Annotated in this window: 43 protein-coding genes (1 of these 43 only partly in view); 13 read left to right on the top strand and 30 right to left on the bottom strand. The window is 73.5% G+C overall.

Going from position 1 to position 57,671, the window contains the following annotated elements:
- Positions 1-1,736, bottom strand: the 5' portion of a protein-coding gene (locus tag ACZ470_RS01895; protein ID WP_468423484.1) for an MMPL family transporter. The gene continues 460 nt to the left of window position 1, outside the view; only the first 1,736 of its 2,196 coding nucleotides appear in the window; its start codon is at positions 1,734-1,736; the stop codon falls past the left edge of the window.
- Between the two features lie 246 nt (positions 1,737-1,982).
- Here ACZ470_RS01895 and ACZ470_RS01890 point away from each other — a divergent pair, with 246 nt between their 5' ends.
- A complete protein-coding gene (locus ACZ470_RS01890; RefSeq protein ID WP_468423482.1) occupies positions 1,983-2,441 on the top strand; it encodes an SRPBCC family protein in 459 nt (152 codons plus the stop codon).
- Between the two features lie 82 nt (positions 2,442-2,523).
- Complete coding sequence (locus ACZ470_RS01885; RefSeq protein WP_468423481.1) at positions 2,524-3,792, top strand: FAD-dependent oxidoreductase; 1,269 nt, start codon at positions 2,524-2,526, stop codon at positions 3,790-3,792.
- A gap of 91 nt (positions 3,793-3,883) precedes the next feature.
- Here the strand turns inward: ACZ470_RS01885 and ACZ470_RS01880 are convergent, their stop codons facing one another.
- The 7 genes from ACZ470_RS01880 to ACZ470_RS01850 form a co-directional block, all read right to left on the bottom strand.
- A complete protein-coding gene (locus ACZ470_RS01880; protein ID WP_468423479.1) occupies positions 3,884-5,122 on the bottom strand; it encodes a cytochrome P450 in 1,239 nt (412 codons plus the stop codon).
- Between the two features lie 321 nt (positions 5,123-5,443).
- The gene (locus tag ACZ470_RS01875) at positions 5,444-5,860 is read right to left on the bottom strand and encodes a DUF4260 family protein (RefSeq protein ID WP_468423477.1); all 417 of its coding nucleotides are present in this window, start codon (positions 5,858-5,860) and stop codon (positions 5,444-5,446) included.
- A gap of 127 nt (positions 5,861-5,987) precedes the next feature.
- Positions 5,988-7,031 (bottom strand): ketoacyl-ACP synthase III family protein, encoded by a 1,044-nt coding sequence (locus ACZ470_RS01870; RefSeq protein ID WP_468423475.1) that lies wholly within the window; start codon positions 7,029-7,031, stop codon positions 5,988-5,990.
- Positions 7,032-7,071: 40 nt separating this feature from the next.
- Complete coding sequence (locus ACZ470_RS01865) at positions 7,072-8,700, bottom strand: phosphopantetheine-binding protein (RefSeq protein ID WP_468423474.1); 1,629 nt, start codon at positions 8,698-8,700, stop codon at positions 7,072-7,074.
- On the bottom strand, positions 8,690-10,276 hold the full coding sequence (locus tag ACZ470_RS01860) for a class I adenylate-forming enzyme family protein (protein WP_468423472.1): 1,587 nt from the start codon (positions 10,274-10,276) through the stop codon (positions 8,690-8,692). Before ACZ470_RS01860 ends, ACZ470_RS01865 begins: the two co-directional genes overlap by 11 nt.
- Positions 10,273-11,334 carry a ketoacyl-ACP synthase III family protein gene (locus ACZ470_RS01855; RefSeq protein ID WP_468423470.1) on the bottom strand — a complete coding sequence of 354 codons (1,062 nt, stop codon included), beginning with the start codon at positions 11,332-11,334 and terminating at the stop codon, positions 10,273-10,275. The genes ACZ470_RS01860 and ACZ470_RS01855 overlap by 4 nt, the downstream gene beginning before the upstream one ends.
- Before the next feature lie 208 nt (positions 11,335-11,542).
- Positions 11,543-12,787, bottom strand: a complete 1,245-nt coding sequence (locus tag ACZ470_RS01850) for an MFS transporter (RefSeq protein WP_468423468.1) — start codon at positions 12,785-12,787, stop codon at positions 11,543-11,545.
- Between the two features lie 213 nt (positions 12,788-13,000).
- Here ACZ470_RS01850 and ACZ470_RS01845 point away from each other — a divergent pair, with 213 nt between their 5' ends.
- On the top strand, positions 13,001-14,581 hold the full coding sequence (locus ACZ470_RS01845; RefSeq protein WP_468423466.1) for an MFS transporter: 1,581 nt from the start codon (positions 13,001-13,003) through the stop codon (positions 14,579-14,581).
- A gap of 239 nt (positions 14,582-14,820) precedes the next feature.
- On the opposite strand, the gene ACZ470_RS01840 is transcribed toward ACZ470_RS01845, so the two are convergent.
- The gene (locus tag ACZ470_RS01840; protein ID WP_468423464.1) at positions 14,821-15,603 is read right to left on the bottom strand and encodes a thioesterase II family protein; all 783 of its coding nucleotides are present in this window, start codon (positions 15,601-15,603) and stop codon (positions 14,821-14,823) included.
- A gap of 163 nt (positions 15,604-15,766) precedes the next feature.
- The gene (locus ACZ470_RS01835; RefSeq protein ID WP_468423462.1) at positions 15,767-16,603 is read right to left on the bottom strand and encodes an AfsR/SARP family transcriptional regulator; all 837 of its coding nucleotides are present in this window, start codon (positions 16,601-16,603) and stop codon (positions 15,767-15,769) included.
- A 311-nt stretch (positions 16,604-16,914) separates the two neighbouring features.
- Here ACZ470_RS01835 and ACZ470_RS01830 point away from each other — a divergent pair, with 311 nt between their 5' ends.
- The 4 genes from ACZ470_RS01830 to ACZ470_RS01815 all read left to right on the top strand — a co-directional run bounded on the left by ACZ470_RS01830 (position 16,915) and on the right by ACZ470_RS01815 (position 22,685).
- Entirely contained in the window at positions 16,915-17,223 is a 309-nt protein-coding gene (locus ACZ470_RS01830; protein ID WP_468423461.1) for a TIGR04351 family putative TOMM peptide, read from the top strand.
- Positions 17,220-19,604, top strand: coding sequence for a TOMM precursor leader peptide-binding protein (locus tag ACZ470_RS01825; RefSeq protein WP_468423458.1), 2,385 nt, complete (start codon positions 17,220-17,222; stop codon positions 19,602-19,604). Before ACZ470_RS01830 ends, ACZ470_RS01825 begins: the two co-directional genes overlap by 4 nt.
- Positions 19,605-19,729: 125 nt before the next feature.
- Positions 19,730-21,352 (top strand): SagB/ThcOx family dehydrogenase, encoded by a 1,623-nt coding sequence (locus ACZ470_RS01820; RefSeq protein WP_468423456.1) that lies wholly within the window; start codon positions 19,730-19,732, stop codon positions 21,350-21,352.
- Between the two features lie 79 nt (positions 21,353-21,431).
- Positions 21,432-22,685, top strand: coding sequence for a sensor histidine kinase (locus ACZ470_RS01815; RefSeq protein WP_468423454.1), 1,254 nt, complete (start codon positions 21,432-21,434; stop codon positions 22,683-22,685).
- Positions 22,686-22,703: 18 nt separating this feature from the next.
- On the opposite strand, the gene ACZ470_RS01810 is transcribed toward ACZ470_RS01815, so the two are convergent.
- The 6 genes from ACZ470_RS01810 to ACZ470_RS01785 form a co-directional block, all read right to left on the bottom strand.
- Positions 22,704-23,309 carry a response regulator transcription factor gene (locus ACZ470_RS01810; RefSeq protein WP_468423452.1) on the bottom strand — a complete coding sequence of 202 codons (606 nt, stop codon included), beginning with the start codon at positions 23,307-23,309 and terminating at the stop codon, positions 22,704-22,706.
- Between the two features lie 104 nt (positions 23,310-23,413).
- Positions 23,414-24,463, bottom strand: a complete 1,050-nt coding sequence (locus ACZ470_RS01805; protein WP_468423450.1) for a ScbA/BarX family gamma-butyrolactone biosynthesis protein — start codon at positions 24,461-24,463, stop codon at positions 23,414-23,416.
- Between the two features lie 38 nt (positions 24,464-24,501).
- Positions 24,502-26,145 carry an FAD-dependent monooxygenase gene (locus ACZ470_RS01800; protein WP_468423448.1) on the bottom strand — a complete coding sequence of 548 codons (1,644 nt, stop codon included), beginning with the start codon at positions 26,143-26,145 and terminating at the stop codon, positions 24,502-24,504.
- Positions 26,142-26,822, bottom strand: coding sequence for an HAD family hydrolase (locus tag ACZ470_RS01795; protein WP_468423446.1), 681 nt, complete (start codon positions 26,820-26,822; stop codon positions 26,142-26,144). The genes ACZ470_RS01800 and ACZ470_RS01795 overlap by 4 nt, the downstream gene beginning before the upstream one ends.
- 643 nt (positions 26,823-27,465) lie before the next feature.
- Positions 27,466-29,901, bottom strand: a complete 2,436-nt coding sequence (locus ACZ470_RS01790) for an MMPL family transporter (RefSeq protein ID WP_468423444.1) — start codon at positions 29,899-29,901, stop codon at positions 27,466-27,468.
- A 124-nt stretch (positions 29,902-30,025) separates the two neighbouring features.
- Positions 30,026-31,090 (bottom strand): SMP-30/gluconolactonase/LRE family protein, encoded by a 1,065-nt coding sequence (locus tag ACZ470_RS01785; RefSeq protein WP_468423442.1) that lies wholly within the window; start codon positions 31,088-31,090, stop codon positions 30,026-30,028.
- A gap of 300 nt (positions 31,091-31,390) precedes the next feature.
- On the opposite strand from ACZ470_RS01785, the gene ACZ470_RS01780 reads away from it, so the two are divergent.
- From ACZ470_RS01780 to ACZ470_RS01760, 5 genes are all read left to right on the top strand, one after another.
- A complete protein-coding gene (locus ACZ470_RS01780; protein ID WP_468423440.1) occupies positions 31,391-33,316 on the top strand; it encodes a 2-oxoacid:acceptor oxidoreductase subunit alpha in 1,926 nt (641 codons plus the stop codon).
- Positions 33,306-34,337, top strand: coding sequence for a 2-oxoacid:ferredoxin oxidoreductase subunit beta (locus tag ACZ470_RS01775; protein ID WP_468423438.1), 1,032 nt, complete (start codon positions 33,306-33,308; stop codon positions 34,335-34,337). Before ACZ470_RS01780 ends, ACZ470_RS01775 begins: the two co-directional genes overlap by 11 nt.
- Positions 34,334-34,654, top strand: coding sequence for a ferredoxin (fdxA, locus tag ACZ470_RS01770; RefSeq protein ID WP_468423436.1), 321 nt, complete (start codon positions 34,334-34,336; stop codon positions 34,652-34,654). Before ACZ470_RS01775 ends, fdxA begins: the two co-directional genes overlap by 4 nt.
- Before the next feature lie 180 nt (positions 34,655-34,834).
- Entirely contained in the window at positions 34,835-35,866 is a 1,032-nt protein-coding gene (locus ACZ470_RS01765) for an AfsA-related hotdog domain-containing protein (protein ID WP_468423434.1), read from the top strand.
- A gap of 44 nt (positions 35,867-35,910) precedes the next feature.
- Positions 35,911-38,598 carry an AfsR/SARP family transcriptional regulator gene (locus ACZ470_RS01760; protein ID WP_468423432.1) on the top strand — a complete coding sequence of 896 codons (2,688 nt, stop codon included), beginning with the start codon at positions 35,911-35,913 and terminating at the stop codon, positions 38,596-38,598.
- 133 nt (positions 38,599-38,731) lie between these two features.
- On the opposite strand, the gene ACZ470_RS01755 is transcribed toward ACZ470_RS01760, so the two are convergent.
- The 14 genes from ACZ470_RS01755 to ACZ470_RS01690 form a co-directional block, all read right to left on the bottom strand.
- The gene (locus tag ACZ470_RS01755) at positions 38,732-39,721 is read right to left on the bottom strand and encodes an alpha/beta fold hydrolase (RefSeq protein ID WP_468424036.1); all 990 of its coding nucleotides are present in this window, start codon (positions 39,719-39,721) and stop codon (positions 38,732-38,734) included.
- 32 nt (positions 39,722-39,753) lie between these two features.
- Complete coding sequence (locus ACZ470_RS01750) at positions 39,754-39,945, bottom strand: hypothetical protein (protein WP_468423430.1); 192 nt, start codon at positions 39,943-39,945, stop codon at positions 39,754-39,756.
- A gap of 235 nt (positions 39,946-40,180) precedes the next feature.
- Positions 40,181-41,245: an alpha/beta fold hydrolase gene (locus ACZ470_RS01745; protein ID WP_468423429.1), complete on the bottom strand. Its 1,065-nt coding sequence runs from the start codon at positions 41,243-41,245 to the stop codon at positions 40,181-40,183.
- Between the two features lie 315 nt (positions 41,246-41,560).
- The gene (locus tag ACZ470_RS01740) at positions 41,561-42,451 is read right to left on the bottom strand and encodes a 4'-phosphopantetheinyl transferase family protein (protein WP_468423427.1); all 891 of its coding nucleotides are present in this window, start codon (positions 42,449-42,451) and stop codon (positions 41,561-41,563) included.
- A complete protein-coding gene (locus ACZ470_RS01735) occupies positions 42,384-43,244 on the bottom strand; it encodes a 2-oxo acid dehydrogenase subunit E2 (RefSeq protein WP_468423425.1) in 861 nt (286 codons plus the stop codon). Before ACZ470_RS01735 ends, ACZ470_RS01740 begins: the two co-directional genes overlap by 68 nt.
- On the bottom strand, positions 43,241-43,468 hold the full coding sequence (locus ACZ470_RS01730; RefSeq protein ID WP_468423423.1) for an acyl carrier protein: 228 nt from the start codon (positions 43,466-43,468) through the stop codon (positions 43,241-43,243). Before ACZ470_RS01730 ends, ACZ470_RS01735 begins: the two co-directional genes overlap by 4 nt.
- A gap of 29 nt (positions 43,469-43,497) precedes the next feature.
- Positions 43,498-44,568: a 3-oxoacyl-ACP synthase III family protein gene (locus ACZ470_RS01725; RefSeq protein ID WP_468423421.1), complete on the bottom strand. Its 1,071-nt coding sequence runs from the start codon at positions 44,566-44,568 to the stop codon at positions 43,498-43,500.
- A gap of 62 nt (positions 44,569-44,630) precedes the next feature.
- Entirely contained in the window at positions 44,631-47,663 is a 3,033-nt protein-coding gene (locus ACZ470_RS01720) for a type I polyketide synthase (protein WP_468423420.1), read from the bottom strand.
- A complete protein-coding gene (locus ACZ470_RS01715; protein ID WP_398923685.1) occupies positions 47,660-47,956 on the bottom strand; it encodes an acyl carrier protein in 297 nt (98 codons plus the stop codon). Before ACZ470_RS01715 ends, ACZ470_RS01720 begins: the two co-directional genes overlap by 4 nt.
- Positions 47,957-47,998: 42 nt before the next feature.
- Entirely contained in the window at positions 47,999-49,792 is a 1,794-nt protein-coding gene (locus ACZ470_RS01710) for an acyl-CoA dehydrogenase (RefSeq protein ID WP_468423418.1), read from the bottom strand.
- Positions 49,786-52,167 (bottom strand): acyl-CoA dehydrogenase family protein, encoded by a 2,382-nt coding sequence (locus tag ACZ470_RS01705; RefSeq protein ID WP_468423416.1) that lies wholly within the window; start codon positions 52,165-52,167, stop codon positions 49,786-49,788. The genes ACZ470_RS01710 and ACZ470_RS01705 overlap by 7 nt, the downstream gene beginning before the upstream one ends.
- A gap of 1 nt (position 52,168) precedes the next feature.
- Complete coding sequence (locus ACZ470_RS01700; protein WP_468423415.1) at positions 52,169-53,947, bottom strand: fatty acyl-AMP ligase; 1,779 nt, start codon at positions 53,945-53,947, stop codon at positions 52,169-52,171.
- Positions 53,948-54,055: 108 nt separating this feature from the next.
- Positions 54,056-54,412, bottom strand: coding sequence for a DUF6059 family protein (locus tag ACZ470_RS01695; RefSeq protein WP_468423413.1), 357 nt, complete (start codon positions 54,410-54,412; stop codon positions 54,056-54,058).
- Entirely contained in the window at positions 54,409-56,364 is a 1,956-nt protein-coding gene (locus ACZ470_RS01690; protein WP_468423411.1) for an HAD-IIIC family phosphatase, read from the bottom strand. The genes ACZ470_RS01695 and ACZ470_RS01690 overlap by 4 nt, the downstream gene beginning before the upstream one ends.
- Before the next feature lie 238 nt (positions 56,365-56,602).
- Between ACZ470_RS01690 and ACZ470_RS01685 the strand changes: the two genes are divergently transcribed.
- Positions 56,603-57,550: an alpha/beta fold hydrolase gene (locus tag ACZ470_RS01685; RefSeq protein WP_468423409.1), complete on the top strand. Its 948-nt coding sequence runs from the start codon at positions 56,603-56,605 to the stop codon at positions 57,548-57,550.
- The last annotated feature ends 121 nt before the right edge of the window (positions 57,551-57,671 follow it).

The raw sequence follows: 57,671 nt of genomic DNA, 5'->3' as shown, positions 1-57,671 counted from the left end.
TGGGCGGCGAAGCCGAGGTTGCCGTCCTGGAAGACCCACACCAGGAAGCCGAACGCGGCGCCGGTGGAGAGCAGGTTCATCACCAGGGCCTTCAGCGGCAGCACCACCGAGCCGGAGAAGGCGAAGAGCAGCAGCAGGGTGACCACGGCCAGGATGCCGCCGGCCAGGGGCAGGCTGTCGGCGATGCTCTCGCGCTGGGCCAGGAAGTCCGCCGTCGCCCCGGCGAACCGGGCGGGGTACGGCGCCGTCACGTCCTGTACGGCCTCGACGGCGTCCAGGGCGGGGTCGTCCAGGGGGTCGTCGGTGAGGACGGCGTCGATCTGCCAGTGGCGGTCGTCCAGTTGGACGGGTGCGCCGACCGCGTCCACGCCCTCGACGTCACCGAGGCGTTCCGCGTAGTCGGTGAGCCGGGCGGGGTCCGGGGCGTCACCCGTGTCGAGCACGATCTGGAGGGGCGAGGCGGACTGGGCGTCGTAGTCCTGGCTGACGACGGCGGCCACCTGGCCGGCGCTGGTCTCCTCCGGCAGGGAGGTCGCGTCCACGCCGGTGAAGCGGACGCCCGCCAGCGGGGAGGCGATCACGAGCAGGACCGTCGTGGCGAGCAGGGCGAAGACGGCCGGCCGGCGCATCACGGTCCGGGCGATCCGGTGCCAGCGGCCCTCGGCGGCCCGCGCGGAGTCGGCCGTGCGCTGCCAGCGGCGCGGTGCCAGGGAGTTGATGCGCCTGCCGAGCACGGCCAGGAACGCGGGCAGGCCCAGGAGGGCGAACAGGGCCGCCGAGACCACGGTGATGACGCCCGCCAGGCCCATGGAGCGCAGGTAGGGCTGGGGGAAGGCGGTGAGGGCGGCCAGTGCGGCGGCCACGGTGAGGGCGCTGAAGAGTACGGTGCGGCCGGCGGTGGCGACCGTACGGCACACGGCGTGCGCGCCCGGTCCGTGCTCGGCGAGTTCGTCCCGGTAGCGGGAGACGATCAGCAGGCCGAAGTCGATGGACAGGCCGAGGCCCAGGGCGAAGGCCAGGCTCATCGCCCCGGCGGAGACGTTCATGAAGTCGGTGGCGACGCGCAGGCCCGCCATGGTGAGCAGCAGCGAGACGATGCCGCCGAGCAGCGGGACGAACGCGGCCACCAGTCCTCGGAAGACCAGGAAGAGGAGGACGAGGATGACGGGCAGGCTGAGCAGTTCGGCCTGGGCGAGGTCCTCGTCGGAGACCTGGCCGACCTGGACGTGACCGGGGGTGGCGCCGCCGAGCGAGGTGCTGTCGCGCAGCTCGGGGTCGTCCTCGATGGCCTGCTGGAGTTCTTCCTCGGCCGTCCTGCTCTCCTGGTCGTTCATGGCGCGGACATTGCCGACGACCAGGGTGCTGCTCCCGTCGCGGGCGATCAGCGAGGCGCCGCCGTCGGAGGTGTAGTCGATCACCTGCTCGACCTCGGGGCGGGAGCGCAACAGTTCCGCGGCGGCGGTCACGGCCGCGGGCGGGGCGTCGCCCGCCTCGACCGGCTCGTCGGTCTCCACCAGCAGCAGATAGCCCTGCTGGGGGTCGATCCCCGTGGCGCGTCCGATGATCTCCCGGGCCGCGACGTTGCCGCCGCCCGGATCGTCGTAGTCGGACAGGCTGTTGGTGAGTTTCTCCGACACGGTGCCGCCGTACAGGGTGGCCAGGGCGGTGACCAGGAGGGCCAGCAGGAGGACGGCGATCCGCCGCCGGTGCAGGGCCGAACCCAGAGCGGAGAACATGGGATTCCTTCCTTCGAGCCCAAGGGAGCGCGCGGCACGGACGAACCGGTTCCGCCAGCGTCGGGCATGGCGCTGGAGTCTCGCTGAAGGAGAGCTTGCGGCTCCTCGCTCAAGCGCCGCTTGAGCCGGGAGCGGGGTGGGCTGCGCCGGGCCGGTGCGGCCGGTAGCGTCCGACTCCGGACGACGTCCGATTCCGAATCCGAATCCGAATCCGATTTCACTTCCGCTGTCCGACAGGGGTCTGTCATGCGCCGTATCTCGTCCGCCGTGCACATCGACGCGCCCGCCGACCGGGTGTGGGCGGTCCTCACCGACTTCGAGAGGTTCCACGAGTGGAACCCGTTCCTCGTCGAGGCCGCGGGCCGGGCGGTGCCCGGCGCCCGGCTCACCCTGCGGTTCCGGCTGCCCGACGGCGGACGGGAGATGGTCTTCCGCCCGACCGTGCTGGAGAGCGAGCCCGGGCGGCTGCTGCGCTGGCGCGGCCGGTTCGGTGTGCCGGGCATCTTCGACGGAGTGCACAGCTTCGAGCTGACCGCGCGCGACGGCGGCACCCACGTACTCCAGAGCGAGCACTTCAGCGGGCTCCTGGTGCCGTTCTCCGGTTCGGTCATCACCCCCTCGGAGCGCGGGTTCCGCACTCTTACGGACGCGCTGAAGGCCAGGGTCGAGTCGTCGTCCGGTGCTCCCGAGCCGCAGCGGCACTGACGCGTCGCGGTCGTCTCTGCAAGGCGAGCTTTAGGCGGCGGTCGCACGATCGACCGACCATGACGTTCGCTGGAGAGGCAGCATGACGATGACAGCTGAGCTGACCGCACAGGTGTGCGTGGTCGGAGGGGGACCGGCCGGCCTCACGCTCGCCGTGGAGCTCGCCAAGCGTTCCGTGTCGGTGGTGGTACTGGAGCAGAGCGGGCACTTCAACCGGTCCTTCCGCGGCGAGTCGGTGTCCCCGGACTCGGTCTGGCTGCTCGACCGGCTCGGGCTGCTGGACCGGCTCGACGGCACCTACGCCCAGATGCACCACATGGAGATCGTCGACGCCGGCGCCACCGTGATGCGCACCGACTTCTCCGACTACCGCTACCCGCACCCCTACCCGGTGGAGCTGCCGCAGCCCGCCCTGCTGTCCGCGCTCGCCGACGTCGGCCGGGAGCACGCCGGTTTCACGCTCCGTCAGTCGGCCACCGCCGTGGGCCTGCTCAGGGAAGGGGGCGAGAACGGTCCGGTCACCGGGGTGCGCGCCCGCACCCCGGACGGGGAGATCACCGTACGGGCGGCGCTGACGGTGGCGGCCGACGGGCGGTTCAGCAAGGTCCGGGAGATGTCAGGGCTGCCGTACGAGAAGGTGCCGCTGGACCGGGACGTGATCTGGCTGCGGCTGCCCTTCCCCGCCGAGTGGGACTTCCACACGTACCGCATCCGCATCCTCGGCGGCGAGCACGGCCTGTTCATCCCCACCCACCCCGACAGCGTCCGGGTGGGTCTCAACATCCCCAAGGGCGGCCTGAAGGACCTGCGCGCCCAGGGCCTCGGCGCGCTGCACGAGCGGCTGGACCGGCTCGCCCCGGAGCTGTCGGAGACCGTGCGCAAGGAGGTGCGGTCCTGGTCGGACACCTCGATGCTGGACATCTTCACCACCGTGGTGCCGCGCTGGCACACGGCCGGACTGGTCCTGATGGGCGACGCCGCGCACACCCTGACCCCGATCCTCGGCCAGGGCGTCAACCACGCCATCATCGACGCGGTCACCCTGGCGCCGCTGATCGACGAGGCGATGGCGGCCGGCGGCGGCACCCAGGCGCTGCTGCGTGCCGGGGAGCGGTTCCAGCAGTCCCGCGCGGAGGCCGTACGCCGCTCCCGCGCCCTGCAACTGCGCCAGGAACGGCTCTTCGCGCTGCACGGACGGGCCGGGGGCGTCCTCCGCCGCTCCCTGTACCGGGTGGTGAACCGCAACCGGCGGCTTCAGCAGCGGGTGCTGGCGAGGGCGTACTTCCAGGTGCAGCAGCCGGGGCCGATCGTGGCGGAGCGGGTGGTGCGGGAGCCCGTGCGGCCCGTCTGACCCTTCCTCACGCGGGCGCCCTTGAAAGGCCGTTGCCCGGATCCCTCGTCGAGGTGTCCGGGCAACGGCCTTTGTGGTGGCGGTGGTTCGTTCACCAGGTGACGGGGACCCGCTCCAGGGCGTGGACCATCATGCCGCTGGTCAGGGTGAGGCTGTCGACATCCTCGGCCAGGGCCAGCCGGGGGAAGCGGCGGATCAGCGAGGAGATGGCGATCTGGAGCTCGGCGCGGGCCAGCGCGGCGCCCAGGCAGAAGTGCGCGCCGTGGCCGAAGGCCAGATGGGCGGTGGCGGACGACCGCGCCAGGTCGAAGTCGCCGGGGGCCTCACCGAAGCGGTCGGGGTCCTGGTTCGCGGAGGCGACCGCCGCGATGACGCCGCTGCCCTTGGGGATCGTGGTGCCGCCGATCTCGACGTCCTCCAGGGTGACGCGGAACGGGCCGCCGTCGCCGATGGGGTTGATGCGCAGCAGTTCCTCGACCACGTGCTCGATCGTCTCCGGGCGCTCCCGCAGCGCGGCCAGGTGCTCGGGGTGCCGCAGCAGGGTGAGCACACACTTGCCGATCATGCTGACCGTGGTCTCGTGGCCGGCGACGAGGAGCGTGATGCCCATGGTGATCAGCTCGTGCTCGCTCAGCCGGTCGCCGTCCTCGTCGTGCACGGCGACCAGGGCGCTCATGAGGTCGTCGGCGGGCTCCTCGCGCTTGCGCCGGACCAGCTCGGCGAGGTACTGCACCATCGCCATCCGCTGCTCCATCACCTCCTGCTCGCTGTGGGCCGTGAGCGAGACGAAGGCGTCGGACCAGGCGCGGAAGCGGTCCCGGTCCTCGAAGGGCACGCCGAGCAGCTCGCAGATGACCATCACCGGCAGCGGGAACGCGAAGACGGGGTTGAGGTCGACCGGCGGGGACAGCTTCTCCATCCCGTCCAGCATCTCGTCGGTGAGCTGCTGGATGCGGGGGCGCAGGTTCTGCACCCGGCGGGCGGTGAACTCGCGGGAGACGAGCTTGCGCACCCGGGTGTGCTCGGGCGGGTCCATGGTGAACAGGCTGCCGGGCATGGGCGGGGCCGCGGTGAGGCGGGGGGCGCCCTCGGCCAGCATCGCCGCGCGGCTGAACCGGAGGTCGGCGAGGACGGTACGGGCGTCCTCGTAGCGGCTGACGACGAAGCCCTCGTCGCCGCTGGGCAGCTGGACTCTGGCCACGGGGCACTTGGCGCGCAGCTCCTCGTAGACGGGCGGCACCTCCACCGCGGAGGGACGGTGGAAGGGGTAGGGGATCGCGGCCTCCGGCCCGGCCTCGGGCTCGGCGGGGTGCGCTGAGGCGGTGTCCATCGTGTGTGGCCTCCATGCTTCGGGGTTCACCGGCGTGCGGACTGTTTGGCGAGGGTCGCAGTGGGGGCTTGTGGGGGGATAAAGGCCGACTGGATCCGGGGGGGCCGGCTGGATTCGGGAGGGCGGGTGGGCATGGCTCAGGCCCGCAGCGGCGGGGGGTGGGCTGCGGGCCTGAGTGTCTTTTGTGGGGGGGGTGTGCGGGCGTACGGGGGTGGTGGGTGGGTTTTTTCGCCCCCGCCGCCCCTTCCCGTCCCGTCCCGGGGCTCCGCCCCGGACCCCGCTCCTCAAACGCCGGAGGGGCTGGTTGGTGCTGAGGTGGCGTCAGCGGTGCCAGCCGTCGGGGGTGCGGAGGCCGAAGCCCAGGGATCGGGCGATCGCGATGTTGGTGAGCCAGGACATCGCGAAGGTGAAGGGGGCCGCGATGTCCTCCGGGCCGTCGCCCAGGAACGAGAAGACGATCATGATGGCGAAGGGGATCGCGGCGCGGTGCAGGAGGTTGTACAGCGGCACGGCACGGGGGGCGAGCCGGCCGGGGCCGGTGGACTGGCCGAGGCCGGCCAGGCGGGACAGGTCGGGCAGTACGGCGCCGAGGGCGGCCGCAGGAATCACCCAGCCGGTGTGCTTGACCACCTCGAAGACGTCCCAGGCGAGCAGGAACGCGCCCAGCACGCCCCAGACCCCGCGCAGCGGTGCGGGTGTGGAACTCCTCGTGGCTCCGGTGGGTTCGGTACTTGCCATGCGGCTCTCCCTCGGATGTGGGGGGTCACGATCAGTATCCGGTGGCGCGCTGGAGCGCCGCTGGAGTCGCGGACGGGCCGGGGGAACGCCCTCGTTCCCGGGTGGATTCTCCCCGGCCCGCCGCCGGTCACTCGCCCGAGCGCCAGGGCTCCCATTCCGGGGCGTCGAGGATCTCCAGCACCGCGCAGGTGCAGCTGAAACCCGAGCCGCCGCCGACGAGGAGCACCCGGTCCCCCGGGTTCAACTCCCGCCGCTCGACCAGGTCGTTGAACCCGGCGATCTGGTCGCCGGCGCCCAGGTGGCCCACCGTGCGGGCGAACTCCCACGTGGACCGCTCCAGCGGGATGCCGAGCAGTTGCGGCACCTGCCACTCCATCCGGCTGCGTCCGCTGGCCAGCGGCACCACCCGGGCGACGTCCTCGCGGCCGATCCCGGCGTCGGCGAGCACGGTGTCGACCACGGAGTTCATCACCGCGGCGACCCGCTCCGTGGCCTCCCGGACGCTGCCGTGGGTGCGCACGTAGTGCCCGACCCGGCCGAGCAGGTCCAGGGGTTCGCCCGAGGGGAGCGGTCGCAGCTCCGGTCCTCGTACCACCGCTTCCAGGGAGGTGTCGGACCCGCTGGCCGTGGACAGCAGCCGGGCGAAGCCGCCGCGCGCGGACAGCAGCAGGGCGGTGCCGCCGTCGCCGTACACGAAGCCGGGTTCGCTGCTCCACCGCCGTACCAGGGGCGCGCCGAACCGGTCGGCGGTGGTGATCATCGCCGCGGACGACCCGGGGCCCGTGGCCACCTGCCGGGCCGCGACCTCCAGGGCGCCGAGGCCGCCGTTGCACTCCTGTTCCAGCCCGTAGGCGAGGACGCCGCGGCGCAGGGCGTGGCCGGCCACGTAGGAGGCCGCGGGCCACATCTCGACGCCCTGGAACCAGATGCCGCTGTGGATCAGCAGCTCCACGTCCTCGGCGTCCAGCCCGGAGCGCTTGAGCGCGGTCGTCGCGGCCTGGACGGCCATGTCCGGGGGTGCCATGGACGGGTCGGCGACGCTGACGGACAGGATGTCGTCCGCCGCGTGCTGCTGCGCGTCGTACGCGCCGGAGTCCAGGGCGGACCGGGCGGTCTCGGGCGTGCCGAGCCACACCCCCGTTCCCGCCACGTACACGTCTTCCCACCGCATGGGGTCTCCTCTCTCCTCAGGTCTCCTCGGGGGCGCCGACTCAGGCCGATCCGACGGACTGCTCCCGCAGGGCGGACACCACGCCCCACAGCGCGGCCGGGGTGGCGAAGGTGTCGGCCACCAGCTGGTCGTCCGGGACGGAGATCCCGTACGCCTCCTCCACCCGGACCAGGACCTCGACCATGGCCATCGAGTCCAGTCCCGCGGCCTTGAGGCTGGTGTCGGGGCGGAGGGGTCCCTTGGCGGCGAGCCTCGGGAGGGCGCCGTGCAGCAGCGCCTCGTAGGCCTCGTCCCAGGGCGCGGCGGTCTCGTCGGCCGGGGCGGCGCTCGCCGCGAGGTCGGTCGCGTCGGTCATGGCGGTGGTGTCCTCCGTAGCGGGTTCGGTGAGGGGCGCCACGGTGTCGCGGCGCAGGGCCAGCCGGGTGGCGGAGACGATGTCGCCGCCGTCGACGAGGACTTCGGCGGGGGCGGGGTGGCCGAGGAAGCCGAGCAGGCTCGCCGAGAGTCCGTACGCGCCGACGTTGGGGAAGGCCAGCAGGTCGCCGGGGCGCACCCCGGGCAGTTCGGCGGCGCGGGCGAGGATGTCGGCCGGGGTGCACAGGGGGCCGGCGAGGGTGATCGTGGCGGGTCCCTCGTCGTCCCCGTTCTCCTCCCGTTCGCGGGCGGGGGTGTCGAGCGGTTGCGCCTTCAGCGGCAGCAGCCGGCCGAGGCCGGAGAGGCCGCCCAGGTGGTTGATGCCGGAGTCGAGGACCGCGTACGCGGTGCCGCGGCTGTTCTTGACATCGGTCACGGTGGTCACCAGCAGGCCGCTGTCGCCGACGAGGTGGCGTCCGGACTCGAAGGCCACCACCGGCTCGCCGTCCCGCCAGCCCGGCAGGTGCTCGTCGAGCACGCCGGCCAGGGCCGTGCGCAGCCCGCGGTAGACGGGCCGCTCGCCGGGGGTGGCGTACGGGGCGGCGAAGCCCCCGCCGAGGTCAAGGAGGTGCAGCGGGATGCCCAGCTCCTCCTTCAGCCGGGCGGCGGTGCGGACGCTCTGGGCCAGTTCGGCGCAGAGGCTCTCCTCGTCGCGGGCGTTGGTGAGCGGGAAGAAGTGCATGCCGACGATGCGGGTGCCCCGGGCCAGGAGCCGGGCCTTGTGCTCGGCGAGGTCGTCGAGGTCGAACCCGAACTGGGAGGGGCCGCCGGTCATCCGCAGTCCGGCCTGGCCGGGCGCTCCGGCGGCGTTGATCCGCAGGACGCAGTCGGCGGTGACGCCCTGGGCGTCGGCGGCGGCGCCGATCCGCTCGAGGTCGCCGAAGGACTCGGCGGAGAAGGTGCGCATCCCCGCCGCGATCGCCTCGTCCAGTTCCGCGCGGACCTTGCCGGGTCCGGAGTACATCAGTTCCGACGCCGGGTGGCCGGACTCCAGGGCCGCGGCGAGTTCGCCGCGCGAGGTGACCTCGGCGCGGGCGCCGCCCCGGCGCAGTTCGGCGACCAGACCGGGGTGGGGGTTGGCCTTGAGCGAGTAGTAGATGCGGCTGGGCTGGGGCAGGGCGGTGCGCAGGTCCTCCAGTGCGGTGCGCACCCGGGCCAGGTCGTAGACGTAGAGCGGGCTGCCGTACCGCTCCACGAGCCGGCGCAGGGCCGGGGCGTCGGTGGGGTGCTCGGCGTGGTCGCGGTCAGTGGCCATCGTTGCCCTCCGTGAGCCGGCGGCGCAGCTCCTTGCGGTCGGTCTTGCCGTTGGGGGTGAGCGGGAGGGCGTCCAGGACATGGCACTCGTCGGGCACCTTGGCGGCCTCCAGGCGGTCACCGAGGCGGGACAGCACCTGCTCGGCGGTCAGTCCGGCGCGTTCGCCGACGACGAAGAGGACCATGTCGCGGTCGCCCTCCGGGACGAGCAGCGCCGCCTCGCGTACGCCGTCGATGTCCAGGACGGCGGCCTCGATCTCGACGGAACTCATGCGGGAGCCGCGCCTCTTGAAGAGGTCGTCCTTGCGTCCCTGGAAGTAGACGTGGCCGTCCTCGTCGAGCCAGCCGTAGTCACCGGTGTGCAGGGTGACCGGGCCGCCGTCCGGGTCGGGCCGGAAGCGCAGCGCGGTCTGCTCCGGGGCGCGCCAGTAGCCGGCCATCACATGCGGGCCGCGGACGCAGAGTTCACCGGTCTCGCGCGGCGGCAGCGGGCGGCCGTCGTCGTCGAGGACGAGGACCTCGGTGCCGGGCAGCGCGGGCCCGACGGAGCCGGGGCGGGCCAGGTCTCCGTCGGGTTCCAGGATGGTGATCCGCTTGCACTCGGTGGTGCCGTACATGGGCGCCACCGACGAGCCGGGGAAGGCCTCCCGCAGCGAGGCGATGAGCGGGGCGTTGAGGGCGGCGCCCGTGTTGGTGAACAGCCGGACGCGGGTGGGCCTCGGGTCGCGGGAGGCCAGCCGGACCAGCAGTTCCCCGAGCGACGGCACGAGGGGGACGACGGTCGCCCCGTGGTCGCGGGCGAAGCCCAGCAGCCGGGCGTGGTCGGCGGGTCCGGACAGCAGCAGCTCGGCACCGGCGAGGGTGCTGAGCATGATCTGGTAGAGGCCGTAGTCGAAGGAGAGCGGGACGGCGGTGAGCACGACGTCGTCCGGGCGGTAGTTGAGCCGCTCCTGGATGGCGCGGGCGGCGAACGCGACGGGGCCGTGCGGGCAGGCCACCGCCTTGGGCAGTCCGGTGCTGCCGGAGGTGTAGATGAGCAGGGCGAGCCGGTCGGCGGGGACCTCGCGCTGGGTGCGGGCGGCCGGGTCGGCCGGTCCGGACAGGTCCAGGTCGCCGACGGTGAGGACCGGGGTCCCGGCCGGCCAGTCCAGGCCGTCGGCGCCGGTGCGTTCGGCGTCCTCCGCGACGATCAGCGAGGGCGCGGAGTCGGCGAGCACGGCCTGGAGGTGGAAGGCCTTCATCCCGGGGTTGATCGGCACGAGGACCGCCCCGTGCCGCCAGGCCCCGTACAGCAGGGCGGCGAACTCGCGGACGCTGCCGACGCGGGCCAGCACCCGGTCGCCGGGGCGGACTCCGTGGCCGTTCAGGATCCGGGCGAAGGAGTCGGCGGCGGCGTCGAGTTCGGCGTAGGTCCAGGCGCCGTAGCGGTCCCGTACGGCCGGGGCGGCGGGGCGGCGGGCGACGGCCGCGGTCAGCAGCGCCTCGGCGGCGTTGTCGACGCGGGGGGCGGTGTCGGTGCCGACGGCGTTGTCGATCAGCGCGGCCACGGGGACGGATGCGAGCGCGGTCGCGGTCATCGCCGCACCTCCGGGGTCTGCGGGTCGGCGGCCTGGGTCGACCAGGACGGGGTGTGGAGGATCTCCAGGACGGCGCAGCCTGCGGTGCCGGGGCCCGCGGAGAGCATCAGTACGCGGTCGCCCGGGTGCAGCGCGCCGTTCTCGGCGAGGTCGTTGAGGGCGGCGAACTGGTCGCCCGCCCCGAGGTGGCCGGTGCGCCGGCCGAAGTCCCAGGTGGTGCGCTCCTCCGGCACCCCCAGCAGCTGCTCCGCCTGCCACTGCATCTTGCTGCGGCCGCCGGTCGGGATGACGACCCGGGCAAGGTCCTCGCGCGCGGTGTCCGCCTCGGCGAGGGCGTCCTCGATGGCCCCGGTCACCATGGCGACGAGCCGCTCGGCGGCCTCCCGGATGTTGCCCTGGGCGCGCAGGTAGTGGGCGAACCGGGCGGCGTGGTCGTACGGCTCCTGGGTGGGCTGCGGGGTGAGCCCGGCGCCCCGGGCGAGGGCCTCCATACGGTTGTCGGCCCGCGTCGCCGTGGACAGCACCCGGGCGAATCCTCCCTGGTTGGAGAGGACCAGGGCGGTGCCGCCGTCGGCGTACACCAGGCCCTCCTCGGCGCGCCAGCGGTCGATCAGCGGCGCGGCGAAGCGGTCGGCGGTGGTGAGCACGGCCGCGGCCGGGCCGGGCTCGGTGGTCAGGTGGCGGGCGGCGAGGTCCAGCGAGCCGATCGCCGCGCTGCACTCCTGCTTCACCTCGAACGCCGGCACGGCCCGGTGCACGGCGTGGTCGGCGACGTAGGACGCCACGGGCCACATGGTCTGGCCCTGGAACCAGACGTAGTTGTGCAGCAGCAGCCGTACGGTCTCCGGGTCGGTGCCGGACCGCTTGAGCGCGGTGGTGGCCGCCTGGACGGCCATGTCGGGCGGCGCGACGTCCTCGCCGGCCACCCGCACGGACAGCAGGCCGTCCGCTTCGTACTGCTCGGGGTCGTATTCACCCGCCTCCACGGCGGCGCGGGCGGAGTACGGTTCGGGGAGCCAAGCCCCCGTCCCCGCCACGTAGACGCTTTCCCAGCGCATGGTTCTCCCATCGTCGGTTGGCTCAACCCGCGGACGGCCGTACGCCGGACACGCACGTACGGACGGTCCGGGGGTCCGCCCTGCGGGGATCGTCGGCCCTGGGGCTTTGGCCCGGCTAAAAGACCTGGCCCGGCGGGACCGGTGATCACGGGGACAGGGGTGCGCCCCGGCCGCTGGGGCAGCCGGGGCGCGGGAAGCTGAGGTTCCGTCAGCCGGTGGTGGTCGGGGACGGTGCCGTTTCCTTGCGCGGGGGTGCCGCGGCGGAGCGGGCGGGGGCGGGCGGGGCCAGTGAGCGGGCCACGGGCAGCACGCACAGGACGAGGACCAGGGGCACGCACAGCGCGACGCGGAACGACACGGCCGCCCCGATGGATCCGATCAGGGGCGGGCCGACCAGGAAGCCCACGTAGTTGAAGAGGTTGATGCGGGCCACGGCGGTGTCCGGGGATCCCGGCAGGTGCTGGGCGCCGGCCACGAAGATCTGGGGCAGGATCACGGACAGGCCGGCGCCGAGCACGGCGAAGCCGAACACGCCGGTCCAGGGTTCCGGCGCGGCGGCCACCAGGGCGCAGCCCGCCGCCGCGAGCAGTGCCCCGGTGCGCACCACGACGGCCGCTCCCCAGCGCTGCACCCAGCCGTCGCCGAGCCCGCGGCCCAGCAGGGTGGCCGCCATGTACAGGGCGTACGGGACGGTGGCCATCGCCTCGGAGCTGTGCAGGGTGTCCTCGAGGTACTTGGCGCTCCAGTTGGTGGCGGTGGAGTCGGCGACGACGGACACGGCCATCACCAGGCAGAGCGGGAGCAGGGGCTTCCAGGGGATGCCGGAGCCGCGGCCGCCGGGGCGCGCGGCGGGTTCTGCGGACTCTGCGGGTCCGGCCGGTTCGGGGTCGTATCCCCGGGTGAGGTACGGGCCCGCCGCCATCGCGGCCGGCAGCAGCAGTACCACCGAGCCCGCGAACAGGGTGAACAGGGACAGGTCCCAGGTGGCGCCGGCCCAGGCCAGCGCGGCGCCGATGATGCCGCCGAGGCTCGCGGCGGCGTGGAAGCCGAGCATGATGCTGCGGCCGTGGCGGCGCTGGAGTCCTACGCCGGTCATGTTGACGGTCGCCTCCATGGCGCCCACCAGCAGTCCGAAGACCGTGAGACAGACGGTGAGTTGCCAGAGCGTCCGGCCCGCGCCGACGCCGGCGAGGGTCAGGCAGAGCGCCGGCTGGAGGATCCGTACCAGGACCGGCGCGGGCAGCCGGCGCACCACCCGTGAGGCGGTGACGCTGCCGACCCCGGCGAGGATCGGCACGGCGGCGAGGAACATCGGGAGCGCGGTGTCGCTCAGGGCGTACCGATCCTGGATGGCCGGGATACGGGTGACCAGCAGAGCGAAGACCGCGCCGTGGACGAGAAAGATCAACAGCAGTGCGGAGCGGGCCTGCCGCAGCCGTGCCGGGACCTCCATGGCACCCCCTTCGGTGTGTCGCCGCCGCTCACCCGAGGACGGCGCTGGCGCGACCGTATGGAGCGGGGCTGTAGCGCGGCTTGAGCGGTGGGCGTTGAGGGGTTCGCGCCGCAAGTGCGCCTTCAGGGGGGTTCGGGACGGTGGGGGCGGCCCCTGTGCCGACGTACTCACCCCGGACGACGTACTCACCCCGGACGACGGAGGACCGCCGCGATGACGGAGGACCGACTCACCCCCAGCGCCGATACCGCGGATCCCCGCCGCTGGTGGATCCTCGGCGTGCTCTCGCTCGCGCTGTTCGCGATCGTGCTCAACAACGGCCTGCTCAATGTGGCGATCCCCGCGATGATGCGTTCCCTGGACGCCGACATCGGGCGGATGCAGTTCATCGTGGACGGCTACGCGCTGGCCCTCGCCGGGGCGCTGCTGACCGCCGGGACGCTCTCCGACCGGTACGGCCACAAGCGCGCCACCCTGCTCGGCACCGCCGTCTTCGGCGTGGGTTCGGTGGTCGGCATGAGCGCGGACGGCTCCGGCCAGCTGGTCGCGGCGAGGGTGCTGATGGGGCTGGGCGCGGCGTTCATCATGCCGGGGACGCTGGCCGTCCTCGTCGATGTCTTCCCGCCGGGCGAACGGGCCCGCGCGATCGGCGTCTGGAGCGGTTCCTCGGCGCTGGGCGTCGCGGCCGGGCCCGTGGTCGGCGGGACCCTGGTCGGCCACTTCTGGTGGGGGTCGATCTTCCTGGTGAACCTGGTGCCGGTGGCCGTGGTCCTGGTCGCCGGGGCGCTGCTGCTGCCGGAGTCCCGCGACCGTTCACCGCGCCGGCCCGATCCGGTCGGCGCGCTGCTCGGTACGGCCGCGATGGTGGGGCTGGTCTTCGGCGCGATCCAGGCGGCGAAGCACGGCTGGACCGCGCCGGGGCCGGTCACCGGGTTCGCCGTCGCCGCCGTCGCGGGTGCCGGCTTCGTGCTGTGGGAACGCGGGCACTCCCACCCGATGGTGGACTTCGCGCTGTTGCGCCGGGCTCCGTTCATCGGGGCGAGCGTGAGCATTCTGCTGCTGATGTTCGGCCTGGCCGGGACGTTGTTCGTACTCACGCAGCGGCTCCAGTTCGGCCTCGGCTACGGGGCGTTGGAGGCGGGGCTCGCGGTGATGCCGGTGGCGTTCGCGGTGCTGCTGGGGACGCTGGTGTGCCCGGCGGTGGTGCGACGGGTCGGGCCGGGCGGGAGCGTGGCGATCGGTCTGGCCGTCGGGGCGGCGGGGATTCTCGTGCTGGCCCGGGTGGGCGAGGGGTATCCGCCGGTGCTCGGCGGGCTGGTCCTGGCCGGGGTCGGCTTCGGGCTGGCCATGGGGCCGACGACGGACGTGGTGATGTCCCTGGTGCCGCCGGAGCGTTCGGGTGCGACGGGGTCGCTGGACATGACGATGCAGGAGTTCGGCAACGCGCTGGGGGTGGCCGTGGTGGGGAGCGTCCTCGCCGCCGGCTACACGCGGGAGGTGTCGGGGACGAGTCTGCCGGAGCCGGCCGCCCGCACGCTGGAGAGCGCGCTCTCACTCGCCGAACGCACCGGTGGCACGGCGGGGGAGGCCATCGCGGCGACGGCCAGGGCGGGCTTCGACCAGGCGGCGGGGGCGGGTCTGACACTGGCGGCGGGGGTGGTGGCGGTGGGGGCGGTTCTGGCCGGTCTGCTGATCCCGGGGCGCAAGGGGGTGGCGTCCCTGACGCCGACGGTGCCGGCGGTCGACTCCGGCCGCGACACCACGCCGGCGCCCGTGTCCGCACACCGGAGCTGACCCCGTATCTCGCCCCCGCCGCCCCTTCCCGTCCCGAACCTGGGGCTCCGCCCCAGACCCCGCTCCTCAAACGCCGGAGGGGCTGAATTGCACCCCGGTCGGCTGAAATCAGCCCGTCCGGCGTTTGAGGACGAGGCCCGAAGGGCCGATGGGGGTTCGGGGGCGGAGCCCCCGGGGACGCAAGCCGGACGGCCGCCTCCCCTCGCGCCGGGAAGGCGGCCGTTCGTGTGGACTGGGGGTCAGTCTCCCGAGGCTCCCACCAGGACCAGGTCCGGTGCCGCTGCGTAGCGGTCCAGGACCTCCGCGAGGCGGTCCAGGAAGGTCGTCTCCTCGTCCCTGATGAAGAAGTGGCCCCCCGGCACCACCACGGTCTCGCTCCCCCGGGTGGTGTAGGCGTCCCACTCCCGTATCTCCGGGACCGTGACGAGCCGGTCCTCGGCGCCGGCGAAGGTGTGCAGCGGGACCGGCAGCGGGGTGCGGTCCACCTCGGGGGCACCGCTGCACAGCATCAGGTCCCCGCGAACCACGGGCAGCAGCGCCGACAGCCAGTCCGGCCGGTCCAGCAGTACCCGGGGCAGACCGCCCAGCATGGCCAGCCCGCGCACCAGTTCGCCGTCGTCCGACACATAGCCGTGGATGACCGGCGGGGCCGGCAGATGCGGGGCGCGGTGCGCCCCCAGCAGCAGCGCGTGGGGCAGTCGTGCGCCGCGCGCCCGGCGGTGCTGCGCCAGCGCGAAGGCGATCAGGGCACCCATGCTGTGCCCGTACAGCACATGGGGGTGGTCGAGTTCGTCGCCGAGTTCCCGGTCCAGGTCCGCCACGAGAGCGGTGAGATCGGTGAAGCGCGGCTCCGCCATGCGGGCCTCGCGGCCGGGGAGCCGTACCGGCAGTACCTCCACCGCGTCCCCCAGCCGGCGCTGCCATCCGGCGTAGGCGGAGGCACCGCCCCCCGCGTAGGGGAAGCAGAACATGCGGAGGCGGCCGTTCCGGTCCGTGTCACCACGCCTCAGATATCGCGTCATAGTGCCCCGTTCTCCTCTCGGTACGCGGTGGCCGGGTGAGGGCCGCGGCCCGCGCTGCCCCCAGCGTCGGCAGCGGCGCTTAAGGCGGGCCAAACGGCCGGAACGCAGCAACCGGGACGGGTACGGGAGGCGAGCGGGAGACGGAGCGGGTGTGCCGGGACGGTCAGGCGGAGGCGGGAGCCAGGTACGCCGCGGTCAGGCCCGCGCCGCCGGACGGTGCCGCGTCGGGGAGTTCCAGGCCCGGGTCGGCCCGCAGGATCGCCTGGTGCAGCCGCTGGAGCCGCGGTGAGGGCTCCATCGCCAGCTCCCGGACCAGGGTGCGGCGCAACCGCTGGTAGGAGCTCAACGCGTGGGACGGCCGTCCGCAGCGGTACAGCGCCAGCATCAGCTGGGCGTGCACGGTCTCGTGCAGGGGGTGCTGTGCGGCCAGGGCGGTCAGTTCGCCCAGCAGCGCGGCGTGCCGGCCGAGCCGCAGATCGGCCTCGACCCTGGCCTCCAGCGCGCCGAGCCGGGTCTCCTCCAGCCGTAACGCCTCGACCTCCAGCACCCGCCCTATCTGTACGTCCGCCAGGGCCGCGCCACGCCACAACGCCATGGCCCGGTGCAGCAGCCGGGAGGCCTCCGGCGCGGAGCCCTCGCGCAGCGCCGTCTGGCCGGCCTCGCACAGCCGCTGGAACTCCGTGGCGTCCTCGGCCGGCGCGATGTCCAGCGCGTAGCCGCCGTAGCGGGTGCACAGCACGTCCTTGGGCCCGCGGATCGCGCCCGGCCCCAGTGCCTGTCCGAGCATCCGGCGCAACTGTCGGATGTACGTCTGGAGGGTGGCGGGCGCGGTCCGCGGCGGCGCGTCGCCCCACAGTTCGTCGAGCAACGAGGAAACGGTCACCGCCTGTCCCGGACGCAGGGCCAGCAGGGCCAGTACCTGGCGCGGCTTGGCCGCGCTGGGCACCACGGACATGCCATCGAGTCGGGCGACGAACGGCCCCAGGACCCGGATCTCCATCGGTTCTCCTCCCACCAACCGCGAGGTTTCTTCGGGGCGCTCCACGATGGCACGGCCGGCCTCGCGCTCCCAGTGAGCCGTTCACCGCCCCGGTGTGATTCGCCAACGGCGCACCCCATGACGAACTCATGGGAGAGCCGTGAACGGAACACTGTCCTCACCCCCTCCCGCGATCGAACAATTTGGTCTGCCGGGCCGGTCACCACGGCCTCGGACAGCCAGTCGGACATCCAGTCAGGTCTCACGCGGAGGGCAACGTGTACGAAGGAATCTTTCCCGTTCCTCAGATCACGCCGGGCACGGACGGAACCATGGGAGCCGGTCTCCAGGCCGGTCAGGAGGCCCGGTTCGTGGAACTGGTCGCCTGTGCCTGGCTGGATCCCGAGCTGGCCGGCCGCTACGGGGCCGACGCCCGGTCGGTCCTCGCCGAGTTCGGCGTGACGCTCGCCGCCGGCCAGGAGCCCCCGGCGCTGCCCGACAACCCGATGGAGGAGCTGTCCATCGAGGAGCTCTCGCGTCCGGCGCCGCTGGCGCACGCGGCGGGCTGCCTGTGCTGGGCGGACGAGCCTGCGCCGGAGCCGGGCCTGACGACGGCCGGGGACCGGGCGGTCGCGAGGTGACCGCTGTCTTCGGTGAGCGTCCCGCGCGCGCACCGGCCGGCTCGAGCGGGCGGCGCGTGGGCTTCCGCAGCCATCTCAGGGCCGAGGTCGTCGCCGACGACGCCGCGTATCTGCTGTCCGACCGGGGGGTCACGGCGCTCCAGGGCGGCCGGGTGGAAGCCCTGGTGCCGCTGCTCGACGGCACCCGGGACCTGCCGTCGGTGCTGCGGGAGGCCGCTCCGGACATCCCGGCCGAGCAGGCGGGCCGGCTGATCGCGCGGCTGGCGCAGGCCGGTCTCGTGGGGTACGCCCCGGCCGAGCCCGGCGCCCGCGCCGGAACGGCCCGCGGTGCCGCCCGCGCGTACTGGGAGCTGGCCGGTCTGGACGGCACGGAGGCCCTCGACGGGCTGGCGACGGCCGCGCTGCGGGTGCTGACGGTGGGCGACGCGAGCTCCGACGGTGTGCTGGCGGCCTGCCGGGCCGCCGGGCTGTCGGTGGTGGGCGGCGACCTGTGGGGCGACGGCGCGGACGGGGGCGTGCGGACGGGCGCCCGCCAGCTGTCCGTCGTCGTCTGCGACGACTATCTGAACCCCGGGCTGCGTGAGATCGACGCCGCCCACCAGGTCACGGGGCGGCCCTGGCTGCTGGTCCGGCCGGGCGGGTCGGCGGCCTGGATCGGCCCGGTGTTCCGGCCGGGTTCCGGCCCCTGCTGGTCCTGTCTGGCCCACCGGCTGCGCGGGCACCGGACCAACGAGGCACCGGTGCGGCGGGCCCTCGGCCTGACCGGGCCGGTGCCCCGTCCCCCCGCCCGGCTGTCCTGCTCGGCGACCGCGGCCGCCGAACTGACGGCGCTGGAGGCGGCGAAGTGGCTGGCGGGCTACCGCTACCCGGGCCAGTCCTCGGTACTGACCCTGGACACCCTCACCCTGACGACCCGCCACCACGAGCTGCGCCGGCGCCCCCAGTGCCCGGACTGCGGCGACCCCGGTCTGGTCGCCGAGCAGGTGCGGCGCCCGGTGACCGTGGTCTCCCGGCCCAAGACGCCGTACGGCGCCGGCGGCCACCGCGCCTGTTCCACCCAGGACGTCCACGACGACTACCGGCATCTGATCAGCCCCGTCACCGGGGTGATCGAGGACATCCGCCGGGACCCGAGGGCACCGGCCGGCCTGCACTGCTACCTGGCCGGCCGCAACCCCGCGGTGGGCGGTGGCGACCTGGAGCGGCTGCGGGCCGGGCTGCGTCAGGTCAGTGGCGGCAAGGGAGTCACCGCGCTCGACGCCCGGGTGAGCGCGATGTGCGAGGCGCTGGAGCGCTACAGCGGCACCCTTCAGGGGGACGAGCCGCGGGTCCGGGACAGTCTGCGCGGCCTGGGCGAGGCGGCGGTGTCCCCCGACGCCTGCCAGTTGTTCGATCCCCGGCAGTTCCGTGACCGTGAGCGGTGGAACGCCCTGCACAGCTCGTTCCACCAGGTCCCCGAGCCCTTCGACGACCTGGCCCCGGTCGACTGGACGCCGGTCTGGTCGCTCACCGGGCGGCGGCAGCGGCTGCTGCCCACCGGGATGCTGTACTTCCCGGGCCCGGCGGACGGGCCGGTACCCGCGGTGGCGGGGCGCCGCTCGCTGCGCGCCGACTCCAACGGCTGCGCCGCCGGCAGCAGCCTCGAGGACGCGATCCTGCACGGCTTCCTGGAGCTCGTCGAACGGGACGCGGTGGCGCTGTGGTGGTACAACCGCACCCGCCAGCCCGGCGTGCGCCTGACCGGTCCCGGCGGTTTCGGCGACGCCTGGACGGCGGAACTGCTGGACGTCTACCGGTCCCTGAACCGCGACGTGTGGGCCCTGGACCTCACCTCGGACCTCGGTGTGCCGGTGTTCGCGGCCCTGTCCCGGCGTACCGACAAACCGGCGGAGGACATCATGCTGGGGTTCGGCGCGCACTTCGACCCGGCCGTCGCGCTGCGCCGCGCCCTGACCGAGATGAACCAGCTGCTGCCGGTGGTGGCCGACGCCCGGCGCGACGGCACCGGATACGGCTCCACCGCCGCGGACCTGCTCGGCTGGTGGTGGGGCGCCACCGTACGCAACCAGCCCCATCTGCTGCCCGACGGCTCGCACCCGGAGCGCGGCCCGGCCGACTTCGCCCACCGGCACAGCCCGGACCTCAGGGACGACGTCGACACGGCCGTGGCGCTGCTGCGGGACCACGGCATGGAGTTGCTGGTGCTCGACCAGACCAGGCCGGACATCGGCCTTCCGGTGGTCCGGGTGGTGGTGCCGGGCCTGCGCCATTTCTGGGCCCGGTTCGCCGCGGGCCGGCTGTTCGACGTACCGGTGCGGCTGGGCCGGCTGCCCGAGCCGACACCGTACGAATCCCTCAATCCCGTACCTCTGTTCGTCTGATCCCCGGTCCCACGATCTCCGTTCCTGCGATTCCCGTTCCTGCGATTCCCGTTCCGTCGATTCCTGCCCCCGACCCCCCGCGGCGCCCCCACCGCCGTCTCTTCGTGCCCCCCTCAGGAGTTCCCATGTCAGCCGAGAGCCCGTCCGGCGAGGTCCCCGGTGCGCCGGACGTCAGGCGCTGTGTCTCCCTCTGGTCGCTCCGCGAGGACGTCCTGGTCGACACGAGCGGTGCTACCGGTTCCGTCCTGCTCTCCGGGCGATGGGGGGAGGTGCGGCTGCGCGGCGTGGGACCCACGGTGCGTGAGGCGCTGCGCCGGATGAGCCTCGGCCCGATCTCGCTGACGAACGTGGCGGCCGAGCTGGTGCCGGCCGGCCCGGACCGCGCGCCGCGCGGGCTCGGTGTCGGCCCGTCCGCGGGCTCCAAGGCCGAGATCCTGGTGGTGCTGCACCGGTTGCAGCACATGGTCGTGCGCTCGCTGACCCTGGAGGGGGCCGACCGTCTGCTGCTGTCCGCCGTCCCGATCGCCCCGACGGCCCGCCTCCGGCCGGTGCCGGTGGGCCGTCGGCAGCCGGTGCGGCTGTCCCGGTTCGCGTTCCTGCGCAGCGAGGGGCAGGGCTTCGTCCTGGAGTCCCCGACCTCGCTGCACCGGGTGGTGCTGCACGGTCCGGAGGCCTCCTGGGTGGTCGGCATGCTGGGCCGCCCGGTCACCACCGAGGAGGTCGCGGCGGCCGTGCCGCTGACCGTCCAGACGGTCTCGGAGATCATCGCCCTGCTGGTCGCGACCGGCATGGCGGTCCCCGCCGCCACGGGCGGCCCCGACGGCACCGGGGACGAGGAGGCCCCGGCGGTGACCGCCGAGGGCTGTCCGGCCGCCCCGGACTTCGCCGAGGACCGGGATCCGGCGCTGCGCACCTGGTCCGCCGTGGACCTGCTCTTCCACAGCCGCTCCACGCTGGGCCGGCACGACGCCGACTTCGGCGCCACCTATCCGCTCGCCGAGGTCATGCCTCCCTCTCCCCCGGTCAAGCCCCTCCCGGAGGGCCCGCGCACGGTCCTGCCGAAGCCCTCGCTGAGCGAGGTGGCGGCGGCCGACCCGCCGCTGACCACCGTGCTGGAGGAGCGGCGCAGCATCCGTTCCTACGGCACGGACCGGCTCACCGTCGCCGCGCTGGGCGAGTTCCTCTACCGGGCCCTGCGGGTGCGCGGTCTGCGCGAGCACCGCGGCGACGGCCCGTCGGACGCGTACACCGACCGTCCCTACCCGAGCGGTGGCCGCGCGTACGAGCTGGAGTTCTACCTCACCGTCCGGGACTGCGCCGGCATCCCGGCGGGCATCCACTACTACGCCCCGCTGGAGCACTGTCTGGTGCGGATCGGTGACGCCGAGGAGGAGTCGGCGGTGTCGGAGCGGCTCGACGAGGCGCGGATCGTGGCGGGGCTGGCCGAGCCGCCGTCGGTGGTCATCACCATCACCTCGCGCCTGCACCGGCTGTCGTGGAAGTACAGCGGTCTCGCCTACGCGCTGACGCTCAAACATGTGGGCGCGGTGACCCAGAGCATGTATCTGATCGCCACCGCGATGGGTCTGGCGCCGTGCGCGCTGGGCAGCGGGGACGTCGAACTGGCGGCCCGTACCACCGGTACGGACTGGCGGATCGAGCCAGGTGTCGGCGGATTCGCGCTCGGCACACGACGCGAGGAGCGGCGGCCGCGGGCTCTCCCCAGGTCACCCGCTATTCGTTCATGAATCCTACATTCAAGCTTTCGAATTCATGCGCAATCCCTAGACTGAGGCCCTGAGCTGATCTCGTGGTGGGGGAGCACGCATGCAGCTGGCCGGATCGCCCTCGGGCAGAGGCTTCGGAAAAACCTCGGTCGAGACATCCGGTGCGGGTTCGGGTGACGCACCCGCGCTCTCGGCCGCGATGCGCATGCTGGGGGTCGGCGCTCCGCCGCCCCAGCTCGCCCTGAGTCTCGTCCTGACCGTGGAGTGCGGCTTCGTCCTGGTCGGCTTCCTGAACATCCTGGACGCCGAGCCCGGAGCGCTCGTCCTGGTCGCCTCGACCCTCGGCTTCGGCCTCATCTTCCTGCTGCAACTGGTCCACACCGCTTACCGGTTACGCCGCTTCCGGGAACGCTGGGGCAGATGGACCCTCGCCCTCCAGGCGCTGCTGACCTATCTGCCGTTGTTCGCCCTGGGGTTCGGCTGGGCCGGGATGGCCGGCTTCCTGGGCGCCTCCGTGCTGCTGGTGCTCCGGCCGGCCGTCGCGTGGCCGCTGTTCGGGGTCGTCGTCGCGACGGCCTGCGGCACCGGGCCGCTCCTGGACATGGACCCCGTCAACTCCGTGTACATCGCCGTGTCGACGGTCCTCACGGCACTGATCGTGTACGGGCTCAGCCAGCTCGCCCAGTTGGTGCTCGAAGTGCAGGAGGCCCAGCAGGACTTCGCGCGGCTGGCCGTCACCCAGGAGCGGCTGCGGTTCGCCCGCGATCTGCACGACCTGCTCGGCTACAGCCTGTCGGCGATCACCCTCAAGAGCGAGCTGGCCTGCCGCCTCGTCGGCGGCCACCCGGACCGCGCGCTGGACGAGCTGACCGGCATCCTGGAGATCTCGCGGCAGGCCCTGTCCGACGTGCGTACGGTGGCCCGCGGTTACCGGGAGATGTCCCTGGCCGTGGAGGCGGTGTCGGCGCGGTCGGTGCTGGAGGCGGCCGGGATCCAGGTGACGACGGAGCTGCGCGGTGAGCCGCCCGAGGGGGAGATCGACACCATCATGGCCACGGTGCTCCGTGAGGCCATCACCAATCTGCTGCGGCACAGCAAGGCGGAGAACTGCCGGATCGAGAGCTGGACCACCGACTCCGAGGAGATGGTCCTGGTCATCTCCAACGACGGGGCGCAGCGCGGGACGTCGAGCCGCTGGGACCTGTCGGCCGCCCCGGACGGCAGCGGCCTGGAGAACCTCCAGTACCGGCTGACGTCCGTCGGGGGCCGGCTCTCCTCCGGAGTGGACGAGACGGGTCACTTCGTACTGCGGGCCGAGGCCCCGCTGCGGCTTGCTTCCCGCAACACCGGCTGACCACAGGCCGGTTCGGCCTCACAGCCAGCCGTTGTCCCTGGCCAGTCTGATGGCGTCGACCCGGTTGCGGGCGTTGAGCTTGGTGACGACCGTCGTCAGATAGTTCCGGACGGTCCCCACCGACAGGAACAGCTGGCCGGCGATCTCCGCGGCCTCCGCCCCGTCCGCGGCCATCCGCAGCACCTCCACCTCACGCGGGCTCAGCGGGTTCTCACCGTTGTCGAAGGCCGCCAGGGCCAGTTGGGGATCGATCACCCGCTTGCCCGCCGCCACCTGACGCACCGCGTCGGCCAGCCGGTCCGGCGGCGCGTCCTTGAGCAGGAAGCCCCCGACCTGCGCCGCGAGCGCCTTGCGGAGCGTCCCGGGCCGGCCGAGGCTGGTGAGGATCAAGGTGCGGCACGACGGCAGCTGCTCGGCCAGCAGCTCCGCCGCGCTCAGTCCGTCCAGGCCGGGCAGGTCGACATCGATGACGGCGACGTCAGGGCGGCAGTCAAGTGCCCTGCCGACGATGACGTCACCGCGCTCGACCTCCGCGACCACTCGCAGGTCATCCTCCAGGGCCAGCAGGGCCACCAGGGCCCCGCGAACCATGTGCATGTCCTCGGCGAGCAGGATGCGTATCAATGCGCTCCCCCGTCGGGCTCGGATGGTGCTACCGATGCCTTTTGGCTGGAATATTACGGGACTGAGGGATTACGGGGGAGCGCGACGCGATTCTTATTGAAAGTTCAAACCCACTGGGCCACTTCGAGGCGCATCGCGGTGGTGACCGTCGTCTCCTGTACCGCCTCCACGGGGACCGCGGTGACGAAAGTGCCCAGCTCCTCGTCCCAGCGGAAGTTCTCGACCGACGCCCGCAGCCGGGTGATCCGGTCCAGTTCCGCGTAGTCCGTGAAGTCGGTGGTGATGGAGGCGACCGCCAGGCTGTACGGGTCGACGCCGTGCTGCCGGGCGACGGAGGCGACGGCCAGCTGACGCGCGGCCTCCATCTGGAGGTGGCCCGGCACATGGTCCAACGGGTGGTCGAACACGTGCGGATGGCCGGTATCGACCACCAACTGGGCGCTGTACGAGCTCGGTTCGCCCTCGACGACGGGATGGGTGACGAACACGTTGCGGGCGTCCCTGCGGCCCACGGCGGACGGTTCGGCGGCGGTGAAGCGCGGGAGCAGGAACCCGGGGTGGTCGGGCACCTGACGCCGGCCGCGCAGCGTGCGGTAGGCGGCCTTGGACAGGATCAGCAGCCCGCCCTCCCCCGTCAGGGCCGGCCTGCCGTCGACCAGGACGTCCCCGGTGAAGGTGAACCCCTGCACGCGTCCCGCCCGGTTGCGCCGGGCCCGTACGTCCACGGTCACCCGCAGGTCGGCCGGCCGACGGCCGATGCGCAGCGGCTCGAAGGCGACGGTGCGCAGCCGCAGGTTGCGGAAGATGAACACGGACTCCAGGCCCACGTCCAGATGGCGGTGGGCGATCAGGACACCGGCCTGCCGCACCACCTCCACCAGCAGGGTGAAGTCGTACAACGGGGAGCTCTCGCCGATCAGATGGCCGCGCGGGAGCTGCGCGGCGACGACGAACGAGTCCTCGCCGGTCGGGGCGGAGTCGGTGACGAAGACCTCGGCTATCGACGCTCTGTGCACCAGGGCACGGGGAACGGTCGCGTCGTAACTCAGCTCTATCTCAGGGGCGTTCTGCTCAAGGACGTTCTGCTCGACGGTGTTCTGCTCGACGGTGTCCACCGCGACGGTGGACGCGGGCGTGGATGCGGGCATGGGCATGGCGGGTCCTTCCGGAAGAGTTCGGTGGCGGGGGCGCGTCAGCGCGGGACGGCCGGCGCCGGCGTGGCGAGTGACGGACGGGACGGCACACGGGCGAGGAGGGCGTCGAGGCCGTCCGGGCCCGACCGGGCGGCGACGACACCGTCTGGCCGCACATACGCGCACCACGGGGCACGGGCCCCGGCCCACGTGTCCGTCCGTTCCCGTACGACGGCGAATCCGGCGCCGGTCGGCGGGACGTCACCCCCGTCCGTGTCCGCGGGCCGGATCCACAGCACCCGCGCCGTGTCCTCGGCACCCCGCTCCCGGAGCGCCGTCCAGGCCCGCGCGGCCCGCCGTCCCGCCTCGCCGTCGCCGTACACCAGCAGGGTGTGCCGTCCGGCGGCCAGATGGGCGTGCAGCGACGTCTCCGCCGTGCCGTGCACCGGGGTCAGCGACAGCTCGGGGGCGCGTCGGCCGGGACGCAGGGCGCGCGGGGCGGCCGAGGCGCCCGCGAGGTCGGCCACCGCCGGGCTCCCGGAGTGGTCCAGGTCGAGCTGCGCGAGCACCGGGAGGGCCTTCTTCTCCAGCAGACCGGCACCGGACAGCGCCCGCATCACGGTGTCGCGCAGCGTGCGGGCCAGCGGGCTGCGCAGCAGCCACATCCGGGTCTGCTGGTCGCCGTTCCTGACCGCCCGGACGGAGGCGGGGCGGCGCTCCGCCTCGTAGCTGTCGAGCAGGGCCGGATCACAGCCGCGGACCACGGCGGCGAGCTTCCAGCCGACGTCGTAGCCGTCCTGGACACCGGTGTTGAGTCCCTGGCCGCCGGCCGTGGTGTGGGCGTGCACCGCGTCGCCCGCCAGCAGTACGGGCCCTTCCCTGAACCGCGGGGCGACCTTGGCGTGCACCCGGAAGCGGCTGGACCACCGGACGTCCCGCAGCCGCAGTCCGCCCGGCCCGCGTTCGTCGAGGAGCCGCTGGAGCAGTTCCGTGGACGGGGGTTCGGTGCGTCCGTCGGGCTCCATGTCGAAGAAGACGCGGTGGCCGTCCGGCTGGGGGACGATCACCAGCACCCCGTCCGGGCTGATGTGGTGCCGCACCTCGGCCTCGGCGCCGGCGCCGTCCAGCCGGCCGTCGCCGATCAGGAACGTACGGTCGAAGGTGTGCCCCTCGAAGGGGATGCCGACGCTGTCGCGCACCAGGCTGCGGGCGCCGTCGGCGGCGACGAGCCACGGCACGGTCACCGTCTGCTCGCCGACGGCCGAGCGCAGCGTGACGGTCGCCGACTCGGCGGAGCCGCCGCGGTCCACCGTCACCGACACGACCTCGGTGTCCCACTCGACGGTGCCGCCGAGGTCGGTGAGCCGCTCGTGCAGCGCCCGCTCGGTGACCGGCTGCGGTACGCACAGCGGGCCCGGGAACGCGGTGTTCTCCAGCCCGCCGAAGCGCACGGCGCCGGTGCGCCGGCCCCGCGACCAGTACGACGCCCCGGCCAACGGCAGTGCGACGCGGGCGAGTTCGTCCGAGACGCCGAGGCGGCGCAGGCACTCCAGCGCGCCGCTCCACAGCACCAGCCCCTTCGGGGCGGTGCCGGGGCCCGGGCGCCGGTCGACGACGCGGCAGGGCACGCCGAGGTCCCACAGGGCGCAGGCGGCGGTGAGCCCGGTGGGCCCCGCGCCGACGATCAGAACCGGTGCGGTCATCGCGCCGCACCTCCCGTCGTCCCGGCCGGGGCCGGCGCGGCGGGGCAGCCGAGCAGTCCGGCGATCTCCTGGACGGCTGCGGCGGTGTCGGTGAACCGCACCGACCGGATGCCGAGTTCCTCCGCCGCCCGGCAGTTCTCCTCGGTGTCGTCGACGAACACGCAGCGCTCCGGGGTGGTGCCGAGCCGCTCCAGCAGGATGCGGTAGATCCGGGGGTCGGGCTTGCGCACGCCCTCCCGGTGCGAGTCCACGACGACGTCGAACAGCTCGTCCGCGGGGATCTGGGCCCGCCACAGCGGCTCCCATTCGCGGACGTTGTTGGTGAGCAGGGCGAGGCGGTAGCCGGCGGCGCGCAGGGAGCGCAGGAAGGCGAGGAACGGCTCGTTGGGCCGCCGGCCGCGGAACCAGAGCTCGCCGAAGCCCTGCCCGTCGGCGAGGATCCGGCCGGAGCCCTCGGGCAGTTCGGCCAGGATCCGGTCCACCATCTGCCGTTCGCTGATCCCGCCGGTCTCCAGGGCCGCCATCGGGGTCTCCCCGTGGCGTTCCGTGGCGGCGAGGAACGCCTGGGCGAGGTCGCCGGCGTCGATCCCGGCGAGGTCGGCGAAGGCGGCGAAGATCTCGACGAGCGGGTTCGTCAGCACTCCCCCGTAGTCGACGACGACCGTGTCGACGGCCATGGCGTCTCCCTCCGGTGCCGGGGCCGGGCGTGCGGACTGCGCACGCGGCCCGGCGGTTTGCGTGGATGTCATCGGACTGCTCCCCCTTTGCTCCGTGGATGCCCGGGCTCCCGCGTCGATACGACGGTGAACGGCCCGGGCCGGGACACGGCTGCGGCTGATCCGGGTGTGGGCTGGGCGGCGGTCGGGGGACGCGTCACGGATTCGCCGGTCCCCGTGGTCCGGCCGACCGCACTCTGTCGATCCGGTGTCCGCCCGACCGCGCGTCCCGGACACTAATGACGCCGGCTTGCGCGGCGCCAAAGCGAGATGCGGGAGGACCGGTTTTCGGTCCTCCCGCATACGTGGCCCACCTGCGCGGACCGCGCCGACCCGCGCCCGGGCCTGTGACCCTCACCGGTGCGCACGGCACGGGCTCGCGCCCGCCACCCGCAACCGTGCCGGAGGCACCGGCACACGCCGCGCGCACGGGGCGGGCCCGCGCCACGCTCGGGCGGTGACGCAGGCCGGCACCGTCGTCCGGAGCCGTGGCTCACGGAGTGCGCACGAGGCGGGCCCGTGCCACGCTCGGGTCGCGGCGCAGGCCCGCGCTCGAGGCCGGGCCGTCTTCACGGCCGTGGCTCGCGTGGGTGCCGGGCGGGGGTCAGCCGGCGGGTTTTCCCGCCGCCGCGCTGAGTGGGGCGGCGGGCTCGGCGGCCCGGTGGGCCGGTGTGTCCGGTTCGCGTGCGTCCGTCGGGGCCGGGTCCGCTGCGTCGCGTACCCGTGCGTCGGGCCCCGCGCCCGAGTCCCCGGGCTCCGGAGCCGGAGCCCGGCGGGCCGGGCCGCTCTCGCTGATGCCGATCCGTGCGTGCAGCCGGCGCAGCGGGCCGGGCGCCCACCAGCTCGCCCGGCCGGTGATGGACAGCACCGCCGGCACCAGCAGCGTGCGGATCACCATGGCGTCCATGAGGACGGCCAGGGCGACGCCCAGTCCGAGCATCTTCGTGTTGGTGATCCGGGACGTGCCGATGGCCACCATCACCACCGACAGGACCAGCGCGGCGGCGGTGATGACCCCGCCCGTGCCGCGCATGCCCGCCACGACGGCCTCCTTGTGGTCACGGCCGCGCTCCCGCTCCTCCTTGATCCGGGACAGCAGGAAGAGGCCGTAGTCCATGGAGAGTCCGAAGGCGAGACAGAACATCAGCACCGGCAGCGCCGTCTCGACGCTCCCGGTCGGGGTGAAGCCCAGCAGCCCGGACAGGTTGCCGTCCTGGAAGACCCACACCACGGCGCCGAGCATCGCGGTCAGGCTGAGCGCGTTGAGCAGCACCGCCTGCACCGGGATCAGCACACTGCCGGTGAGCAGGAAGACCAGCGCCAGCGTGGCGAGCACGATGATGGCGACGGCCCACGGCAGCCCGCTGCCGATGGCCTTCTGACTGTCGATCAGGGCCGCGGTCGTCCCGGCGGTGTACGTCGCGAAGGGCGCGTCCACCGCCCGTACGTCCCGCACGAGTTGCTTGCCGTCCTCGGAGATCGCCTCCACGCCGGGCACGACGGTCAGATACGCGATGTCTCCGGAGACCCGGCCCGGCTGCCCGGCGCCGACGGAGCGGCCGTCGGTGTAGCCCCCGGTCGGGGCGTCCACCCGCAGCACTCCGTCGAGCCGGGACAACTCCTCGGCGTACGCGCCCAGTTCGGCGGTTCCTGCCTGCCGGGTGACGACCTCGACCACACCGGTGGGGCTGCCCTGGAAGTCGTCCCTGATGTGTTCCTGCACCACCCGGGACTCGGCCGAGTCGGGCAGCTGCCGGTAGTCGGCGGTGCCGAAGTGGGCGTTCAGGAAGGGCGCGCCGAGCAGCAGCAGAACGGCGAGCGTGCCGGTGGCCACCAGCGGCGCCCGGCGCATCACCCACCCGGTCAGCCGGGCCCAGCCCGCTCCGGCCCCGTCGGCCCGGCCCTCCTCCCGCTTCCCCCGCCGTACGAGCTTGCGCACGTCCAGCGCGTCGACCCGCCGGCCGAGGACGGCGAGCAGCGCCGGCAGCACCAGCAGCGCGGACGCGGCGGCGAGCACCACCACGCTGATCCCGGCGTAGGCGAGCGACCGCAGGAAGTACAGCGGGAAGACCAGCATCGCGGCCAGCGCGACGGCCACCGTCGCGGCGGAGAACAGCACGGTCCGCCCGGCGGTGTTCAGCGTGGCGGCGAGCGCGCCGGGCATGTCCCGGCCGCGGGCCAGCTCCTCCCGGTAGCGGCGCACGATCAGCAGCGCGTAGTCGATGGCGAGGCCGAGACCGAGGGCGGTGGTGAGGTTGGTGGCGAAGACGGAGACGTCGGTGAACGAGGTCAGCACGCGCAGCACGGCGTTGGTGCCGAGGATCGCGATCACGCCGATGCCGATCGGCAGCAGCGCGGCGACGGCGCTGCCGAACACCACCATGAGGATGATCAGCGTGATGGGCAGCGCGATGAGCTCGGCGCGCACCAGGTCCTCGCTGATGAAGGTCTGCTGCTCGTGCTGGACCGCGACGCTGCCGCCGATCCGGACCGACAGGTCGCCCTGCCCGCCGTCGAAGTGCGGAATGATCCGCTCCTCCAGCGTGCGCTCGGCCGCCAGGTCGTCCCCGGTGAGCCGGGCGACGATCAGGCCCTCCCGGCCGTCCTCGGAGCGCAGGGCCTGGGAGCCGGTGTCCCAGTAGGAGGTGACACCCGTGACGCCGCGCTCGTCGGCGAGCCGGGCGGCGAGCTCCCGGGCCTGCCGGGCCACCCCGGCGTCGTCGACGCCCGCGTCGGCGCGGGCCAGCAGGACCAGGTTGGGGCGGGCGCCGGGGAACTCGCGTTCCAGGATCTCCGCGGCGTACGAGGACTCGGAGGACGGGTCGACGACACCGCCGCTGCCCCCGCTGCGCAGCCGGTCGGCCACCCCGCTGCCGAGGACCACCGCCCCGGCGAGGAGGAGCACGGTGAGCGCGAGCAGCAGACGGGGCCGGTTGCCGGTGAGGCGGGCCAGCGCGGTGAACAGTCCGGCGGGCGGCTGCTCGGTACGGGCGGGGGACGCGGAATCGGGCGGTGAACTGTCGTGAGGCAGGGGCGCCATGAAGGACTCCCGGTGGCAGGTCTGGGCGGGTGGGGTCGGTGTGGTGGCCGGGCAAGGGCGGGACGGCCCGCGCGGGCGCGGAGGGGGCGGTGTCCGGCACGGCCCGCCTCCGCGCGGCGGTGTGTCAGCGGCGGTGCAGCTGGAACTGGCCGGGTGTGGCCGACGGGATGCCGGTCAGGACCTCCCGGAGCCCGCCGCTGAGCACGTAGTCGCCGTACGGCGTGACCGCGACCGTCGTGGGGTCCTCGATCGGCCACGTCCGGTCCTGCACCGTGCGGGCGGAACGCCAGTTGTCGGTGGAGCGCAGCACCACGACGTGGTCCCTGCCCTGGCGTCCACCGGACAGCGACAGATCGTTGGCGGCGGCGACCAGGGAGCCGTCGGGGCGCAGCGCGATGCCGTCCAGGGAGGTCGGCGGGCGGTCCAGCCGGACCTCGCGGACCACCGGGCGCGTCGAGCGGGGGTGGTCGATGCGGAACAGCCGGCCGCCGTCGTACTTGGCCATGAGCAGGAACCCGGCGGGGTGGTGGACGATGCCGTTGGGTCCCGTGTCGGCGGTGGTGAAGCGTTCGTCGGTGATCACCCGGCGGACCGTGCCGTCGTGGCTCACTCGGGTCACGGTGTCGACACCGGTGTCGGTGACGTAGATGTCGCCGTGGCGTTCGTCGACGGCGACATCGTTGGCCCGGGGCATCTCGGCCCCCGCGGAGACGTCCACCAGGTGCCGCACGGCGCCGGTGGCCAGGTCGAAGACGCCCACGCCGGACACGGGGGGCAGCGAGGGGTCCACGATGCCCAGCAGCCGGCCGAAGTAGTCCGTGTACGCGGCCACCACACGGCGACGCCGGGCGTCCACCGTGATGCCGAGCACCGAGACCTGCGCGAACGGTGCCACCAGCGGGGTGACCGAGCCGTCCGGGCGTACGACGGAGATCGTGCCCTGGGTGCTCGACCCGACCAGGAACGCCTTTCTGGTCGGGTCCCAGGCAACGCCCTCCGGGTACAGGTTCGGGGCGGTGACAGTGAGCGTGCCCGGCAGCGGGCAGCGGGCGGCGGAGTGTCCGCCGCGCCCGCCTCGACCGGAGTGCGCGAAGGCGGGGAGCGGCGCGGCGGCGAGCGCCCCGCCCGCGGCGCCCACGGCGGCGAACCTGAGAAGGGTACGGCGGGAGGCCGGAACTGACGCGTCCAATGTGTGCTCCTTCAAGCGGAAGCGGGTGACGGCCGGCCGATACGCGGTGAAGGCGGGCAGGACGTTCGCCCGCGGCCGGGCACCAGGAGAAGAACAACCGATTCCGACTGCCCACCGGCCGCGACCCAGCGTCGCGATCCGTCCTGGAGAACCACTGGACCGTTGCTGAACCTGCGGGGCCCGCCCACCGTGGCTGGCCGACCTCGTGCGCTTTGGTCCGCCTCAAGGCCCGCTCTCTAGCGTCCCGGTCCGTCAGCGCACGGGGGAGGCCGGACAGCCGGGCCCGGACCGTGCGTCGGAATGCCGAAGGAGACGAGTCGCGTGACGGTGGACATCGAGCACGCCCGGCCGCTGCCGGCCGGGACCGGCGTCAAGGAAGTACGTCGCCTGGACCGGGTGGTCATCAGGTTCGCGGGGGACTCGGGTGACGGTATGCAGCTCACCGGCGACCGTTTCACCTCGGAGACCGCGTCCTTCGGCAACGACCTCTCCACCCTGCCGAACTTCCCGGCCGAGATCCGCGCACCCGCCGGGACTCTGCCGGGTGTGTCGTCGTTCCAGCTGCACTTCGCCGACCACGACATCCTCACCCCCGGCGACGCACCCAACGTCCTGGTCGCCATGAACCCGGCCGCCCTCAAGGCCAACATCGGCGACCTCCCCCGCGGCGCGGAGATCATCGTCAACACGGACGAGTTCACCAAGCGGGCCATGCAGAAGGTCGGCTACGCCACCAGCCCACTGGAGGACGGCTCACTGGAGGCCTACCACCTCCACCCCGTCCCGCTGACCACGCTGACCGTCGAGGCGCTCAAGGAGTTCGACCTCACCCGCAAGGAGGCCGAACGCAGCAAGAACATGTTCGCCCTCGGCCTGCTGTCATGGATGTACCACCGGCCCACCGAGGGCACGGAGAAGTTCCTGAAGTCGAAGTTCGCCCGGAAGCCCGACATCGCCGCCGCGAACATCGCCGCGTTCCGGGCGGGCTGGAACTTCGGGGAGACCACCGAGGACTTCGCCGTCTCCTACGAGGTGGCTCCGGCGGCGACGGCGTTCCCGCCGGGGGTGTACCGCAACATCTCCGGCAACCTCGCCCTGTCCTACGGGCTGGTCGCCGCGTCCCGCCAGGCGGACCTGCCGCTCTACCTGGGCTCGTACCCGATCACCCCGGCCTCCGACATCCTCCACGAACTCAGCAAGCACAAGAACTTCGGCGTACGCACCTTCCAGGCCGAGGACGAGATCGCCGGCATCGGCGCGGCGCTGGGTGCCGCCTTCGGCGGCTCCCTCGCGGTGACCACGACGAGCGGCCCCGGTGTGGCGCTGAAGTCGGAGACGATCGGGCTGGCGGTGTCGCTGGAGCTGCCGCTGCTGGTCGTGGACATCCAGCGCGGCGGCCCCTCCACCGGCCTGCCCACCAAGACCGAACAGGCCGACCTGCTCCAGGCCATGTACGGCCGCAACGGCGAAGCCCCCGTCCCGGTCGTCGCACCGAAAACCCCGGCCGACTGCTTCGACGCGGCGATGGAGGCGGCCCGGATCGCGCTGACCTACCGCACCCCGGTCTTCCTCCTCTCCGACGGGTATCTGGCGAACGGGTCGGAGCCCTGGCGGATCCCGGGCCTGGGGGAACTGCCGGATCTGCGGGTGCGGTTCGCGCAGGGGCCGAACCACACCCTGGACGACGGTTCGGAGGTGTTCTGGCCGTACAAGCGGGATCCGCAGACGCTGGCGCGGCCGTGGGCGGTCCCGGGCACGCCGGGCCTGGAACACCGCATCGGTGGCATCGAGAAACAGGACGGCACCGGCAACATCTCCTACGACCCCGCCAACCACGACTTCATGGTCCGCACCCGCCAGGCCAAGATCGACGGCATCGACGTCCCCGATCTGGACGTCGACGACCCGCACGGTGCCCGGACCCTCGTCCTGGGCTGGGGCTCCACCTACGGCCCGATCACAGCGGCGGTACGCCGGCTGCGTATCGCCGGGGAGCCGATCGCGCAGGCGCACCTGCGCCACCTCAACCCCTTCCCGCACAACCTCGGCGAGGTACTCGCCCGTTACGAGCGCGTCGTCGTCCCCGAGATGAACCTCGGGCAGCTCGCCACCCTCATCCGGGCGAAGTACCTGGTCGACGCCCATTCCTACAACCAGGTCAACGGCATGCCGTTCAAGGCGGAGCAGCTCGCCACGGCGCTGAAGGAGGCCATCCATGCCCACTGAGGCACTCACCGCCAAGGACTTCAAGTCGGACCAGGAAGTGCGCTGGTGCCCCGGCTGCGGTGACTACGCCGTCCTCGCCGCCGTCCAGGGCTTCATGCCCGAACTCGGCCTGGCGAAGGAGAACATCGTCTTCGTCTCCGGCATCGGCTGCTCCTCCCGCTTCCCGTACTACATGAACACCTACGGGATGCACTCCATCCACGGCCGCGCCCCCGCCATCGCCACCGGACTCGCCACCTCCCGCCGCGACCTCAGCGTCTGGGTCGTCACCGGCGACGGCGACGCCCTCTCCATCGGCGGCAACCACCTCATCCACGCCCTCCGCCGCAACGTCAACCTCAAGATCCTGCTGTTCAACAACCGCATCTACGGCCTCACCAAGGGCCAGTACTCCCCCACCTCCGAGGTCGGCAAGATCACCAAGTCCACGCCGATGGGCTCCCTCGACGCACCCTTCAACCCGGTGTCACTCGCGATCGGCGCCGAGGCCTCGTTCGTGGCGCGCACGGTGGACTCCGACCGCAAACACCTCACCGAGGTGCTGCGCCAGGCCGCCGACCACCCCGGCACCGCACTCGTGGAGATCTACCAGAACTGCAACATCTTCAACGACGGCGCCTTCGAAGTCCTCAAAGACCGCCAGCAGGCCGAGGAAGCCGTCATCCGCCTGGAACACGGCCGGCCGATCCGCTTCGGCACCGACGGCTCCAAGGGCGTCGTCCGCGACCGGGCCACCGGCGACCTCAAAATCGTCACCGTCACGGACGACAACGCGGCCGACGTCCTCATCCACGACGCCCACGCCACCTCCCCCACCACCGCCTTCGCGCTGTCCCGGCTCGCCGACCCGGACACCCTCCACAACACCCCCATCGGCGTCTTCCGCAACACCGAACGACCCGTCTACGACACCCTCATGGCCGACCAGCTGGACCAGGCCGTCGAGCGGTACGGCAAGGGCGACCTGCAATCCCTTCTCACAGGCACCAACAACACCTGGACCGTGGAGCGTCCCTCATGACCTATGTCATTGCCCAGCCCTGCGTCGACATCAAGGACAAGGCGTGCATCGACGAGTGCCCGGTCGACTGCATCTACGAGGGCCCCAGGAAGCTCTACATCCATCCGGACGAATGCGTGGACTGCGGCGCCTGTGAACCGGTGTGCCCCGTGGAGGCCATCTTCTTCGAGGCCGATGTGCCGGACCGGTGGAGCGACTACCGCACCGCTGACGCCGAGGTCTTCACCGAACTCGGCTCGCCGGGCGGGGCGAGTGCGGCGGGGCCGCTGAGCGCCGACCACCCGTTGGTCTCCGAGCGGGCGGGCCAGGCCGCGTAGCCGGTCGTCGCGGCGCCGGATCCCGGCTCGGCTGAAGGTCCAGTCCCGTTCCAGGCCGATTGCAGTGGTCTGGGACACCGTAGGGGCGATGGCGGAAACCTTTCGCTGTCGCCTCTACGGCGTTTGTGCGCGCCGACCGCGGCCCTCGAGCCCCGGAGCACACTCACAAAGGAGCTGATCATGGACCGCACGCTCGCGGCCTCCTCCACCGCGTCCCTGACCCACGCACCGTCCGCTCCCGCCGCCGAACAGGGCTTTGTGGCCCCGCTCCATCTGCTGCACAGACCCGCGACGCCCGAGGGGTTCCTGCTGGACGCCACCGCGCCGGCGGAGCAGCACTTCGCCCTGTCCGCCGAACTGCCCCGGGGGCACGCCACGTTCAACGACGGGCCGGGAGTCTTCCACGATCTGCTGTTCGTGGCGGAATGCCTGCGCCAGGCCACGCACTTCGTCGCGCACCAGTATTTCCGGGTGCCGGCCGAACGCCCCGCCGTCTTCGTCTCCAGCGGGCTCGACGTCCTCGACCTCGCGCCCTGGCGCGACACCGGCGACCCGGCCCATGTGTCCCTGGACATCACCCTGACCCCTCTCGACGTGGTCCACGGGATACCGCGCGGCCTCGACTGCCGGGGCGGTGTGGCGATCGACGGGGTGAGCTGCGGAAGCGCCCGGGCACGGCTGCTGTTCCTGATGCCGAAGGTGTACGAGACCCATCGCGCCCTGGGGCGCAGGGAGAGCCTGTACAGCACCACGCCGGGCCGGGCGGCGGGCGTCGGGGAGCCGGAGTCCGCCGTTGTGCGGCCCGAGCGGGTGGGGAGGGGTCGGCCTGACAACGTAGTCGTGGGTCCGCCGCTCGGCCCGGTCGACGGCGAGTTCGTCCTGCCCGTGCTGCCCGCCGCGGGCCACGAGGTCTTCCGTGCCCGTCCCGGCGACCACGTACCGGGGCCGGTGTTCCTGGAGGCGTCCCGGCAGGCCTCGCTGATCGCCGCCGCGGAACTGCACGGGTTCGAGGCGGCGCACGCCGTGCTGACCAAGTGGCGGGTGTCCTTCCGCGGCTTCGGGGACGCCGACCTCCCGCTGACCTGCACCGTTGCCGCCGACGATCCGGTGCGCGACGGCGCCGGCCGGCCGACGGTCCGTACCCGGCTGGCCTTCAGCCAGGGCAGCCGCGTGCTGTGCACCGCCTCCGCCACCCTCCTCCAGGACTGCTGACCGCACTCCTCTCTCTCCCACCGTGTCTCGTAAGGAGCCCTGTCATGCGCTTCCGGGTACTGGGGCCGGTGAGCCTGGCTCCCCGCACCCCCTCCGCGGCTAAACCGCGGGCGCTGCTCGCCACGCTGCTGATGCAGTCCGGGGAGGTGGTTCCCGCGCCCGCCCTGATCGACGAGCTGTGGGGCACCGAACCACCGCGCACCGCGACCACCACGCTCCAGGTGTATGTGTCCCAGCTGCGGAAGGTGCTCACCGAGGACGGATCCGCCGAGCGGGTCGGGGCGCTGCTGACCCGGGCGCCCGGCTATCTGCTGGAGGTGCCCGAGCAGGAGTTCGACCTGCCGCGCTTCGAGCGGCTGCGCGCCCAGGGCCGTACGGCCTTGCAGGAACGGGACTACGTGCACGCCTCCTGGCTGCTGCACGAGGCCCTCGCCCTGTGGACGGGTCCGGCCCTGTCGGGGATCCCGCACGGTGTGCGGCTGGAGTCGGCCGCCATCCGCCTCGACGAACTGCGCATGGAGGTCCTGGAGCAGCGGATCGTCGCCGATCTGCGGCTGGGCCGCCACCAGGAACTCGCGGGTGAGCTGCTGGCGCTGGCCAACGAGCACCCGTTGCGGGAGAGCGTGCACGGCCACCTGATGGTGGCGCTGTACCGGACGGGCCGGGGGTCGGACGCGCTGCGGGTGTACGGCAGGCTGCGGCACTCGCTGGTGGAGGAGCTCGGGGTGGAGCCGGGGCCCGCGCTGGCCCGGCTGCACGAGCGTGTCCTGCGGCGCGATCCGGCGCTGGACTGGCGTCCGGACAAGGCCGGGGCGGCGGGCACCTCCGGTGCGCAGGGGGCGGGCGGTGCTCAGGGTTCCCGAGCCGCCGCGCCGGGTACGTCTGGGGCGGCCGGCGGCCGTCCCGTCCCGGGTCCGCCGCCGGTGCTGCCGGCCGCGGCCCCCGGGTTCGTCGGACGCCACGGTGAACTGGTCCAGGGGGAGCGGGCGTTGCGTGCCGGGGCCGGGCGGCCGGCGGTGCTGGCCGTGTCCGGGCCGGCCGGTGTGGGCAAGACCGCGTTCGCCCTGCACCTCGCGCACCGGGTGGCCGGCCTGTTCCCGGACGGCCAGGTGTTCGTCTCCCTGCGCGGGCCGCAGGGCGGTCCGCTGAGCGCGGCCCAGGCGGGGACGGCACTGCTGCGCCGCCTGGTCGACGACGTTCCCGGTTCCTGGCTCACCGACCCGGAGGAGGTGACGGACCGGCTGCGGCGGGCCATGCACGGGCGCCGGCTGCTGCTCGTCCTCGACGACGCCGCGTCCGAGGAGCAGATACGGCCGCTGCTGCCGCCCGGCGACTCGTCCGCGGTGATCGTCACGGGGCGGCGCGGCGCTCCCGCGCTGGACGGCGCGCGGCACATCGCGCTGGACACGGTGCGCCCGGACGAGGCGGTGGAACTGCTGATGGCCGCCGGCGGGGAGCGGATGGCGCGGGACCCGGTCACGGCCGGGGAGATCGCCCGGCTCTGCGGGTACTTCCCGCTGGCGCTGCGGGTGGCCGCGGCCGCCCTGACGGCACGTCCGCACACCACGGCGGCCGCGCTCGCGGAACGGCTGCGCGACGAGCGCACCCGGCTCGGTGTGCTGCGGGAGGGCGACCTCGACCTGCGGTCCACCCTGCTGACGGGCTATCAGGAGGCCGGGGCCGCGCAGCAGCGGGCGTTCCGCCTGCTGTCGCTGGCCCCGGGCCCGGACTTCGCGGCGTGGACGGCGGCGGTCCTGCTGGGCACCGGCACCGCGCAGGCCCACGAGACCGCCGAGGAACTCGTCCGGGCCCATCTGCTGGAGGCCCGGACGGACGGACCGGCACCGCGCTACGGCTTCCACTCGCTGCTGCGTGTCCTCGCCACGGAGCTGAGGACCACGGAACCCGACGGGGAGCGGACCCGCCGGGAGGCCGCGGAGCGGCTGGGGCGGGCGTATCTGGAGCTCGCCCGGCACGCGGACCGGCGACTGGCCCCCGGGCGGGACTGGCGGGCACACCCCGCGCCCGTCCGTACGGGGGTGGATGCCGGCGCGGTCGTCGGCACGAGCCCGCTGCGCTGGTTCCGGGAGGAGGCGGCGGGGCTGGTGGAGGCGGTACGGCAGGCGCACGCGGCCGGGTTGTGGTCCCTGGTGTGGGAGCTCGCCGGGAGCGCCGCGGGGTACTTCCACGCCTGTGCCGCCTGGGAGGACTGGGAGGAGACCCATCGGCTGGGGCTGGACGCGGCCCGGCGCGCCGGGGACGTCGCGGCGCAGGCGGCGATCCGGTACTCGCTCGGCGACCTCGCCTGGCAGCGCCGTGACGCGGACCGGGCGATGGCGTACTACGGCGCCGCTCAGCACGGGTTCGGTCTGGTCGGTGACCGGATCGGCGCGGCGCGCTGCCGGATCGGCGCGGCGGACATCCTGCTGGGCCAGGGCCGGCTCGGGGCCGCCGCGCGGCGCTACGGGCGGGCGCTGGCGCTCTGCTCGGCGGGCGGTGACCGGCGGGGCGCGGTGGCCGCGCTGAACGGGCTGGCCCTGGTCAATTTGCGGCTCGGCCGCGAGGAGGCGGCGGCGGGTCAGCTGGCGCAGTGCCGGGGCGCGGCGGAACGCCTGGGCGACCGCCGCTGGACGGAATACCTCCGCCGCACCACGGCCCGCCTCACGACCCCCACCCCCCACGCCACAGAAATCCAACCGGGCATCTGGCTAATCTCCCCCACCCGCTCCTGACCCAGCTACGGGCGGTCGCCCCGCCCAGCTGCGGGCAGTCGTGCCGCTGGGGCGGCACGGGTGGGCGCAGGCGGCACCCCGCAAGCGCCGGGCAGCGCGACCCACCCCCGCCCAGCCCCAGACGCCGGGCACCTCACCCCGCGGCAGCCCGCCGGCGCCCACCCCGCCGCTTCCGCCCCGCATCCGCCCGCCGCGTACGCAACAACTGCCGCCACTCCTCCGCACTGAACCGAGCCGCCTCCGTCCCGGAGACAAAATCGTGCAGCACGGCAAGAAACCGCTCCGGATCCGCCCGGAACGGAAAGTGCCCCGCGTCCTCGAAGATCTCCAGCCGACTCCCCGGCATGGACACATGCCCCAGCCCCGCGTGGATCGCCGGCACCACCATGTCCCGCCCGCCCCACACCAGCATCGTCGGCATCCCCTGCGTCAGATAGCTGCGGTCGAGCAACGTACCGACCTGCCCACGCCAGTCGACGACCGCCCGCAGGGTCCGTACGAAGGCGCTGCGGGACGTGGCGTCGGGCAGCGCGTCGACCACCCGCAGCAGATCCGGCGCGTCCACGCCGAGCCCGGTGTCGAGCACCTTCAACAGCCGCACCCACTGCGTCAACTGCCACCGCACGGTGGGCAGTTGCAGAGCCGCGAGCATCAGCTCCGCGCCCGGCAGCGTGGCCGCCCGCAGCAGCGGGGTGACCTGGCGTCCGATGCCTCCGCTGCCGACCAGCACCAGCCGCTCGGTCCGCTCCGGGAACTGGTAGGCGAACTGCGCGGCGACCGCGCCACCGAGCGAGTGCCCGACGAGGGTCGCCCGCTCGATGCCGAGGGCGCTGAGCAGGTCGCGCAGTCCGTTGGCGTACGCGCCGGGCGAGTAGTCGCCCCGGGGTTTGGCGGACGCCCCGTGACCGAGCAGGTCGGGGGCGACGACCCGGTAGCGGGAGGCCAGGCCCGGGATGATCTCGGCCCAGGTCGAGGAGGAGTCCCCGATTCCGTGGATCAGCACGACGGCGGCCGGGCCCTTGCCCGCCATCCGGTAGGCGTGCCGGTATCCGTGCAGCTGACGGGTGCGGACGCGGACCTCGTTGACGGCCACGGCGCGTGGTCCCGGCCGGAACGGGCGCATACGGGCGCCGGTGAAGGGGGTGACGGGCACGGTCAGGCCTCCTGCGGTATCAGTGCGGTGCCCGCGTCCGCGCCGGAGTCCGGGTCGGCGGCGCCGGAATCGTCGAGGTCGGGCGCGATTCCCAGCGACGCGAGGGTGCGCCAGGGAGGGACTGCGGTGCGGGTCGGGGTGCGCCACGGGGCGAACCGGGGAGTCGGGGGACGAGTGGTCTTCACGGTGGGCATGGCAACCGCCTCGGGATCGGTGTGGCGAGATTGCGTGGACGTTGGTGTGAAGTGGCCGGGGCGCGTGCGGACCGGGGGGAAGTCGCGCGGCCCGGCGCTTACGGGGTGCCGTCGCGCCCACCCGTGCCGCTGGGGGCACCTCCCAGGCCCTTGAGGCACTGGGGGAGGCACGACTGCCCGCGACTCTGAGGTGCGTGGGCCGTGCGGACCAGGCGTAAGGCACGACTGCCCGCGGCTACGGGGCCACGTGCCGCTCTCGGGGGGTGCGGGCGACCGGCCTGCGCCCCGTGATCCGGGCCCGGAGCAGGGATGCGATCAGCCACTTGCGCATCGCGCCCAGGTGCGCAGGTGAGCCGTGGACGTCGTCGAACTCCTTGAAGCGGACCCGGGGCAGCGTCCGGGCGAGCAGCTGCTGCTCCGCGCGCGGGATGATCTCGTCGCGGGCGCTGACGACATAGCCGACGGGGATGTCGACGGCGGCCAGGACGTCGGGGCCGAGCGGGAAGTCCCGCAGCAGCGTCCGCAACCGGCCGGGGTCGGCGGCCCCGGTGAGCCTGCACAGGGTGTCCACGGTGACGCCCGGCACCCGGGGCCACCAGTCGGGGTCGGTGAAGAAGCCGGCCACGGGGGCGCCGACGGTGTGCACGCTGCGGATCCGAGGGTCCTCGGCGGCGGCACGCAGCGCGAGGTGCCCGCTGAAGCTCAGGCCGAGGACCGAGGTGTCGGCCACCCGGGCGCGGCCGGTCAGCCGGTCCATCAGGAAGGGGAACAGCCGCCAGGAGTCGGCGTGGTAGCGCAGGGTGTTCTCCCCGACGCCCGGCATCTCGGTGGCCACCGCCGCGTACCCGAGGCGGGCCAGCCGGGGCAGCAGGGGCGCCCACTGCTCCTTCACGCTGACGATGCCGCCCATGATCAGCAGCAGGGGGCGCCGGCCACGGGCGTCGAGTCCGGCGGTCCAGCAGGCGACGGTGCCGTCGGGGTGGTCGAGGACCAGCCGTTCGATGCCGCGGCGGCGACGCCAGTCGTCGAAGGTGCGGACGCAGTTGGCCTGCGCCTTCGCGCGGTCGTCGTCGCCGTGGTACGGGAAGCGGGCGAGGGCGTACCGGCGGCAGGCGTCCAGCGGGCGGCCCGCGGAGGCCAGCCGGCCGGCCTCCGCGCTCCACACCCGGGCCCAGGACTCGGGGTGCCCGGGTTCGTCGTTGGTGATCCGCGGAAGTACGGCCGACACCTGGCGCTCGCTCAGACCCTGGCCGCGGGCGTGCAGCAGGGCGAACTGCTTCAGCTCGTCGAGTTGGTTCATGGCTCTCCTCCGTCTGCTCCGGAAGCCGAGGGGCGGCCCCGGGGAGGGGATGCGGCCCGGAGGCCCGGAGGTCGTCACGAGGTGCGGGCGGGCGCCCGTGCCGGGAGCGGGGGATGTTTCCCCCGGCCGGGCTCCCGCCCAAGAACATGCTGTCGGTGCTCCCTTGAGCCCCGCTTGCGGCCCGCATGACCGCCCGCACAGGGATACGCGCCGGCCCCCAACGCCACGTGCCGGGCCGCGGAGCGGGACTCCCCTCTCCGCGGCCCGGCACGTGTCACCAGCCGTCCTGCGGCCGTCCTACGACCGTCCTCCGCCTCACCAGCCCATCAGCTCGGCCTCCGCGGTGCTGTCGTCGTCCTCCGGGTCGTCGCCGAGGGCCTCGGCGACCGCGGCGACCACCCGCGGATCCAGCATGGTCTGCGCCGCCGTGTCCCGCGTACCGCCGAACCCGGTGTTGCTCACCGCGACGCTGACGACGTAGCCGCCGTCCACCGAGAAGGTGCGGAACTCCCACTCGACGCCGGTGCCGGGCGCCCCGTCCGGGGCCAGCACCCGGGGCGGCCGGCCGTCGGCGCCGAAGCCGAAGTCCGTGAACCGGAACCGCAGTCCCTGTCCGATCGCCTTGCTGTAGGCCTCCTTGAGCGTCCACAGACGCACCAGTACGGCTTCCCGCCGATGCGGCGGAAGCCGTTCCAGGAGCTTCAGTTCGTACGGTGTGCAGACATGGCGGTGCAGCCCCCTGGTGTACAGGGGGCGGTCCGCCCGTTCGGCGTCCACCCCGATCAGGCCCTTGGTGCTGAGCCCGATCAGCAGCAGGTCCTCTGTGTGGCTGAGGCTGACGTCCACCGCGTCGTAGCCGCGCAGATAGGGCCGGCCGGTGGGGCCGTACCCGAGTTCGACGACCTGCGGCGGCACTCTCAGCGCCACCGCCGCGGCGAACTTCAGCAGCACCCGGGAGGCGGCGAACCGCGTCCGGACGTCCGGGTGCGTCATGTCCAGATACCGCTCCCAGTCCCGGCCCAGCAGGGCACGCAGTCTGGGGCCGCCCGCCCGGTCCGGCCGCCAGTCGGCGAGCCGGGCGTGCAGTACGGCGACCGCGTGCTCCTCGAGGTCCGCACGGACCCGGTCCCATGCTCCGTCACGGCCGGAGATGCGGATCGGCTCCCCGAACGAGGGGCTTGACGCCGTCCTCCTCCGCGCCGTCATCGAAGCCCTCCAAGGTCTGCTTGAGGTCGTCCAGGACGTCGGCGGCGGTGGCGCCGTCGATGACCCGGTGGTCGAAGGTGAGGCCGAGCCGCATCACGGGGGCGACCGCCACCTCCCCGTCCCTGACGACGGGCCGCTCGACGACGCGGCCCGCGCACAGGGTGACCGCGGTGCCGCCACTGGAGTGGAAGCCGTCGACCGGCCGGTGGCCGAGCGAGCTCACCGCGACGGTGCCCAGCACGGTCGGCCGACGGGCCGGGCTGCGCAGGGCGGCGGCGAAGGCGAGCCGTCCGAGCGGCACCGGCAGCCGGCCGAGCAGCCGGACACCGCGGAACTCGGGCAGCCGGTCGGTGCCCGGTCCGCGGTAGCGGTCGATCCGCTCCTGGACGGACTCCAGGTCGGCGCTCTCCAGCCCCGGCAGCAGCGCGGAGAGCACGGTCCGTTCCCCGTCCACCGTGCGGTCCAGCGCCAGCTTCGCGGTGACCTGCGCGAACCGTACGGTGCGCGGTCCGCGCAGGCCGAAGAGCCCGCCGGGAACCATCGTGGCGTTGGCCCCCGGGTGGCGGTGGAGCACCCGGCCGGTGGCGTGCAGCAGATAGGTGACGACCGAGTACCGCCGGCCGGCGGCGCGGGCGGCGGCCCGGTGCGCCTCGATCCGGGTCATGTCGATGTCGGTGTCGAGGTGGACGGGCCGCTGCCGGGCGGCGTACTCCAGGAAGTACAGGGTGTGCCGGCGCCGGCGTTCGGGGTGGACCCGCAGGGGGGTCGGCGCGCCGGGCCGGGCCCCGGTCATGTGCCCGCCGCCAGCCGGTAGATCTCGCCGAGACTGCGGGCCTCGAGGAGCCGGCCGACGGGCAGCGAACGGCCGGTGGCCTGCTCCAGCGCGGTGACGAGTTTCAACAGGTAGAGCGAGTCCCAGTCGGGCAACTGGTCGAGGTCGGCGGAGACCTGGTGCTCCGCCAGCGGCATGCCCAGCTCGTCCCTGACGAGGCGGACGAAGTCGTCGATGGTCTGCATGGGTACGGCCCTCCCGGGCAAGGTGCGGGTCAGATCTTCTCGAGTGCGAAACCGGACTTGATCCACTTGCTGGACTCCACGGCGACGGCCAGCGCCCGCTGCCCCTGGCCGATCTTCCCGAGCAGCGCCTCCAACTGGAGGAAGGGCAGGGCGTTGCCGTTGTTGCCGGTCTCGGCGACGCACGACACCTCGACGGCGCCGGGCAGGTCGAGCTGCTCGGTGATGTGCCGGGTCATCCGGCCGGACAGCTGCGGCGGCAGCAGGAAGTCCACGTCCTCGGGGGACCAGTCGAGGTCCTCCAGGAGCTCCCACAGGATCTCCAGGGCCATCACGGGGACGGACTCCTCGATGGCCTTGTAGTCCTCCCGCACCGCCTGCCGGTCCTCGTGCCGGTCGGCCAGCCCGAACCACTCGATGACCTGGCCGGGCTGCCGGCCGAGCCCGGTGAAACGGTTGAGGACCCTGCGGACCGCCACCCGCTCCCCGCGCGGTTCGGCGGTGAGCACGGCCGCGCCCGCCCCGTCGCCGAAGAGCACGTAGTTGACGAGGTCGCTGGGCGCCGCCCCGGACAGGTCCCGGTCGAGGTCGAGATGCTTGCTGCACACGTCGCCGCCGATCACCAGGCCGGCCCGGTGCCCGCCGCCGGTGATCAGGGTGCGGCCCAGTTCCAGGGCCTGTACGGCTCCGGCGCAGCCGGACTGGAGCTGGTAGGTGGGAATCTGGTCCAGGCCGAGCTGGTCGGCGACATGGTTGACGGTGGCGGGCATGAGATGGTCCGGGGTCGCGGTGCCCATGACCACGAAGTCGATCTCGTCGGGAGCGACACCGGACGCGGTGAGGGCCTGCTCGCCGGCGCGGGCGCACAGGTCGGCCAGCGACCAGCGCACCTCCCCGCTGGTCAGGTCGCGGGCGAAGTGCCGGGTCCGGGTGCCGATGAAGACGTCGATCCATTCCTCGTTGACGCCGAGCGTCCGGGCGAGCATGGCGTTGTCGACCGGATCGCCCGGCAGGGCGGTGCCGGCCCCGGCGAGATGGGCGACGGGCTCGGACGACGAAGACGGGGCGGACGAGGGCTGCTGGGGTGACTGCGGTGGCTGCATCGGACGGTTTCCTTCTCACAATCGGCCGAGGAGGGACGTACGGACGGGGCGGCGCGGGTCGCTCAGGCGACGGCCGTGCCGAGCCGGTCCTGGAGGTAGTCGACGAGGTCGCCGACGGACGACAGCTGCGGCAGCAGGTCCTGCACGCTCATCGCCTCCAGACCGCTCAGCCGTTCCTGGAGCCGGTCCTTCAGCTCCATGACCATCACGGAGTCGAAGCCGAGGTCCTCGTACAGCAGGGACAGGCGCGACACCTCGTCCGGGGCGTAGCCGCCGACCTCGGCGACGGCCTCGGTCACGGCGCGGGCCACCGGATCGGTCCTGTCCTCCCCGGACGGGGGCAGTACGGCCGTCAGGACCGCCCCGCGGCCGTCCGTGGCCGGCTGCTCCGCCTGCCGGCCCCGGTCGGCGGGAACGTCGGGCGCCGCGGCGAGCTCAGTCGCCGGTACGGCCCGGACGGGGCCGCGGGTCCAGAACCGGCTGGTGTCGGAGAAGGCGTACGGGGCCAGCCGCTGCGGGACGCGCTCGTCCTCCGGGTAGGCGGCGTCCCACCACGGGTCGAGTCCGGTGCGGAAGAGTTCCGCGACCGCGTCGGCGAACTCCCGGCCGCCCGCGCCCTCCGCCGGGACGGGGGCCACGGTGTGCGTGGTCGCCCCGGCGGCGGAGCGCAGCGCCCGTGCCATGCCGGTGAGCACCGGACGGGGGCCGACCTCCACGAGGTGGGTGGGCCCGGCCTCCTGCAGCCGCGCCATGGCGTCGCCGAACAGCACCGGGGCTCCGATGTGCTCGACCCAGTACTTGGCGTCCATCGGTTCGGCCTCCAGCAGCCGCCCGCGCAGCGTCGAGTACACGGGCAGCTTGGGCACGCCGCCGCCGATCTCGTCCGCGACGGCGGCGAACCGGTCCAGGACGGGTTCCATCAGCGGCGAGTGGAAGGCGTGCGAGACCTCCAGTCGTCTGGTCGGCACCCCGCGCCGGCCGAGCTCCTCCTCGATCCGGCCCAGCGCGGCCGTGTCGCCGGAGAGCACGGTGGCCCGGGGGCCGTTCACCGCGCCCACGCCGACCAGCGGCTCGGCGTCGGCGAGTTCGGCCACGTCCGCGAGCGACGCCCGTACGGCGAGCATCCCGCCGCCCTCGGGCAGCGCCTCCATCAGGGCGCCCCGGGCGGCGATCAGCCGGGCCGCGTGCTCCAGCGGGAAGACCTCCGCCAGCACGGCCGCCGCGTACTCGCCGACGCTGTGGCCCAGCATGAGCGCCGGGCGCACACCGAGTTCGGCCAGGCTCGCCGCCAGGGCGTACTCGACGGCGAACAGGGCGGGCTGGGCCCAGCCGGTGCGGTGCACCGCCGGGTCGGCGGCCAGCAGCAGTTCGCGCACCGAGCCGCGGGTGTGCGGGGCGAGGGCCGCGTCGGCCTCGTCCAGGAACCGCCGGTACAGCGGTGACTCCTCGTAGAGGCGGGCGGTCATCGCCGGGTACTGGGAGCCCTGCCCGGTGAACAGCAGCGCCACCAGGGGCTTGCCCGAGGGGTGGCCGGACAGCCGGGCCAGCACGTCGTCGTCGGCGGCGGCCTCCCGCAGCGCCGCCGCCAGTTCCCCGGTGTCCCGGGCGGGCACCGCGAAGCGGTAGCGGTGGCCCGTCTTGGAGCGGTTGCTGCTCCAGCTCAGCGGGCCGGCCGGCACCCTGCGCCGCTGCACGGCGTCGGCCTGGACGAGCAGGTTGCGGCGCAGCGCGGCCGGCGAGGGCGCGGTCAGCGTGAACACCCCGGCCCCCAGGCCCGTACGGCCGCTGCCCTCACCGGTGCGTCCCGGCTCGGGGCGCGCGGCGTGCGGGGGCGCGGACTCCAGGACGGCGTGGGCGTTGGTGCCGCCCATGCCGAAGCTGCTCAGGCCGCCGATGGCCGGCCCGGACCGCAGGCGCAGCGGGGCCTTGAGGAGCCTGAGGCCCTGCTGGGCCAGTTTCAGGGCGGGGTTCTCCTTGGCCGCGAAGCGGCTGGCGGGGACCACCCGGTGGTGCAGGGACAGGGCGACCTTGATGAGGCCGGCGATACCGGCCGCGCCCTCGGCGTGCCCGATGTTTCCCTTGACGGAGCCGATCGCAAGGGGACGCCCGGAGCGGCCGGAGTGCAGCCGGCCGAGCGCCTTGACCTCGATCATGTCGCCGAGGACGGTGCCGGTGCCGTGGGCCTCGGTGAAGGCGACGTCGGACGGTTCGACGCCGGCCCGGCGGTAGGCGGCCCCCAGCACCTCCTCCTGCGACCAGCGGTTGGGGGCGGTGATGCCGTTGCTGCGGCCGTCCTGGTTGACGGCGGTGCCGCGGATCACCGCGTACACCGGCTGGCCGTCGGCGACGGCGTCCTCCAGCCGGCGCAGCACCACCGCGCCGACGCCCTCGCCGCGGCCGATGCCGTCGGCGTCGGCGCTGAAGGGCTTGCAGCGGCCGTCGGGGGCGGACAGCCCGGCCTGGGTGTAGAAGATGCCGAGCGCCGGGGTGAGCGCCACGTTCACGCCCGCCGCGATGGCGGTGTCGCACTCCCCCGACAGCAGGGCGTTGCAGGCGAGGTGGACGGCGACCAGCGAGGACGAGCAGGCCGTGTCCACGGCCAGGCTGGGGCCCTTGAGGTCGAGGTGGTAGGAGATCCGGTTGGCGGTCATGCAGTAGCCGTTGCCGGAGCCGAGCTGGGCGGTGACCCGGGCGTAGTCGGTCATGTGCAGATGGGCCCACTCGTTGCCCATGATGCCGACGAACACCCCGGTCTGGGTGCCCGCGAGCCGCTGCGGGGCGACGCCCGCGTCCTCGACGGCGCGCCAGGCGCACTGGAGCAGCAGCCGCTGCTGCGGGTCCATGGCCGCCGCCTCGCGGGGGGAGACGGTGAAGAACTCGTTGTCGAAGGCGTCCGGGTCGCTGATGAAGCCGCCCTCGGTGGTGTTGGAGTGCCCCTCCGCCCCGGTGGGCGAGTGGAAGTCGCCGGCCGCCCAACGGCCGCCGGGCACCTTCCGCACGCCGTCACCGGAGCGCATCAGCATGTCCCAGTAGGCGTCGGCGTCCGGCGCCCCCGGGAACCGGCAGTCGATGCCGACGATGGCGACAGGCCTCATCGGTTCCCGCCCTCCAGGGCCTCGAATTCCTCCACGATGTGGCCGGCCAGGGCCTCGATGGTCGGGTAGTCCCAGGCCACGGTGGGTTCGAGAACGAGATCGAAGTCCTCCTCGATGTCGCCGCACAGGCTCAGCGCGGCCACGGAGTCCAGCCCGTACTCGGCCAGCGGGACGGTGGGCACGATCTCCGACGGCGTCCGCTTGAGGTAGAGGGCGATCCGGTCGGCGAGCCAGCTGCTCATCGACTCGACGGTGTGCTCGGCGCGTGTGCGGTCGGTCGCGGGAACGGACATGGTGCAACTCCTCGGTGAAGGCGCGTCGGATCCGGACGGCGGTCAGCCGGCCAGCGGGGTGTCGTAGAGGTCGTAGCTGCGGCGTTCGTGGAAGCGGCGGAGCACTTCCTCGTGCACCCGGCCCTCGCACGCGGGCGGCAGGTCGGCGGGGCGCTGCCCGAGCCGACGCGCCAGCCGGTGCAGTGCCGCGGCCACCCAGGCCGGGTCGGCCAGGAACGGGTCGTCGCCGTCCCGCGCGCCCCGCCAGACACCCAGGACGGAGGCGGCCGCGAGGAACACCGCGTACCGGTCGGCGAGGGCGAAGCTGGCGGGGCTGGCGAGGGCGGTGCGGTCCTGGGGGGACAGGTTCAGGCTGTCCTCCTGGAGCTGGCGCAGCTGGTCCAGCATCCGCATCACGAGCGCCTGCACGGCGAGTTCCTCGGGGGAGCCGCTGGGCAGGTCGTCGACGGCGGCGACGAGCGAGGCGCTGAGGCTGTCCCGGCCGCTGGCCAGGGCCAGGTCCTGGAACGGGATGCCGGACAGCGCCTCCTGGGGGCGGAACAGGCTCGGCGGGGCCTCGTCGCCGGAGAACCAGGCGCGCCGGGCCAGCCGGGACAGCTGCGGGATGATGGTGGCCTGGCAGGCCGCCGAGCCGGCGTGGCCGAGGCTGAGCACGGGCAGGTCGCGGACGTGCTTCTGGAACAGGCCGAACTCGCCCTCACGGACGTAGAACCGGGCTCCGAGCACGATGGACAGGTCGTACATGGTGTCGGTGAGCATCTTGGGCACCAGGTACTTCACCGCGGCGGCGTACACACTGGTCTCGTCGGGCAGCAGATGCACCGCGCGGGTGCCCACCGTCGCCATGCTGTCGCAGATCAGCAGGTCGAGGAAGGCGCCGCCGAGCGTGGCGGCGGCGTGCGGGATCTCCATCACGGACCGCCGGTAGAGCTGACGCCCGACGGCGAACCGCACCACCGTGCGCAGACTGGTGTCGAGGGCCCCGACCGCCATGCTGGGGATGGCGCTGCGGGTGATCTGGAAGGACCGCAGGGCGAGTTCCACGCCCTGGCCGCGCGCGCCGACCAGGGCGCTGTCGGGGACCGGGCAGTCGGTGAAGTCCAGCCCGGACAGCCGGCAGCCGCGTACGCCGACGGCGGTGTAGCGGGGCAGGACCTCGAAGCGTTCCCGGTCGAGCAGGTCGCGTTCGGCGAGCAGGACCGAGTGGCTGCGGCTGCCGGGGCCGTCGTCGGTACGGCTGAACAGGGCGAAGGCGGCGGCCCGGTCCGCGTTGTTGATGACCTCCTTGCGGCCGTTGAGGCGGAAGCCGCCGGGCACCGGGTCGGCGCGGAACTCGTTGCGCACGAAGTCGTTGCCGTGCGGCAGTTCGTGGTAGGCGACGGAGATCTTGGAGCCGTCCAGGAGCAGGTCGGCCAGCCGGCGCCGCTGCTCCTCGCGGCCGGCCGTCCACACGTTGACGGCGGCCATGAAGGAGGTGATGCCGTAGCCGAGGCCGAGGGCGACATCGCGCCGGAACACCTGGCGCATCACCCGTACGAGCGTGTCGAGCCGGTCCAGCCGCCCGCCGAGGGCGGTGGGCACGAACTCGGCGTTGAGGTTGAAGTCGTCGAGCAACCGCTCACCGGCGGCCGGGAGTTCACCGGCCTCGTCGGCGGCCAGCAGTCCGGCGGTGCCCAGCGGGTTGGCGGGGTCGTTCGGGTCCCCGAAGCGTTTCTCCAGGTCGGCGATCCTGGCCCGGACGGCGCTCTCCTGCGCCGCGTGCCCGGCCGGATCGACGGTGCGGTCGGCCGGGGCCGCCGTGCCACGCGGCCCTCGGACGGCGGAATCCCTCAGCATGACGTCCCCTCATGGGTGTGTACGTGCACATCAACGCGACCGCCCTGCGGGCCGGCTCCACGTCCCTGGCCGGCGGGCCACCGGCCACCGGCCCCCGCCTCCCCCGACGCGCCGTCCCGCCCGCCACGGCCGGCGTCGCCCGCCACGGCGGGCGCATGAGCGTCGGCGGGCCGAGGGCCCGCCGGGCCGGCGTCCCGGCCGTCGGCAGTGGCTGCCAGCGTGGGAGCGGGCTCCCCCTCCGCCGGGCCGCTGGCAGCCGGTCCACCGGCACCCGACGCGGACAGGTGACGGCCGACCCCGGCCGCCGTCGACACGTCGCCACGGCCGACGCCGCCCGCCACAGCGGGCGCCAGCCCGGCCCCGGGCCGAGGGCCCGTGGCCGGGTCGGCGTCCCGGCCGCTGCCCGTGACTGCCAGCGCGGCAACGAACCGCGCGGAAGCGGGCTCCGCCCCCGTCGGACCGTCGGCAGCCGGTCCACCGGTGGCCGTCACGGGCAGGTGACGGCCGGCCCCGGCCGCCGTCGGCGCGGCGCCACGGCCGACAGCGCCCGCCGCAGCGGACGCCTGAGCGTCGGCGGGCCGCGGGCCCGTGACCGTCGGCGCGGAAGCGGGTTCCGGGCCGCCGGTGGTCGTCGCGTCTCCCCGCAGGCGGAGGGGGAGGAGGGAGAAGAGGCTGCCCGTGGTGCGGGTGGATCTCAGGTGGTCCAGGAGCGGGGGGTAGGCGTCGGGCTTGCCGGCGTCCGGGTCGCCCAGGCGGACCAGCAGGCGGTCGAGGACGGGCCACAGCCACAGGCCCTCGGCCCACAGCGCCCCGGTGCGGCCCCCGGCCGCCGCGCGGTGGTTGTGCGTCCACAGGCCGAGGCAGGCGGCCCCGGCCAGGCAGAGGCTGTAGCGCCGGGCGGCGTCGAAGGCGGCGGGCGGGACGTCGGAGACCACCGTCCGGTACGCGTCCATCTCCTCGTGGACCCGGTCGGTCACGGCCAGCAGCCGCTCCGCCGAGGCCAGCGCGTTCTTCAGCTCCGGACGCCCCTCGGCCTCGGCGCGCAGCGCGGCCACCGAGTCCGGCAGCGTGGCCATGATGCCGCTGCCGTGCCGCGCCACCAGGGACAGCCGGGCCGGGTCCAGCGGGGGCAGCGGCGCGGACAGGTCGAAGGCGCGGACCGCGCCGGCCGTGTCGCCGCCGCCGCGCCGCCAGCCGCGGATCAGCGAACGGAACTGGTTGACCAGGGAGTTGAGGTTGACCAGGGTGTTGCCGTCGAAGAGGCCGACGATGCGGTGGTCCCGGTCGACCTTCTGGAACATCCCCCGGGCGTGTACGTCCTTGAGGAACGCCCGCGCCCCGAGCAGCCGGGTCAGCTCGCCGATGACACCCTCGGTGCCGGTGGGCACCAGGTACTTGGTGACGGCGGCGGCCACGCTCAGTTCGTCGGTGGCGGTGTGCACGGACCGGGCGGCGACGGTGGCGAGCGCCTCCCCGGCCAGTACGTCGGCCGCCGCGCAGGCGAGGACGTGCCGCGCCTGCGGCAGCTCCACCAGCCGCCGCCCGTACAGCTCGCGCGTCTCCGCGAAGTCCAGGGCGATCCGCAGCGCGTGGTCGGCCGCGCCCAGGGAGAGCGATGCGCACATGGTGCGGGTGAGCTGGAGCGCCTTGAGCACGGTCTCGACGCCGCCGCCCACCGGCCCGACCGCCGCCTCCGCGGGCACCGGCGCCGCGGCGAGGGCGATACCGCTGATGTCGGCGCCCCGGATGCCATGGGTGGGGATCTTGTCCAGGCAGCGGTACTCGTCGCCCTCCCGCAGCCGCCGTTTGTCGACCAGCAGCACGGTGAAGCCGCGCGGCCCGCCGTCGGGGTCGGTGCGGGTGAGCACGGAGAGCAGACGGCCCCGGGTGGCGTTGTTGATCAGCCACTTCTCGCCGGTGACGTGCCAGCCGCCGCGGTCGTCGGGCTCGCCCAGCACGTCCCCGGCGAGCAGGTCGCTGCCGTGGGCGCGTTCGGTGAGGGCCAGGGAGACCGGCAGCCCGGCCCGGATGTCCGCGGCGAGGGCGCGGGCCTGTTCGGCACTGCCGGCGACCCAGACGCACACCGCGCCCAGATAGGTCTTGCCGTGCCCGATGGCGACGGTCAGATCGCGGCGGGACACGACCCTCATGACCTGCATGACGGTCTCGTAGTCGGTGAGCCGGCCGCCGTACTCGACGGGGACGTAGAAGTCCTGGAGCCCCCAGTCCGCCAGTTCCTGGCAGATGTCGGCCGGGAACTCCTCCCGCTCGTCCAGTTCCAGGCTGCGGGCGTGGGAGAACACGGTGGCGGGGTCCTCGGGGTCCCCGAGGAGCAGTTCCAGCTCCTGCGCGACGCGGTAGGGAGGATGTTCCATGTCAGCCCACCGGGACCAGGGCCGGCTCGCCGGCCGCGTCGAGGAGCTCCCGCACGTCCGGGTCCAGCACGGAGTGCAGCGCGGTGACGGCGCCTTCGAGGAACAGCTTGCGCATCAGCGTCCGCTGGATCTTGCCGCTGGTCGTCCTGCGGATCGTGCCGGGGCGGACCAGCAGGACGTTGCCGGCCGGGACGGCGAACTCCAGGCCCACGAGGCGCTGGATGCGGGTGGCGACGGTCTTCAGGTCCGTCTGCGCCGCGCTCTGCCGTATCTCGTGGATCACCACCAGGTGTTCCTGGTCGCCGGCGTCGACGGCGAACACGGCCCCTGTGCCGATGGCGGGGTCCAGGGCGCGTACGGCGTTCTCCACGTCGTACGGGTAGATGTTGCGGCCGTTGATCAGGACCATCTCCTTGAGCCGGCCGGTCACGAAGAGCTCACCGCCGCCCAGGACGCCCATGTCGCCGGTGCGCAGCCAGGGGCCCAGCTCCTCCTGGCCCTTGATGCGGGCGCCGAAGATCTCCGCGTTCACCTCGGGCCGCTCCCAGTAGCCGGAGGCCACGCTGGCGCCGCGCACCCAGATCTCCCCGACCCGGCCCTCGGGCCGCTCCACGAGGGTGTCGGGGTCGACGATCCGCACCTCGAAGTCCTCGGCCCGCGCCACCCCGCTGCTGACCAGGGCCCGCCGGGTGGCGCCCAGGTAGGGGCCCTCCACGACGCCGCGTTCCAGCCCGGCGGCGTCCACCTCGCGCAGCAGCGCCCCGCGTCCCTTGGGGGTGCCGGTCACCAGCAGGGTGGTCTCGGCCATGCCGTAGCAGGGGAACATGGTGTCCGCCCGGAAGCCGTACGGCCCGAAGCGCTCGGTGAACGCCTTCAGGGTCTCGGCGCGTACCGGCTCGGCGCCGTTGCACGCGGTCCGCCACGTCGACAGGTCGAGACCCTCCAGCTGCGCGTCGGTGACCCGGCGCACGCACAGGTCGTACGCGAAGTTGGGGCCGCCGCTGGCGTTGACGCCGTACTCGCTGACCATCTCCAGCCAGCGGGCCGGCTTGCGCAGGAAGGAGACCGGGGACATCAGCACGCTGACGGTGCCCAGCCACAGCGGCTGGAGGACGTGCCCGATCAGCCCCATGTCGTGGTAGAAGGGCAGCCAGCCGCCGATCACCGTGTCGGGTGTGTTGCCGGTGGAGCGGGCGATGGCCGCCTCGTTGGCGAGCAGGTTGCCGTGCGAGACCATGACGCCCTTGGGCGCGCTGGTGGAGCCGGAGGTGTACTGGAGGAACGCCAGGTGCTCCGGTCCGAGCCGGGGGTCGCGCCAGGCGCCCGCGTCACCCACCGGGCCGCGGTCCGTGGCGAGGCACAGCACGTCGGAGAAGCCCTCGGCGGCCAGCCACGCCTCGACCTCGGGGGCGTGCTCGGTGAGGGTCAGCACCGCGCCGACGCGGGCGTCGCGGACGATCCCGGAGACCCGCCGGAAGTGCTGGCCCTGCTCGGAGGGCAGCGGGGCGGGCACCGCGACGGCTCCCGCGTACAGGCAGCCCACGAAGGCCTTGATGAAGTCCAGTCCCGACGGGTAGAGCAGCAGGACCTGACGTCCGGCCAGGCCCCTCTCCTGGAGCCAGGAGGCCACGTCCTTGGCGGCGCGGTCCAGGTCCAGGTACGGCAGCCGCTCGGGCTCCTTGCCCCGTACTCCTTCCGCGAGGAACACGAACGCGTCCGCGTCACCCCGTTCGTCCGACCGCGTCAGCACGAGCTCCGCGAATGAACCGAATTCCGCCACCGTCTTTCCCCTCGCTAGAAGCGACTCGTATCGCGTTGAAACCGGTTGAACCGACTGACTGAGGTGTCGACCGCACGTCGGCCGTCATGTGGGCCGTCATGTGGGCCGTCATGTGCCGTGCCGATCGTCGGATCCGCCCCTAAAGCTCCTCTTGCGGCTCTGGGGCGGGTTCAGTTGCGCCCACAGCTCCTCCTCGCGCGGGGTGAGCGGTACCCCCGCGGCGAGCCGCTCCGGGTGGGCGGGCGGCGGCTCGTCGAGCGGCAGCAGGGGGCCGAGCTGCGGCGGGGCGCCGGTGTCGAGCTTCTCGTGCCACCACTGCTGTGCCGTGTCGACGGCGTGCGGCGGCATCATGCCGAAGATGCCGGCGAGTGCGCCGAATCCGTCCACCAGGAACCGGCTGACCGACTGGGCGGCCCGCCGTGCCGCCCGTCGCAGGGCCCGTCCCATGCCGTCGTGCGCCGTCACGCCGTGGGCCGGGGGGCGAGGTCCGCCGTCAGGCGCACATGCGCCGGCGGCTCGGGCAGGGTCTCGTCCGTCAGGTCGTGGCGGAACGTCACGGTGCCCTCCGCGTCCTCGCCGGTCTCCGTGAAGCCCACGGACGGGTACAGTCCGCGCACCTTGTGGTTCTTGGCGGTGGGGCGGTAGCGGGCGTACACGGCCGTGGCGCCCCGGTCGCGGGCCTCGCGCAGCACGGCGGCCAGGCAGGTCTGTTCGATGCCGCGGGCGAAGACCCGGCAGCTCAGCACCATGTTGTCGATGTGCCAGCTCCCGCCGGCTCCCCCGGTGGCGTCGACCAGGACCAGCCCGACCAGTCCGTTGTCGCCGAACCGGTCCCGGGAGCGGATCGCCAGCACCAGGTGGCCGGCCGAGTCCCGCCGGGACCGTATCTCCGCCTGCTGGAGCCGTTCGGTGGTCAGGTTGAACTGGTTGGTCCGCAGGGAGATCTGGGAGGCCCGGGCCGTCTCGTGCTCGGCGACCGGCGAGAGGGTGACCTCGACCCCGAGTTCCGCGAGGTACTCGTCCATGGAGGCCGCGCTCTCCCGCAGGTCCTCGCGGGCCGCCTCGGTGCGGTACTGCTCCGCGCGGGAACGGTCCTCCGCCGTGAGTTCCGCGACGTCGAACCAGCCGTCGGCGAGCAGCCGCTCGACGTGCAGGGCGGGCTCCTCGTCGAGGCGGACCACGGCGACGCCGGGCAGGCTCCGGGCGACCAGACCGCACTCGAAGGGCGAGTCGTCGGCGAAGACGAAGCTGTCCACACCCAGGTTGAGCCGTCGGGCGATGTCCAGCAGATTGCCGTCCTTGGGCTCCCAGTTGGCGGCGATCCGTACGAAGTCGGTCTCGCGCAGCACCATGTCGGGGTGGTCGCGCAGCACGTCCAGCACGGGCTCGCGGTCGTTCTTGCTGCACACCGCGAGCAGCACGCCCTGGGCGCCGAGCTGGCCGACCGCCTTCTGGAACCGGCCGAACGCCTCGCCCCGGTAGGTGGTGGCGGCGGCGATGCCGTCCGGGCCGTCGTCGCCGAGAATGCCGTCCCACAGGGTGTTGTCCAGGTCGACCACCAGCACCTTCTTGGTGCGTCCGCGCAGCGCCCGGACCAGGTGGCCGACCTCGCGGGCGTAGCAGGCGAGGAGTTCGTCGCCGAGCCGCGCCTTGGCGTAGGCGGCGAGCCTCGGCTCGTTGACCGGGCCGCAGGAGGCGGCCAGCGGGTCGAGGTCGACGACGTGGACCCGGTCGTGGACGGCGGCAAGCCGCAGCAGCCCGGCGTTGAACTCCCGCCAGAGCACGCCGAGCCGGGCCCGCGAGCGGGCGTCGACGAGCCGGCGGGCATGGGTGCGCAGCAGCGGCAGGGTGTTGAGCACGAGGGTGCCGGAGCCGTGGGCGAGATAGCGCTCGGCGAGCGAGCCGATCAGCGCCAGCTTGGCGGCGGCGACCCGCTCCACGTCCTCCACCAGCCAGGGGTGCGGGAGTTCGTCGAAGACCACGTCGGCGTCCAGCACGCACAGCGCCACGTCGGCGCCCGCCGCGTACAGGTCGCTGCCGGGGTCCTGGAGATCGCGGAACCAGGCGTCGTAGTCGCCGGTGTGCAGCTTCAGCAGCATGCCGTGCCGGGCGAGTTCGGCGGTCAGCGGCGCGGTCAGCCCGTTCAGGGTGGAGTGGCCGGTGACCGCGACGGTGAGCGTGTCGGTGCCGGGGTGTTCGCGCAGCACGTCCCCCGGGTCGAGGCGGAAGAGCAGCTGTCCGGCCCGCACCAGGTCCGGCGCGGGCGGCCCGGCGGGCTCTCCCCCGGCGGCCAGTTCGGCCAGGAGGCCGGGTATCTCGGGGTACGCCCCGGCGAGGCGTCCTTCGGCGTGGAGGGCGCGCAGCCGGTCCAGCGGTCCGGTCCGCTCACCCACGGCGGTGCTCGCAACCGTGGCCATGGTGTCTCCCATCACTGAATCGCACGCAGCCGGCGTCCGGGCAGTCCGACCACCACTGCCGGTGGACGGCCCGAGCCTGCGCGGTCCGTCTTAAGGCGCCCTTGAGCGGACGGGCGCGGCATTGGCACGCACCCGCCCCGGATGGGATCGCCCACAATTGAGTGATTACGTCCGAATAGTGAGGGTTGCTGGTAATCATGGAATGGTTCCCCGTCGTTTCCGCCCCCCGGAGCCGTTCATGCGCACTGCCGTCATCGCCCAGGACCCACCACTCGGCGCGCAGCGCCCGGAACCGGCCGAGGAGCGGGCGCTCGTCTTCGAGGGCTTCGCGTACACGTGCCGGATCGTCCGTCAGCCCGCGCCACGCACGGCCCCGTTGCTGCTGCTCGGCGGCTCGTCGCAGGACCGGTACTCCTGGCAGGGGCACGAGAAGTGGCTGGCGCCGCTGTGCACGATGATCACCGTGGACCTCCCCGGCTACGGCAGCTCGGACTTCCTGCCGGCCCGCTACGACATCGGCTTCCTCGCCGATGCCGTCCAGCACACGCTGACGGAGATCGACGTGCCCGAGGTGAATCTGTTCGGCGCCTGCTTCGGAGAGGTCGTCGGTCTCCGCTTCGCGCAGCGCCATCCCGCATCCGTCCGGCGGATGGTCTTCTCGGGCGGGGCGAACCGCCTTCCCGACCCCTACACCGACGCCGTACCGCGGCTGGCGGAGGCGGTCGACCGGGACGACATCGAGGGTGCCGCCAACGGGCTCGTACAGCTGTTCATGTCGAATCCGGAGGCCGGCAAGGTCCGCAGGCACGCGGCTGTGGCCCGGCTCCTCCAGCACCAGTTCACGAACCAGACGCCGGACGAGATCAGGAAGGCCCTCGAGCACAACACCCGCCTGGTGACCCACGGCTGTTACGAGCCCCTGCCGGTCCCCGAGGTGCCCACCCTGCTGTTCACCGGGGAGTACGACACCCTGTGCACCCCGCAGATGGGCCGCGAACTCGCGGCGACGATGCCGGGCGCGTGGTTCACCACGATCAAGGAGGCGGACCATCTGGTGACGGTCGAGCGCCGCCAGGAGGCCGCGGACCTGATCGCGCGCTTCTGCACCGACCGCCCCGTCGACGACCTGCCGTACTGCAACGCCGTCGAGTCGCCCCGCCCCGCGTCCGCCACCGCTCCGGCATGAGACCGGTCATGGGGGAGGGGGGGGGGGGGGGGGGGGGGTTGGGCGGTCCCCCCGACCCAGAAAACGTCGCAGACCACCGCCCCAGAGGGCAGTGGTGGTTGTGTAGGGGAATCCTCCGTCC

Source organism: Streptomyces sp. NPDC031111 (genome assembly GCF_055570675.1).
Note: the sequence above shows the minus strand (reverse complement) of the source record. Positions and strands in the feature narration are given on the sequence as shown.

Bases quoted from the DNA above. Each gene is read 5' to 3' on its own strand.
- ACZ470_RS01890 (WP_468423482.1), top strand. From the start codon at position 1,983: ATGCGCCGTATCTCGTCCGCCGTGCACATCGACGCGCCCGCCGACCGG.
- ACZ470_RS01885 (WP_468423481.1), top strand. From the start codon at position 2,524: ATGACGATGACAGCTGAGCTGACCGCACAGGTGTGCGTGGTCGGAGGG.
- ACZ470_RS01880 (WP_468423479.1), bottom strand. From the start codon at position 5,122: ATGGACACCGCCTCAGCGCACCCCGCCGAGCCCGAGGCCGGGCCGGAG.
- ACZ470_RS01875 (WP_468423477.1), bottom strand. From the start codon at position 5,860: ATGGCAAGTACCGAACCCACCGGAGCCACGAGGAGTTCCACACCCGCA.
- ACZ470_RS01870 (WP_468423475.1), bottom strand. From the start codon at position 7,031: ATGCGGTGGGAAGACGTGTACGTGGCGGGAACGGGGGTGTGGCTCGGC.
- ACZ470_RS01865 (WP_468423474.1), bottom strand. From the start codon at position 8,700: ATGGCCACTGACCGCGACCACGCCGAGCACCCCACCGACGCCCCGGCC.
- ACZ470_RS01860 (WP_468423472.1), bottom strand. From the start codon at position 10,276: ATGACCGCGACCGCGCTCGCATCCGTCCCCGTGGCCGCGCTGATCGAC.
- ACZ470_RS01855 (WP_468423470.1), bottom strand. From the start codon at position 11,334: ATGCGCTGGGAAAGCGTCTACGTGGCGGGGACGGGGGCTTGGCTCCCC.
- ACZ470_RS01850 (WP_468423468.1), bottom strand. From the start codon at position 12,787: ATGGAGGTCCCGGCACGGCTGCGGCAGGCCCGCTCCGCACTGCTGTTG.
- ACZ470_RS01845 (WP_468423466.1), top strand. From the start codon at position 13,001: ATGACGGAGGACCGACTCACCCCCAGCGCCGATACCGCGGATCCCCGC.
- ACZ470_RS01840 (WP_468423464.1), bottom strand. From the start codon at position 15,603: ATGACGCGATATCTGAGGCGTGGTGACACGGACCGGAACGGCCGCCTC.
- ACZ470_RS01835 (WP_468423462.1), bottom strand. From the start codon at position 16,603: ATGGAGATCCGGGTCCTGGGGCCGTTCGTCGCCCGACTCGATGGCATG.
- ACZ470_RS01830 (WP_468423461.1), top strand. From the start codon at position 16,915: ATGGGAGCCGGTCTCCAGGCCGGTCAGGAGGCCCGGTTCGTGGAACTG.
- ACZ470_RS01820 (WP_468423456.1), top strand. From the start codon at position 19,730: ATGTCAGCCGAGAGCCCGTCCGGCGAGGTCCCCGGTGCGCCGGACGTC.
- ACZ470_RS01815 (WP_468423454.1), top strand. From the start codon at position 21,432: ATGCAGCTGGCCGGATCGCCCTCGGGCAGAGGCTTCGGAAAAACCTCG.
- ACZ470_RS01805 (WP_468423450.1), bottom strand. From the start codon at position 24,463: ATGCCCATGCCCGCATCCACGCCCGCGTCCACCGTCGCGGTGGACACC.
- ACZ470_RS01800 (WP_468423448.1), bottom strand. From the start codon at position 26,145: ATGACCGCACCGGTTCTGATCGTCGGCGCGGGGCCCACCGGGCTCACC.
- ACZ470_RS01795 (WP_468423446.1), bottom strand. From the start codon at position 26,822: ATGGCCGTCGACACGGTCGTCGTCGACTACGGGGGAGTGCTGACGAAC.
- ACZ470_RS01790 (WP_468423444.1), bottom strand. From the start codon at position 29,901: ATGGCGCCCCTGCCTCACGACAGTTCACCGCCCGATTCCGCGTCCCCC.
- ACZ470_RS01780 (WP_468423440.1), top strand. From the start codon at position 31,391: ATGCCGAAGGAGACGAGTCGCGTGACGGTGGACATCGAGCACGCCCGG.
- ACZ470_RS01775 (WP_468423438.1), top strand. From the start codon at position 33,306: ATGCCCACTGAGGCACTCACCGCCAAGGACTTCAAGTCGGACCAGGAA.
- fdxA (WP_468423436.1), top strand. From the start codon at position 34,334: ATGACCTATGTCATTGCCCAGCCCTGCGTCGACATCAAGGACAAGGCG.
- ACZ470_RS01765 (WP_468423434.1), top strand. From the start codon at position 34,835: ATGGACCGCACGCTCGCGGCCTCCTCCACCGCGTCCCTGACCCACGCA.
- ACZ470_RS01760 (WP_468423432.1), top strand. From the start codon at position 35,911: ATGCGCTTCCGGGTACTGGGGCCGGTGAGCCTGGCTCCCCGCACCCCC.
- ACZ470_RS01755 (WP_468424036.1), bottom strand. From the start codon at position 39,721: ATGCGCCCGTTCCGGCCGGGACCACGCGCCGTGGCCGTCAACGAGGTC.
- ACZ470_RS01750 (WP_468423430.1), bottom strand. From the start codon at position 39,945: ATGCCCACCGTGAAGACCACTCGTCCCCCGACTCCCCGGTTCGCCCCG.
- ACZ470_RS01745 (WP_468423429.1), bottom strand. From the start codon at position 41,245: ATGAACCAACTCGACGAGCTGAAGCAGTTCGCCCTGCTGCACGCCCGC.
- ACZ470_RS01740 (WP_468423427.1), bottom strand. From the start codon at position 42,451: ATGACGGCGCGGAGGAGGACGGCGTCAAGCCCCTCGTTCGGGGAGCCG.
- ACZ470_RS01735 (WP_468423425.1), bottom strand. From the start codon at position 43,244: ATGACCGGGGCCCGGCCCGGCGCGCCGACCCCCCTGCGGGTCCACCCC.
- ACZ470_RS01730 (WP_468423423.1), bottom strand. From the start codon at position 43,468: ATGCAGACCATCGACGACTTCGTCCGCCTCGTCAGGGACGAGCTGGGC.
- ACZ470_RS01725 (WP_468423421.1), bottom strand. From the start codon at position 44,568: ATGCAGCCACCGCAGTCACCCCAGCAGCCCTCGTCCGCCCCGTCTTCG.
- ACZ470_RS01720 (WP_468423420.1), bottom strand. From the start codon at position 47,663: ATGAGGCCTGTCGCCATCGTCGGCATCGACTGCCGGTTCCCGGGGGCG.
- ACZ470_RS01715 (WP_398923685.1), bottom strand. From the start codon at position 47,956: ATGTCCGTTCCCGCGACCGACCGCACACGCGCCGAGCACACCGTCGAG.
- ACZ470_RS01710 (WP_468423418.1), bottom strand. From the start codon at position 49,792: ATGCTGAGGGATTCCGCCGTCCGAGGGCCGCGTGGCACGGCGGCCCCG.
- ACZ470_RS01705 (WP_468423416.1), bottom strand. From the start codon at position 52,167: ATGGAACATCCTCCCTACCGCGTCGCGCAGGAGCTGGAACTGCTCCTC.
- ACZ470_RS01690 (WP_468423411.1), bottom strand. From the start codon at position 56,364: ATGGCCACGGTTGCGAGCACCGCCGTGGGTGAGCGGACCGGACCGCTG.
- ACZ470_RS01685 (WP_468423409.1), top strand. From the start codon at position 56,603: ATGCGCACTGCCGTCATCGCCCAGGACCCACCACTCGGCGCGCAGCGC.